General features: G+C 36.1%; 50 protein-coding genes and 1 riboswitch (1 of these 51 running past the window's edge). Of the genes, 35 read left to right on the top strand and 15 right to left on the bottom strand.

From position 1 onward, the window contains the following. From adhE to AC1FXZ_RS13000, 7 genes are all read left to right on the top strand, one after another. Nucleotides 1-1,793, top strand: partial view of a bifunctional acetaldehyde-CoA/alcohol dehydrogenase gene (adhE, locus tag AC1FXZ_RS13030; protein ID WP_480054297.1) — the 3' portion only. Its footprint begins 811 nt before the window's first position; the window shows 1,793 of its 2,604 coding nt (coding positions 812-2,604); the start codon falls outside the window, past its left edge; the stop codon is at nt 1,791-1,793. Nucleotides 1,794-1,999: 206 nt separating this feature from the next. Continuing rightward, nucleotides 2,000-3,319 (top strand): S8 family peptidase, encoded by a 1,320-nt coding sequence (locus AC1FXZ_RS13025; RefSeq protein WP_480054295.1) that lies wholly within the window; start codon nt 2,000-2,002, stop codon nt 3,317-3,319. Between the two features lie 120 nt (nt 3,320-3,439). Then, nucleotides 3,440-3,640, top strand: a riboswitch (cobalamin riboswitch). A gap of 129 nt (nt 3,641-3,769) precedes the next feature. After that, nucleotides 3,770-5,464, top strand: a complete 1,695-nt coding sequence (locus tag AC1FXZ_RS13020; RefSeq protein ID WP_480054293.1) for a DUF4430 domain-containing protein — start codon at nt 3,770-3,772, stop codon at nt 5,462-5,464. A 74-nt stretch (nt 5,465-5,538) separates the two neighbouring features. After that, nucleotides 5,539-5,988, top strand: coding sequence for a DUF4430 domain-containing protein (locus AC1FXZ_RS13015; RefSeq protein ID WP_480054291.1), 450 nt, complete (start codon nt 5,539-5,541; stop codon nt 5,986-5,988). A 3-nt stretch (nt 5,989-5,991) separates the two neighbouring features. Continuing rightward, complete coding sequence (locus tag AC1FXZ_RS13010) at nt 5,992-6,879, top strand: energy-coupling factor transporter transmembrane component T (RefSeq protein ID WP_480054289.1); 888 nt, start codon at nt 5,992-5,994, stop codon at nt 6,877-6,879. Then, complete coding sequence (locus AC1FXZ_RS13005; protein WP_480054287.1) at nt 6,852-8,498, top strand: ABC transporter ATP-binding protein; 1,647 nt, start codon at nt 6,852-6,854, stop codon at nt 8,496-8,498. Before AC1FXZ_RS13010 ends, AC1FXZ_RS13005 begins: the two co-directional genes overlap by 28 nt. Further along, nucleotides 8,477-9,169: an ECF transporter S component gene (locus AC1FXZ_RS13000; protein WP_480054285.1), complete on the top strand. Its 693-nt coding sequence runs from the start codon at nt 8,477-8,479 to the stop codon at nt 9,167-9,169. Before AC1FXZ_RS13005 ends, AC1FXZ_RS13000 begins: the two co-directional genes overlap by 22 nt. A 98-nt stretch (nt 9,170-9,267) precedes the next feature. On the opposite strand, the gene AC1FXZ_RS12995 is transcribed toward AC1FXZ_RS13000, so the two are convergent. From AC1FXZ_RS12995 to AC1FXZ_RS12985, 3 genes are all read right to left on the bottom strand, one after another. Then, nucleotides 9,268-10,659: a hypothetical protein gene (locus AC1FXZ_RS12995; RefSeq protein WP_480054283.1), complete on the bottom strand. Its 1,392-nt coding sequence runs from the start codon at nt 10,657-10,659 to the stop codon at nt 9,268-9,270. Between the two features lie 74 nt (nt 10,660-10,733). After that, nucleotides 10,734-12,629, bottom strand: coding sequence for a TRAP transporter permease (locus AC1FXZ_RS12990; protein ID WP_480054281.1), 1,896 nt, complete (start codon nt 12,627-12,629; stop codon nt 10,734-10,736). Between the two features lie 195 nt (nt 12,630-12,824). Then, nucleotides 12,825-14,438, bottom strand: a complete 1,614-nt coding sequence (locus AC1FXZ_RS12985; RefSeq protein ID WP_480054280.1) for an FAD-binding protein — start codon at nt 14,436-14,438, stop codon at nt 12,825-12,827. Nucleotides 14,439-14,699: 261 nt separating this feature from the next. On the opposite strand from AC1FXZ_RS12985, the gene AC1FXZ_RS12980 reads away from it, so the two are divergent. The 4 genes from AC1FXZ_RS12980 to AC1FXZ_RS12965 all read left to right on the top strand — a co-directional run bounded on the left by AC1FXZ_RS12980 (nt 14,700) and on the right by AC1FXZ_RS12965 (nt 17,870). Then, the gene (locus tag AC1FXZ_RS12980) at nt 14,700-15,737 is read left to right on the top strand and encodes a TAXI family TRAP transporter solute-binding subunit (RefSeq protein WP_480054278.1); all 1,038 of its coding nucleotides are present in this window, start codon (nt 14,700-14,702) and stop codon (nt 15,735-15,737) included. Between the two features lie 78 nt (nt 15,738-15,815). Further along, on the top strand, nt 15,816-16,652 hold the full coding sequence (locus AC1FXZ_RS12975; RefSeq protein ID WP_480054276.1) for a menaquinone biosynthesis protein: 837 nt from the start codon (nt 15,816-15,818) through the stop codon (nt 16,650-16,652). A 110-nt stretch (nt 16,653-16,762) separates the two neighbouring features. Continuing rightward, the gene (locus AC1FXZ_RS12970; protein WP_480054274.1) at nt 16,763-17,008 is read left to right on the top strand and encodes a hypothetical protein; all 246 of its coding nucleotides are present in this window, start codon (nt 16,763-16,765) and stop codon (nt 17,006-17,008) included. A 112-nt stretch (nt 17,009-17,120) separates the two neighbouring features. After that, entirely contained in the window at nt 17,121-17,870 is a 750-nt protein-coding gene (locus AC1FXZ_RS12965; protein ID WP_480054272.1) for a Cof-type HAD-IIB family hydrolase, read from the top strand. Between the two features lie 63 nt (nt 17,871-17,933). Here the strand turns inward: AC1FXZ_RS12965 and AC1FXZ_RS12960 are convergent, their stop codons facing one another. Continuing rightward, on the bottom strand, nt 17,934-18,749 hold the full coding sequence (locus tag AC1FXZ_RS12960) for a LysM peptidoglycan-binding domain-containing protein (RefSeq protein WP_480054270.1): 816 nt from the start codon (nt 18,747-18,749) through the stop codon (nt 17,934-17,936). 542 nt (nt 18,750-19,291) lie between these two features. Between AC1FXZ_RS12960 and AC1FXZ_RS12955 the strand changes: the two genes are divergently transcribed. From AC1FXZ_RS12955 to AC1FXZ_RS12940, 4 genes are all read left to right on the top strand, one after another. Next, nucleotides 19,292-19,480, top strand: a complete 189-nt coding sequence (locus AC1FXZ_RS12955) for a hypothetical protein (RefSeq protein ID WP_480054268.1) — start codon at nt 19,292-19,294, stop codon at nt 19,478-19,480. 191 nt (nt 19,481-19,671) lie between these two features. Next, a complete protein-coding gene (locus tag AC1FXZ_RS12950) occupies nt 19,672-20,826 on the top strand; it encodes an exonuclease SbcCD subunit D (RefSeq protein WP_480054266.1) in 1,155 nt (384 codons plus the stop codon). Next, nucleotides 20,823-23,915 carry an AAA family ATPase gene (locus AC1FXZ_RS12945; protein WP_480054264.1) on the top strand — a complete coding sequence of 1,031 codons (3,093 nt, stop codon included), beginning with the start codon at nt 20,823-20,825 and terminating at the stop codon, nt 23,913-23,915. Before AC1FXZ_RS12950 ends, AC1FXZ_RS12945 begins: the two co-directional genes overlap by 4 nt. A 260-nt stretch (nt 23,916-24,175) precedes the next feature. Beyond that, entirely contained in the window at nt 24,176-24,781 is a 606-nt protein-coding gene (locus AC1FXZ_RS12940) for a serine/threonine protein kinase (protein WP_480054262.1), read from the top strand. Nucleotides 24,782-25,051: 270 nt separating this feature from the next. On the opposite strand, the gene AC1FXZ_RS12935 is transcribed toward AC1FXZ_RS12940, so the two are convergent. Next, nucleotides 25,052-25,738 carry a sporulation protein gene (locus AC1FXZ_RS12935; protein ID WP_480054260.1) on the bottom strand — a complete coding sequence of 229 codons (687 nt, stop codon included), beginning with the start codon at nt 25,736-25,738 and terminating at the stop codon, nt 25,052-25,054. 208 nt (nt 25,739-25,946) lie between these two features. On the opposite strand from AC1FXZ_RS12935, the gene AC1FXZ_RS12930 reads away from it, so the two are divergent. Both AC1FXZ_RS12930 and AC1FXZ_RS12925 read left to right on the top strand, forming a co-directional pair. Next, nucleotides 25,947-26,585 carry a hypothetical protein gene (locus AC1FXZ_RS12930; protein ID WP_480054258.1) on the top strand — a complete coding sequence of 213 codons (639 nt, stop codon included), beginning with the start codon at nt 25,947-25,949 and terminating at the stop codon, nt 26,583-26,585. A 323-nt stretch (nt 26,586-26,908) separates the two neighbouring features. Continuing rightward, nucleotides 26,909-28,111 (top strand): L-lactate MFS transporter, encoded by a 1,203-nt coding sequence (locus AC1FXZ_RS12925; protein WP_480054256.1) that lies wholly within the window; start codon nt 26,909-26,911, stop codon nt 28,109-28,111. A gap of 112 nt (nt 28,112-28,223) precedes the next feature. Here AC1FXZ_RS12925 and AC1FXZ_RS12920 read toward each other — a convergent pair whose 3' ends face one another. Beyond that, nucleotides 28,224-28,310 carry a YjcZ family sporulation protein gene (locus AC1FXZ_RS12920; protein WP_480054708.1) on the bottom strand — a complete coding sequence of 29 codons (87 nt, stop codon included), beginning with the start codon at nt 28,308-28,310 and terminating at the stop codon, nt 28,224-28,226. A gap of 207 nt (nt 28,311-28,517) precedes the next feature. After that, entirely contained in the window at nt 28,518-29,657 is a 1,140-nt protein-coding gene (locus AC1FXZ_RS12915; RefSeq protein WP_480054254.1) for a dicarboxylate/amino acid:cation symporter, read from the bottom strand. A 327-nt stretch (nt 29,658-29,984) separates the two neighbouring features. On the opposite strand from AC1FXZ_RS12915, the gene AC1FXZ_RS12910 reads away from it, so the two are divergent. Together AC1FXZ_RS12910 and AC1FXZ_RS12905 are read left to right on the top strand one after the other, a co-directional pair. Further along, nucleotides 29,985-31,118: an NAD(P)/FAD-dependent oxidoreductase gene (locus AC1FXZ_RS12910; RefSeq protein ID WP_480054252.1), complete on the top strand. Its 1,134-nt coding sequence runs from the start codon at nt 29,985-29,987 to the stop codon at nt 31,116-31,118. 207 nt (nt 31,119-31,325) lie between these two features. Next, nucleotides 31,326-31,628, top strand: coding sequence for a hypothetical protein (locus AC1FXZ_RS12905; protein ID WP_480054250.1), 303 nt, complete (start codon nt 31,326-31,328; stop codon nt 31,626-31,628). A gap of 148 nt (nt 31,629-31,776) precedes the next feature. On the opposite strand, the gene AC1FXZ_RS12900 is transcribed toward AC1FXZ_RS12905, so the two are convergent. The 3 genes from AC1FXZ_RS12900 to AC1FXZ_RS12890 form a co-directional block, all read right to left on the bottom strand. Beyond that, nucleotides 31,777-32,214: a universal stress protein gene (locus AC1FXZ_RS12900; protein WP_480054248.1), complete on the bottom strand. Its 438-nt coding sequence runs from the start codon at nt 32,212-32,214 to the stop codon at nt 31,777-31,779. Nucleotides 32,215-32,334: 120 nt separating this feature from the next. Beyond that, nucleotides 32,335-32,778: a universal stress protein gene (locus AC1FXZ_RS12895; protein WP_480054246.1), complete on the bottom strand. Its 444-nt coding sequence runs from the start codon at nt 32,776-32,778 to the stop codon at nt 32,335-32,337. Nucleotides 32,779-32,901: 123 nt separating this feature from the next. Continuing rightward, complete coding sequence (locus AC1FXZ_RS12890; protein ID WP_480054244.1) at nt 32,902-34,620, bottom strand: methyl-accepting chemotaxis protein; 1,719 nt, start codon at nt 34,618-34,620, stop codon at nt 32,902-32,904. Between the two features lie 244 nt (nt 34,621-34,864). On the opposite strand from AC1FXZ_RS12890, the gene AC1FXZ_RS12885 reads away from it, so the two are divergent. Continuing rightward, complete coding sequence (locus AC1FXZ_RS12885) at nt 34,865-35,398, top strand: hypothetical protein (RefSeq protein ID WP_480054242.1); 534 nt, start codon at nt 34,865-34,867, stop codon at nt 35,396-35,398. 163 nt (nt 35,399-35,561) lie between these two features. Next, the gene (aroD, locus tag AC1FXZ_RS12880; protein ID WP_480054241.1) at nt 35,562-36,332 is read left to right on the top strand and encodes a type I 3-dehydroquinate dehydratase; all 771 of its coding nucleotides are present in this window, start codon (nt 35,562-35,564) and stop codon (nt 36,330-36,332) included. An 84-nt stretch (nt 36,333-36,416) separates the two neighbouring features. Here the strand turns inward: aroD and AC1FXZ_RS12875 are convergent, their stop codons facing one another. Further along, nucleotides 36,417-36,590, bottom strand: a complete 174-nt coding sequence (locus AC1FXZ_RS12875; RefSeq protein ID WP_480054239.1) for a hypothetical protein — start codon at nt 36,588-36,590, stop codon at nt 36,417-36,419. 104 nt (nt 36,591-36,694) lie between these two features. Then, nucleotides 36,695-37,615: a DMT family transporter gene (locus AC1FXZ_RS12870; protein WP_480054237.1), complete on the bottom strand. Its 921-nt coding sequence runs from the start codon at nt 37,613-37,615 to the stop codon at nt 36,695-36,697. An 84-nt stretch (nt 37,616-37,699) separates the two neighbouring features. Between AC1FXZ_RS12870 and AC1FXZ_RS12865 the strand changes: the two genes are divergently transcribed. Then, nucleotides 37,700-38,443, top strand: a complete 744-nt coding sequence (locus tag AC1FXZ_RS12865) for a DNA polymerase beta superfamily protein (protein ID WP_480054235.1) — start codon at nt 37,700-37,702, stop codon at nt 38,441-38,443. Between the two features lie 52 nt (nt 38,444-38,495). Here AC1FXZ_RS12865 and AC1FXZ_RS12860 read toward each other — a convergent pair whose 3' ends face one another. Continuing rightward, complete coding sequence (locus tag AC1FXZ_RS12860; protein WP_480054233.1) at nt 38,496-39,758, bottom strand: L-lactate MFS transporter; 1,263 nt, start codon at nt 39,756-39,758, stop codon at nt 38,496-38,498. Nucleotides 39,759-40,070: 312 nt separating this feature from the next. Here AC1FXZ_RS12860 and AC1FXZ_RS12855 point away from each other — a divergent pair, with 312 nt between their 5' ends. The 6 genes from AC1FXZ_RS12855 (at nt 40,071) to AC1FXZ_RS12830 (ending at nt 49,062) form a co-directional block, all read left to right on the top strand. Next, complete coding sequence (locus AC1FXZ_RS12855; RefSeq protein WP_480054231.1) at nt 40,071-41,438, top strand: MATE family efflux transporter; 1,368 nt, start codon at nt 40,071-40,073, stop codon at nt 41,436-41,438. A gap of 426 nt (nt 41,439-41,864) precedes the next feature. Further along, the gene (locus AC1FXZ_RS12850) at nt 41,865-43,448 is read left to right on the top strand and encodes a class I adenylate-forming enzyme family protein (RefSeq protein ID WP_480054229.1); all 1,584 of its coding nucleotides are present in this window, start codon (nt 41,865-41,867) and stop codon (nt 43,446-43,448) included. A gap of 42 nt (nt 43,449-43,490) precedes the next feature. Then, nucleotides 43,491-43,826, top strand: coding sequence for a cupin domain-containing protein (locus tag AC1FXZ_RS12845; RefSeq protein WP_480054227.1), 336 nt, complete (start codon nt 43,491-43,493; stop codon nt 43,824-43,826). Nucleotides 43,827-44,052: 226 nt separating this feature from the next. Further along, on the top strand, nt 44,053-45,420 hold the full coding sequence (locus AC1FXZ_RS12840; RefSeq protein WP_480054225.1) for a solute carrier family 23 protein: 1,368 nt from the start codon (nt 44,053-44,055) through the stop codon (nt 45,418-45,420). A gap of 156 nt (nt 45,421-45,576) precedes the next feature. Further along, the gene (locus AC1FXZ_RS12835) at nt 45,577-47,793 is read left to right on the top strand and encodes a helix-turn-helix domain-containing protein (protein ID WP_480054223.1); all 2,217 of its coding nucleotides are present in this window, start codon (nt 45,577-45,579) and stop codon (nt 47,791-47,793) included. Nucleotides 47,794-47,835: 42 nt separating this feature from the next. After that, nucleotides 47,836-49,062, top strand: a complete 1,227-nt coding sequence (locus AC1FXZ_RS12830) for a benzoate/H(+) symporter BenE family transporter (RefSeq protein ID WP_480054221.1) — start codon at nt 47,836-47,838, stop codon at nt 49,060-49,062. Nucleotides 49,063-49,158: 96 nt separating this feature from the next. Here the strand turns inward: AC1FXZ_RS12830 and AC1FXZ_RS12825 are convergent, their stop codons facing one another. Continuing rightward, nucleotides 49,159-50,130, bottom strand: a complete 972-nt coding sequence (locus tag AC1FXZ_RS12825) for an MBL fold metallo-hydrolase (RefSeq protein WP_480054219.1) — start codon at nt 50,128-50,130, stop codon at nt 49,159-49,161. Between the two features lie 305 nt (nt 50,131-50,435). Between AC1FXZ_RS12825 and AC1FXZ_RS12820 the strand changes: the two genes are divergently transcribed. The 6 genes from AC1FXZ_RS12820 (at nt 50,436) to AC1FXZ_RS12795 (ending at nt 56,473) form a co-directional block, all read left to right on the top strand. After that, nucleotides 50,436-51,668, top strand: a complete 1,233-nt coding sequence (locus AC1FXZ_RS12820; protein WP_480054217.1) for an ABC transporter substrate-binding protein — start codon at nt 50,436-50,438, stop codon at nt 51,666-51,668. Between the two features lie 23 nt (nt 51,669-51,691). Then, the gene (locus tag AC1FXZ_RS12815; protein ID WP_480054215.1) at nt 51,692-52,558 is read left to right on the top strand and encodes a branched-chain amino acid ABC transporter permease; all 867 of its coding nucleotides are present in this window, start codon (nt 51,692-51,694) and stop codon (nt 52,556-52,558) included. Nucleotides 52,559-52,560: 2 nt separating this feature from the next. After that, nucleotides 52,561-53,535 carry a branched-chain amino acid ABC transporter permease gene (locus tag AC1FXZ_RS12810; RefSeq protein ID WP_480054213.1) on the top strand — a complete coding sequence of 325 codons (975 nt, stop codon included), beginning with the start codon at nt 52,561-52,563 and terminating at the stop codon, nt 53,533-53,535. Nucleotides 53,536-53,559: 24 nt separating this feature from the next. Beyond that, a complete protein-coding gene (locus AC1FXZ_RS12805; protein WP_480054211.1) occupies nt 53,560-54,324 on the top strand; it encodes an ABC transporter ATP-binding protein in 765 nt (254 codons plus the stop codon). Then, complete coding sequence (locus AC1FXZ_RS12800) at nt 54,324-55,016, top strand: ABC transporter ATP-binding protein (RefSeq protein ID WP_480054209.1); 693 nt, start codon at nt 54,324-54,326, stop codon at nt 55,014-55,016. Before AC1FXZ_RS12805 ends, AC1FXZ_RS12800 begins: the two co-directional genes overlap by 1 nt. 197 nt (nt 55,017-55,213) lie before the next feature. Beyond that, nucleotides 55,214-56,473: a benzoate/H(+) symporter BenE family transporter gene (locus tag AC1FXZ_RS12795; protein ID WP_480054207.1), complete on the top strand. Its 1,260-nt coding sequence runs from the start codon at nt 55,214-55,216 to the stop codon at nt 56,471-56,473. Between the two features lie 106 nt (nt 56,474-56,579). Here AC1FXZ_RS12795 and AC1FXZ_RS12790 read toward each other — a convergent pair whose 3' ends face one another. Further along, complete coding sequence (locus AC1FXZ_RS12790; protein WP_480054205.1) at nt 56,580-56,822, bottom strand: ferredoxin; 243 nt, start codon at nt 56,820-56,822, stop codon at nt 56,580-56,582. 612 nt (nt 56,823-57,434) lie between these two features. Between AC1FXZ_RS12790 and AC1FXZ_RS12785 the strand changes: the two genes are divergently transcribed. After that, nucleotides 57,435-57,671, top strand: a 237-nt coding sequence (locus tag AC1FXZ_RS12785; RefSeq protein WP_480054203.1) for an enoyl-CoA hydratase-related protein, incomplete at its 3' end; no start/stop codon positions are given.

Below are 57,671 nucleotides of genomic sequence, written 5' to 3'. Positions count from 1 at the left end.
TAAAAAAAGAGTTGATCGATAATAATTGTTACTTTTTGAATGAAGAGGAAAGAGCAAAAGTAGAAAGACTTGTTATAAACGAAACAACGTGTGCAGTCAATGCAGACATTGTTGGAAAATCAGCTGCTTATATTGCCAATCTAGCTGGTGTAAGAGTCCCTAATGAGACCAAAATTTTGTTAGCTGAACTTAGTGGAGTTGGTCCACAGCACCCACTATCTAGAGAAAAACTTAGCCCGGTGCTTGCATGTTACCGTGTTTGCTCAAGCGAAGAAGGGTTGAGGCGTGCCGAAGAAATATTAGAATTTGGTGGGCTCGGTCATTCTGCTGTCATTCATACGAATAATGAAAAAGTGATCAAACAATTTGGGATGCAGATGAAAGCTTGCAGGCTCATTGTTAATGCTCCATCATCTCAGGGGGCGATAGGGGATATATATAATGCATTTTTGCCATCACTTACATTAGGATGTGGCTCTTACGGGAAAAATTCTGTCTCTACAAATGTAGGAACAATAAATTTGATGAATATCAAAAAAGTAGCAAAAAGAAATACGAATATGCAATGGTTTAAAATTCCACCGAAAGTATTCTTTGAGAAACATTCAACACAATACTTAGCAAAGATGCCTAATATCACAAAAGCATTCATCGTTACCGACCAAGGTATGGTTAAACTAGGATACGTAGATAAAGTATTACATTATCTACGAAATAGACCAGACTATGTCCATTGCGAGATCTTCTCTGAAGTTGAACCTGACCCATCTATTGAAACAGTAGAAAAAGGTACCGAAATGATGAGGAGCTTTAAACCGGACTGCATTATTGCTCTAGGAGGTGGATCTGCAATGGATGCAGCTAAAGGAATGTGGCTATTTTACGAGCATCCAGATACAGATTTTAACGGCTTAAAGCAAAAATTCTTAGATATTCGTAAGCGTGTATTTAAATATCCAAAGTTAGGAGGGAAAGCACAATTCGTTGCCATTCCTACAACGTCAGGAACGGGATCTGAAGTGACCTCTTTTGCTGTTATCACGGACAAAAACCAGAACATTAAATATCCGTTAGCTGATTATGAATTAACTCCAGATGTGGCGATTATTGATCCACAATTTGTCATGACAGTTCCTAAAAATGTGACGGCAGATACTGGAATGGATGTGTTGACACATGCGATTGAAGCCTATGTTTCGAATATGGCAAATGATTATACGGACGCTCTTGCAATCAAAGCAATTCAATTAATCTTTGAGTACTTGCCTAGGGCTTATCGAGATGGAAATGATGAAGTAGCACGTGAAAAAGTGCATAACGCTTCAACGATTGCAGGTATGGCTTTTGCGAACGCATTCCTAGGCATTAACCATAGTTTGGCACACAAGTTAGGAGCCGAGTTTCATATTGCACACGGACGATCTAACGCGATTTTGATGCCTCATGTCATTCGATATAATGCAAAAAAACCAGTGAAATTTGTTGCATTTCCTAAATATGAGCATTTTATCGCAGACAAGCGCTATGCTGAAATTGCTAGAATACTAGGCTTACCTGCAAAAAACACAGAAGAAGGGGTAGAAAGTCTTGTTCAAGCAATTATTAAACTAGCAAATGAAATGAACATTCCTATGAGCATTAAAGAAAATGGTATTGAGAAAAAAGTGTTTGAAAGCAAATTAGAATTCCTTGCAGATCGTGCTTTTGAAGATCAGTGTACAACAGCTAATCCTAAACTACCATTAGTTAGCGAGTTAGTTGAGGTATATCGTTTAGCGTATGAAGGCGTCTAACATATGAATTTTAGGAGGTGTTCCATAAGGGGCACCTCTTTTAATTTAATAAATCGTCTTTAGAGGAAATGAGGCTAATTTTTATTAGTATTTGTAGAAACACAAAGGTAGGAGCATATTTTACTAGGGATAGGGACAAGAATCGCTGCAAACCTCCGTTAAGTCTCATAGATTATAAGAGCTTAAGCAAAGGAGGTTTGAAAGAGATGTTTGGTTTACAAATGGTACAAATGGTAAGAACCTATTCGCATAAGTTAGATAAGCCACTACGTGATAAGGTTTTGCATTTCTATAAACCTTTTAAGTGGACACCATGTTTTTTGCATAAGCCATTTGAGGCGATACTAAAAAAGACACGAAAAATGAGGGTGATTATTGAGGTTGAGGAAGGGTACTTCAAAGAGAGCTCTCTTGATATGAACAGTGTATTTAATAAGCACATGGGCTGTAGAATGCGAAATGAATTCTCAAGTATTTCTTGCTGTAGTGCTGATCTTACCCCTGCTGCTTTGGAAGAGTTGTTGGTTTCATGTCCTCGGATAAAAAGGATTTCATTGGATCGCGAGGTACATGCATTACTTGATACAGCTGTTACAGCAGCGAATGCAAGAAGCGTGGTAAGAAATGAGATTGAATTGACGGGAAGAGGCGTTACAGTTGCGATTATTGATACAGGGATTTATCCTCACCATGACCTCGCTGATAGATTGATTGGTTTTGTTGATTTTATTAATCAAAGAACGGATCCTTACGATGACAATGGTCATGGCACCCACTGTGCGGGAGACGCTGTTGGAAATGGAGTTTCCTCTTCAGGTCAATATCGAGGACCGGCTCCTGAAGCAAATGTTATTGGTGTCAAGGTCCTCGATAAGTTAGGATCTGGCTCTCTAGAGACGGTCATGCAAGGGATACAATGGTGTATCCATTATAATGATACCAATCCGGATCAACCGATTCATATTATGAATCTCTCGTTAGGTGCTTCGGCACTTGGTTATGAGAATGAAAGGGATGATCCTATGGTTCGAATGGTTGAGCAGGCGTGGCAGAGTGGTATTGTTGTTTGTGTCGCTGCTGGAAATGAGGGGCCTGAACCACAAACGATAGCGAGTCCTGGAGTTAGTCAACAAGTGATTACGGTAGGTGCATTGGATGATAACAATACTCCAGACCGTAGTGATGATGACGTAGCAAGTTTTTCGAGCAGAGGGCCGACAATATATGGTGTAGAAAAACCCGACTTATTGTCTCCTGGTGTAAACATTGTTTCATTACGTTCACCTAAATCATATTTAGATAAGTTAATGAAAGGAAGTAGAGTTGACTCAGACTATTTAATTTTATCAGGTACTTCGATGGCTACGCCTATTTGTGCAGGAATCATAGCACTTATGTTAGAACAACATCCTGAGCTATCACCAACTGAAGTGAAAGAGCGTTTGCGTAATGGGACTGACCTATGGACAGAAAGAGATCCAAATATTTATGGAACCGGATATATTAACGCTGATAACTCAATTTAGTTCAGTAAAGTGGGGTCTGACCCTTACCCCTAGGGGGTAAGGGTCAGACCCCATAGCTTGTTTTCTAGCAAATATATATATACAAAGGTTCGAATGTTTTGTATAATTATGTCGACATAAAAATATATAAGTAATTTAGGTGCTAGTGCTGTCTTAATGTTTTTTGAAGATGGTACTCGCTTAATAGGGAAGTTGGTGAAAAGCCAACGCGGTCCCGCCACTGTAAATGGGAGCAACCTATAAATGTCACTGTCTATAGATGGGAAGGCATAGGAAGCTATGATCATGAGCCAGGAAACCTGCCTATTTTATACCACCATTTTCTACGAGGATAGATGGGTGTTAAGACGGTTATGATGTTATAGCATTTCCTCTTAACTTTTTTCTAACTCTCCTCTATAGGGGTTTTTTTTATGGCGAAATTTTATGAAAAATTAAGGGAGAGAGAGAATGAACCGATTTATTAATTTACATATGCGATTTCTGTTAGTATTTGTTTTGATCTTAACAGGGATTTCAACTAAGACGTTAGCAAGTACTGCGAATAGTGAAACGATCACAGTTGTAGATGAGGATGAAGTATTACTAGATACTGCTGATTTTACGTTTGATGAAGGAGATACAGCATTTGATGTCCTAGTAAATACAATTGGAGAAGAGAATGTGCAATTTACCGATGATCCCTCTATGGGGAAAATGATTACTGGGATTAAAGGGTTAGAAGCCGAGGGAACATTTTTTTGGGCTTTCTTCATTAATGGTATTAGTGCACCGGTAGGATCTGATAGTTATGTCGTTCAAGAAGAGGATCACTTAACTTATAATTATCTTGATTGGGAAGTAGAATTACCGATGGCTTCAATTGAAGTAATTGGAAATGAAGGAACGATAGTAGAACCAATTAGTACTTCCTATATTGATGAAGCAAATGCTTTTGATTTATTAAAGGTAATAGTAGAAAATATTGATTTTGAAATGAATGAACAATGGGGTCCTATGATTCAAGGTATTGGTGGGTTAAAGGCTGATGATTCAAATTACTGGGCTTTTCATGTGAACGGGGAACCGGCCTCTGTCGGAGTTGGTGATTATCAGCTTGAAAATGGAGATGAAATATCTTTTATTTATGAATCATTAGATGACGTAACGCCTGAAGAAACTGATAAAGAAGATGTGATAAGCTCTCGACATGATGAATTGAAGGTGTACATTGATTTGGCAGTACAATATGTACTAAACAATCAAATTGGTGAATGGGAGGCTGTCGCATTAAAGCAAGCAGGTGAATCAATTCCTGTAAGTTACTTAGAGGATGTAAAAATGGTTACAGAAGAGACAAATGGAACATTTCCAAATAGTACAGATTATCAGCGTTATACTTTAGGCATTTTAGCAGCTGGAGGAGACCCAACAAACTTTGAAGGGCATAACTTTGTAGAAAAAATCTATAATGGAGATGTTGCAGAACAAGGGTTAAATGGCGTTATTTATGGGCTTATAGCATTAGATAGTGCGCAATTTGAGGTCCCGCAAAATGCAGAGTGGACAAGACAAAGATTAGTTGACCATTTAATTGAAAACCAAAATGAAGATGGTGGCTGGGCATGGAATAAAAGTTCGACAAGTGACACCGATACAACAGCCATGGTATTAACGGCATTAGCTCCTTATGTAGTAGGTGGTGAAGTTATTTCCGAATATAATGTCAACGTAGATGGTTTGGATAACTTCGTACAAAAGGGCGTCGATTATCTAATAGAACAAGCCTCATCAATTGACAATAGTTCAACGGCAGCACAAGTAATTATTGCATTATCTTCTTTAGAGATAGATGCTAATAACGCCCCTTTTACTACTGATGATGTCGGTCTAGTGGATTTCCTGTTAAACTTTCAAATTGAAGACGGTGGTTTTGCTTGGCAGCTAGAAGAGTCAAGTGATCTCTTTACTACGGGACAGGCGTTACAGGGAATGGTTGCTTATCAACTATTCCTTAATGATGAGGGAGCATTTTATAATTTAGATGTTCCTGCTGATACAGAGACAAATAATAGTAGCTTAAATCTGATTATTTATAGCATAGTTATTGTTATTTTAATAATAGGTGTAGCAATCTATATTAAAACGAGACGACAGGCTATGTAAAAAATCAATTGAGAATATAGATGAGTTGACTCTCTTGTATCGAACAGGGGAGTTTCCTTTTTAAGGAGGATAAAATGAAGAATACCAGAGGAAATTACATAGCTCTAGTCATTTTAATGGTTCTCACTATTAGCTTGATCGGTTGTGAATATAAAGAGTCAAATGAAAATGATGGGCTAAGAAATGATTCAGAAATCAAGCAAGTAACCATAAATGTAATGGGACCAAGCGATGTTGGATTACTTATTGATCAAACAAAGGTAACGATTAAAGATGATGATACTGTATTGGATGTATTGATGAAAGAAGCTAATAATAGTGATATTTACGTTGATTATAGAGGGCGAGGAGCAACAGCGTATGTAGCTGGAATTGATAACGTATATGAGTTTGATTATGGACCAAATAGTGGTTGGGTTGCAAAAGTAAATGGATCTGAAATATCAAGAAGTGTAGGTGCGTTGACAGTAAAAGATGGCGATCAGATTGAATGGCAGTACACAGAAGATTATACGGGGAATTAAGCAATGGTTCATCGTTTTCAGGATTACCATCCATTTGTTACTTTTTTTTATTATATTGGTGCTATGTTCCTAATTATGATGATGCAGCATCCAATTAGTTTGAGTTTTGCTTTTATCGTGATTATCGTGATCCATTGTGTTCAAGATCGCTGCAGGACACTTAAGAACTGGCTTTTTTTAATAGTATCAAGTGGATTGTTTATACTTGTATTAACCCCTCTTTTTAATGAAAGAGGTCGATTTGTTCTATTTGAGATATTGGGTAATCGGTTTACCCTTGAGGCAATCATCTATGGTGCCATGACTGCACTAACAATCATGAGTATTATTGCTTTATTTGTCTCTTACAATGAAGTAATGACACCGAATAAACTTCTGTTTTTATTTTCTAAATTTTTACCACAGTTCGCAATGTTATTAATGCTAACATTACGCTTTATTCCATTAATGAAAAGACGCTTAGATCAAATCTCTGCTATACAGCAAAGCAAAGGCATTTCTATTACCCAAGGTAAGTGGCGAGAGAAAACTAAAAACGGTTTGCTGTACGTGCAAGTATTGCTTACCTATTCTCTCGAAGAAGCTATTCAAACAGCCGATTCAATGAAAGCAAGAGGGTATGGTCAAAGAAATCGTAGTACATATGATCACTATTATCTTAAGAGTACAGATAAATGGTTGTTTGCACTTCAACTTGGAGTCATTTGTTTTGTAGTTCTCGGACGTCTCCTGGGTTTAGGTCAACTTACGATTTATCCAGTAATGGATTCAATCTGGATGTCTCCGATTGAAATTACTATTTTGGGGGCATTTTTATTATTTTTGTCTATTCCACTAATTGTTGAAGGGGGAGGATATATTAAATGGCATATATTGAATGCAAAAATGTAATGTTTACGTATCCAGAAGCTTCTGTCCCTGCGCTTTCCCGACTTTCTTTAAAAGTGGAAAAAGGACAATTTGTCGTGCTTTTCGGGTCATCGGGGTGTGGGAAAAGTACGCTTTTACGCTTATTAAAAAATGAAATAAAACCACATGGCGAGCTAACAGGAGAGATTCTATTTCAAGAAAGGTCCATGAAAGAAATAACAGAAACAACAGGAGAAATTGGTTTTGTCTTTCAAGATCCAGAAAATCAAGTAGTCGCAGAAGAAGTGCTCCATGAGCTTGTTTTCGGTCTGGAGAATTTCGGTCTAGAGACAACTGAGATGCGAAATCGAGTCGCAGAAATCGTCCACTTTTTTGGAGCTGAAGCGATCCTTAATCGGAAAATTCATGAGCTTTCTGGAGGACAGAAGCAGCAATTAAACCTTGCATCAGTGTTGTTAATGCAACCAAGTGTATTATTGCTTGATGAACCTACAGCGCAATTAGATCCAGTTAGTGCAAGAGAGTTTCTTGATATGATCGTACGTCTAAATGAAGAGTTTGGAATGACTATCATTATGGCTGAACACCGTCTTGAGGAGGCTGTAGCCGTTGCTGACAAACTAATTATGATGGAGAATGGGAAAGTTATTGAAGAGGGCTCACCGAAACAAGTTATGAAATCAATTTGGAACTCACCTAATAAACGATATGTTCCATCGATACCGTCTCTTTTCCTAACAATAAACGATGAGCAGTCTTTAGAATTACCGTTAACTGTTAAAGAAGGAAGGAAACATTTTATAGAGAAGGAATTTATCTTAACAGATAATAATGATCAACATGAAAATAGTCGGGCTTCTAGTGAACTCATCCGTGTAAAAGAACTCTTTTTTCAATATGGAAAAGAAAGCTCGGTTATCTTAAAGGAATTAAATTTTTCATTGCAAAAAGGTGAAATCTACGCTCTGCTTGGTGGAAATGGGTCAGGGAAGTCAACTTTGCTCAAGCTGCTTTGTGGGATAGTGAAACCACAAAAAGGGAAGATTCATGTTCAAGGTAAACTTTTGAAATCATGGAGTAAGAAAGAACTTGCGCAAAAAGTTGGATACTTGCCCCAAAACCCTAAATTGTTTTTTATAGAAGATACAATTGGGAAAGAACTTTATAAAACAATGGAATTGTGGGGTATTAAAAATGAGAAGGACGTTTCCAAACTATTAGATAAGCTAGGTATTACTCATCTATTAGACAAGCATCCATATGATCTTAGTGGAGGAGAATTGCAAAAAGCAGCACTAGCTTGTTTGCTAATAAGAAAACCTCAAATTTTAATACTAGATGAACCGACAAAAGGGTTAGATCCAGTTTCAAAAGAACAATTAGCGATAATTATAACGAAGCTACAGCAAGAAGGTATGACAATATTGATGACAACTCACGATGTAGAGTTTTCAGGAAAATATGCAAGTAAATGTGGGATGATGTTTCAAGGGAATATTACATCTGAGGCAGAGCCAAAATTGTTTTTTAAAGGAAATTTCTTTTATACAACAATGATTCAACGGTTGTTTAGAGGTTCCTCAAATAATATTATCACGTTTGAGGAGGCAGTTTCAGCGTGCAAGCCTCCAATAGAATAAAAATAATTATCCTAGTTTCTCTTTTGGTACTCCTCACGTTCTTTACCGTTTGGTTGGTTGATTATTATTTATGGATAAGTTTTGGATTAGTTTTTGTAGCGATTCTCCTTTTTCTTGTTCGATTCGAGAATAAATCAATTGAAGCGCGTGAAATTGTACTTTTAGCAGTGCTAGCTGCGATAGCTGCCGTTAGCCGTATCCCTTTTGCGAGTATTCCCAGTGTACAACCGACAACATTTGTGATCATGATGGCCGGTTTTGTTTTTGGTGCTGAAAGTGGGTTAATTGTGGGCGTGGTTGCTGCCCTTTCATCCAATATGATTTTAGGTCAAGGACCTTGGACACCATGGCATATGATTGCTTGGGGATTAGTCGGTTTCTCAGCAGGTTTTTTAAGAGATCGTCCTTTTATGAATAAGACGTGGGGGAAAGTGCTCTTTGCAATCGTTTGGGGATTCTTATTCGGTTGGATAATGAATTTGTGGGGGTTACTGGCCTTAGGAGGACAAGAGGGGTTGCTTGATATAACACTATTGATCTCTTACTTTGTAGGGAGTGCATTATTTGATTCCATGCATGCTATTTCCAATGTACTCTTTCTGTTAATGTTTGGAGGAGTATGGATGAAGATCTTGACTAGATTTAAAAAGAAGTACGGTTTGTTGGAATGAATTTTTGTTGTTCCCTTAGTAAAACTTAATCTAAACGCCCTATAAAAAGACTTAGCAGGTATTTGCTAAGTCTTTTTATCAAATAAATAGTAGAATCACTAACCAAAATAAAACAGGCAATTTATCACAATCATTCCAGCGAGAAATAGAAATACTGCAAAAGTCCAATTCCACCTTAGTCCGACTGTCAAACTTGACCGGCTTACCAAACTTCCCACCATTAAATTAAAGGCATTAAGAGGGCTTAACACTGTTGAGACAGCCCAAGATAAAATCAATAGAAAAGCTAATAATTCAGGTGGTACAATTGCGATTATTGGCTGAAATTGAACTGCTAAAATTGGTACTGCAATTAATTGGTGTACACCAATGCTAGATAAAAGTACAACTAACAAAATAATAACACCACTAAATAGGATAAAAGAATAGTTAATCATAAGTATAAAAATATTAGATAATGCTTCAGCAATCGCTGTATGCGAAAAAGCCCCACCAAAAAGCCCCGCTCCGATAAATAAAACTATCTCATTATTCATCGAATTTGTTAATTTGTACTTATAGGCTCCCCATTCTCCCTGAATGAGATCTATTTTTCTTAGTGCGAAAAGAAGATAGGTAAGGAAAAAAACGATGGATGATAAGCTAATAATATTTGTTATACGCCAACCAGTCCACTTTTCTAAAAGCATAATACTAATGATGAGAAAAAAAATGATCAGTACAAAGCCAACTAATCGAGATTTATCTAATTTTGATTTTTTATCGAAGGGATCAACATCTGAGCTAGTTGTAAAGATTGTAGAAAGTTTGGTTCTTTTAAGCCAAATGTAGAATAAAAGGTTGGCAGATAGAAACGTAAAAAGTCCAAAACTAAAGCCTAATAACAAATAATCCCCAATTTGTATTGGGAAATAATGAAGTGCAAGGATAACGGAAGCAAAATAAGGCGACCAAAAAATAATGGCACAAAATCCATAAAGATATACTTTTGTAAGCACAATTTTTCGAATTGCTAAATCTTCGATCATTTCATGAAGGAATCGAATTGTCCCTAAATTTAAGACAGGGCCTGCAATAAATATAAAGGACGTCATAGCTGTAAATACGGACATGTTTTTTTGTTTGTTTTTCCGAATAAATAATTTTACGGTGTCAAAGATGCCCTCGACTTTAAAAGGAATAGATAGTAAAGGAATAAGAAACAAAAGTGTCAGTATTGGGATATTAAGTGTAATATGATCAATCATCATTGTAAAAGAATGTTGATCAATTAGGACGATTGCAACCCCCAATAACGTGAGAGTGATTACAACAATCCGGGTCGTTTTTAGAACTTGAGTGATTGCATATAAAAATAGCATGATTGAAAAGAGAGCAATGGTTCCACTTATCAAATTATTTTGGACGAATCCATTTATAATCGTCAGTAAACAGATAAGCAGAATCAATGTAAAAAGCGACTTTTTTAATGTGGTAATAAGGTAATTCATCTGAAAAATCTCCTTTGGTTAAACAGAAAAGAGAAGAGAGTGACTCTCTTTGTTAAAGTCACCCTCTAAGTTTTTTATACATTTACATTAGGCTCAAACGGCATCGTTTTATTCTTACGCCCTTTTAGATAATTATAGATTAGAGGTATAGAGAAAAGAATGATCCCAATAACGTCTGTCCATAAGCTTGAATAGATTAACGCAAAAGCGGAAGCGAAGCATAATAAGCGCTCAAACACAGAAGTGTGCGTAAATGCCCAGCCACTGATTGAGATCGAAAGGGCGATAATCCCAATAATCGCTGTTAAGAATGAATAGATTGTCAGTGCTATATTGCTTTCTTGTCCAAGTAATACAGGATTAAAGACAAACATATATGGAACAATGTAACCAGCTATTCCTATTTTCCAGGACAGAATTCCTGTTTTCATTGCATTCCCACCAGAAATTCCACTTGCTGCATAAGACGCTATTGCAACTGGTGGAGTAATAAAGGAAAGGATGGCAAAATAGAAAATAAAAAAGTGAGCAGCAACTAGTGGTACACCTAATTGAACTAACGCTGGAGCTCCAAGGACAGCTGTAACAATATAGGCTGCAGTTGTTGGCAAGCCCATTCCTAAAATTAAGCATGCAATCATCGTAAAGAATAAAGCTAAAAGCACATTCCCACCGGCAAAGCTAATAACCAATTGTGAAAAAAGAACTCCAACCCCTGTGTAACTTAGAATTCCAATTAATATCCCTGCTGTAGCACATGCCGCCGTAACTGGAACGATCATTTTCACGCCATCACTAAACGCAATTAAAATTTCCTTTAGTGGGAAACGACGTTCCTTAATGAGACGTACAAGGAAAAAGATAATAACCGTAACACAAATCGTAAAAAGAGCAGAACGCATTGCTGATAATTGTAAGAACATCATGAACCAAATAAGCGCAAGCAATGGAATAACAAAATACCATTCTTTACCTAAAAATGTTCTTAATTTAGGGATTTGATCTTTCGGTAAAGGTTTTAAGTCTAATTTCCTCGCTTCAAGATAAAGAGTAGAGGATAACGAAAAGTAAAAAAGAATTGCCGGGATTAAGGCGGCAAGGACGATCGATGCATAAGGAACACCCATGACATCAGCCATAACAAACGCGGCAGCTCCCATTACAGGGGGCATAATTTGTCCACCAGTAGATGCTACAGCTTCTACTGCACCAGCATAAGTTTTGCTGTATCCTGTCTTTTTCATTAATGGAATCGTAAAGTTCCCTGTAGTTACTACATTACTGACAGCACTACCTGATATAGATCCCATTATTGAGCTACCTAGAATGGAAGTTTGGGCAGGACCTCCACGAATTCTCCCGGTTAATGAGTGAGCCAGTTTAATGAAAAATTCTCCAGCACCTAACTGGTTTAACAAAGACCCAAACATAATGAATAAGATGATAAACGTCGCTGCTACAGCAATGGGAAGACCAAAAATACCTTCAGTTGTCCATACTAAAAAGCTGGAGAAACCGTAAACATCCATCCCGGCATGTTTAAACGCTCCCGGGAAATATTGACCAAAAAAGGCATAGACAATAAAAAAGCAAGCAACCCAGAATATGCCCCATCCAACTGTTTTCCTAGTGATTTCAAGAAGTAAGACGATAAAGAAAATTCCTAACCAAATTTCTATATCAGTTGGCCCAAGTATACCTCTTTGTGAAATAGATGTCGGGGATAAACCAAGTAAGAAATAAATAACAGCAACGAGTGTAACAAAAAACAATACTCCGTTAAGAAGCTTTCCTTTAAATCCTTTAATTGCATAAGGGAACATAAGAATTGCTAGCAGTAAAACGCCTCCTACGTGTATCCCTCTTTGTAACATTGGGGTTAATAGTCCAAAGACTGCTGTATAAATGTGAAAGCCAGCTAGTAGTAAAGCTAATATAAATATTACTCTTTCTCGCCATCGTACCTTCAATGTAATTCCTCCTTCTAGTTTTTATGAAATGAACTTTATCTTTCTCCTAAATAAAAAGAGAGCTCTTCCTTCTACAACTTCTAGTGTTAAATCATTACTAGGAAAGAGCTCCTTTCACTTTTTTTAAAGAAGAAATTACTTGTAAATGAACGTTTATAGATGACTTCTATGAATTTGTTTTTAAAACGCTTAGAATTATTCAATGGTTGCCGAGTTTAATATAATCGGATGTTCATATGATCTGTCTTTATCTGGATAATCTAGTCTTTGAAAACTACCACGGCTTTCCTTTCGCTTAAGTGAAAGTCTAATATGAGCCTCTGCTGTAAGTAGCATGTTTTCTGTTTTGGCAAATGGTACTCGTGACTCAAGTGGTAACTCAATCACCTTGTAGTCTGCTAACAAGCCTTTAAGTTGAACAACAGTATGTAAAGCTTTCTCTAAGCGAGTTTGATCTTTTGTTATGAGAATTTTATCCATAGTTGCACGTGAATTTTCTCTAATATCTCTAAGTTTTTCTAAAGAGATATGATCATCTGTAATATTTGTTTCAGGTGTTATGACAGATTGAGGAGTTCGGGTGTTTTTAGCATATGCTGCAGCTTGCTCTCCAGCGATATTTCCAAAAACTAATCCATCCATGACACCGGTTCCCATTAGTCGCTCAGCACCTTGAAAACCAGCCGTAGCTTCACCAGCAGCATATAAACCTGGGACTGAGGATGCTGAGTTTTGATCGATTAAGATGCCACCCATCATTTGATGACAGCCAATACTTACTTCAATGATGTCTTTACTAAGGTCAACACCTTGCTGTAATAATTTATCATAACTATTAGGGACTCTCTCTTTAATTTCATCAATAATATGACGGCCGTCCCAAAAAACCCCATTATCCTCTGTAGCTTTTCCTTCTAAAATTTGCTTCTCAATCCATTTGCAGACTTGAAGGAGTAAATAGCCTTGTTTCTCTGATTCTGCCATTGAATCAGTCTCAGGTGGTAGTTGTGGTTGAAACACTTCATTTTTGGTGTTAAAGAAGATTCCTTGCGTTGAGATCCTGCTCACTAGATAGAAGCCGTGAATTGGCTTTATCATTAATGGCAAATAATGGATAAACTCCAGATTTGAAATGTCAGCACCTAACTTCGCTGCAAAACCTGTTCCGTCCCCTGTAGCACCAATCGGGTTTGTACTAAGAGAATACATTTGTCCAGCACCACCACTGGCGATAATCAAGCTTCGAAAGTGAATGTCAATGTCTTGTAATTCTCGCTGATTATCTTGATAGGAATTCTTCTTAATTGCTTTTGCCAAAGAAGGAAAAGAGTTCTTTGCAATGTAATACATGGAAGCGTTTTCTATGATTTTAACACCCTTTTCTAAAGCAATTTCTTTCATCCTAAGCAGTAAATCCACCCCAAATTCACCATTAGCCTTTAGAATTCTAGGTTTTCGATGACTTGGCAACATGTACGATTTTTCAGCAAATGTCATTCCGATTTCTTTAAGGTATTGAAGTTGTGAAGGTGTACTTTCAACAAAGCGATCAATTAGTTCTGATTTTGGAATGCGATGTCCAAAATCAAGTAAATCTTGTTTATAATCTTCTCGGTCTTCTTCAGAAATCATAACGCCTATAGCTGTAAATTCTACTAATTTATCAAGAAAAGCAGTCGCACTTCCTCCTCCAATTTTGCTATTAGAAAGCAGGCAAACTTCGACTCCTTTTTCTTTAGCAGATATGGCTGCTCGCAGGCCAGCACAGCCTCCCCCAATGACTAAAACATCTGTGGTTAGTTGTTGCAAATATTATCACTCCATTTCTTGTTGTTATCCAAAAAACTCCAAAAAACCTAATTCTAGAATAGTAATGAAGAGAGAAGAAGTCAACATATTATTCCTCTAATTTAAAATTTTCAGAATTACGTTGATTTTTTAGATTTGCTCTACTATAATTCAAGAAACAGAGTACGCTTATAAATTTTCACTAGAGTTAATAACTCGTTAGTATACCTTTTGTAAACGTTTTCTGTGAGTACATATTATAAATTTATAAGGGGGAGAAAGATGAAAAAGTTTTATTCTATGATAGTAGTATGTATGTTGCTACTATTAGCGGCATGCGGTGGTTCTGAAACAGGTAATGAAGTAGAAGAACCAACTGGCGATGATGGAGTTCAAGAAGAGCAAGGAAGTGAAAGTTCGGAGGCGGTTGGGCCTAAATCGTTCTCAATTGCAACAGCTGGAACAGGAGGAGCTTTGTATCCTATGGGGGTCGGAATGGGACAAACGATCTCTAATCACACAGGTTATACAGTAAATGGCCAAGCAACAGAAGGGTCAGTTGCTAATATTCGAGAGCTTATGAATGAGCGTGTAGCATGGGCTATTTCTCAAAATGAAGTTGCATTTTTTGCTTATAATGGACTAGATGAGTATGAGGGACTTGAATACAAAGAAATACGTTCTTTATTTGGAACAGTTTCTGGTTGGGTTCAAATTTTTGTTAATGCAGATAGTGATGTAGAGAAAATTGAAGACTTTGAAGGGAAACGTATAGGTGTAGGTGCCCCAGGAAGTGGAGGAGAGACTACTTCACGTCGTGTGTTAGAATATCATGGATTAACATTTGATGATATTCAAGCTGAATTTATTTCTGATAATGAAATGGTAGAAGCTTTACGTGATGGCACAATTGATGGATTTATTAGTACACATCCTCTTAATTCTGCTCCTATAAGGGATCTTTTAAGTTCAACAGATGTACGGATGATTGGTGTAGAAGATGATGGGTTTTATGAAGAATATCCTTATTACACTAAAGCTGAGGTAGAAGATAGTATTTATGAAGGAGTAGATTCTGTAAATACAGCTACTAGTAGAGTATATATGTACACAAACTATGATACGTTTTCGGATGATGAAATTTACGAGCTAGTTTCTACAATATTTGAAAATCGTGATGAATGGAAAGATGTTCATGCATCTATGGATGAAATTACACTAGATACAGCAACAGAAGGAGCAGTACTTCCGTTCCATCCAGGAGCAATTAAATATTTTGAAGAAAAAGGCTATGAAATTCCAGAAGAGTTTCGACCATAATTTTCAAAAGATGAAGGGTGACTTTAGAAAGTGATTTCTTAAGAGTCACTCTTTTTCTATTAATATAGAGGATAGGTGATGGAAATGTTATTTGGTCAAAATTGTTATACGAACTTTTTACCGTTTTATTATTTTTTAGAGTCTTCGAAAATCGAAGGAGAAGCAATTAAACTAGTAAAAGATGTACCGGCAGTTTTAAATCATTCATTAGCAGATGGTCGGTTACATGCATCAGCCATTTCTGCGTTTGCTTATGCACGTGATCATAGGGAACTAACGATATTTCCACAATTATCGGTATCTGCGACTGAGTATGTTGATTCAATCTTCTTGTTTAGTAGTGTTCCGATTCATGAGTTAAATGGTGAAACAATTGCCTTAACGAAAAGCTCAGCTACTTCAATTGCTTTGTTAAAAATACTTATGAAACGGCACTTCCAATTTGAAAATAAGTATGTGAAGCTCACACCGAACGTTAGTGAGATGCTGAAAGAATATCCAGCTGCAATGGTAATTGGTGATGATGCGATAAAGGAGAAAGATAAAGCTAGCAAGGACATTTATATATATGATTTATGCTCGATATGGTTTGAAATGACAGGCCTTCCAATGACATTTGGTTTATTTGCAGTCCGAAATGATTACTTAGAACAGAACCTAGAACAAGTACAGAAACTGTGGGCTACTTTAATAGATAGCAAAGTAAAAAGCGAACAAACAAACTACAAGCCGATGATAGCAGATATTCGTAGCAAACTTGGAGGGGAGCTATCCTTCTGGGAACATTATTTTGAGCATCTAACGTTTGATTTTACTGAGAAAGAAAAAGAGGGCTTGCAATTATTTTATGATATTTCCTATGATGAGGGGTTAATTGATTCAAGACCAACTCTTTCATTTTTACCTATACCTTAAGAAATTTTATAATAAGTGTATGATTTCCATTTAATTTAGAAAGACTCCAATAAAAGGCTCTTTGTTTTTTTGCTATTGGTTCATAATCTAAGTTCAAAGGAGACATACCAATGTCAGTAAAAAAAGGAGCTGAATATAAAATTTCTAAGACGATCCAAGGAAATTTTAATTCAGCAGAAACGCTTATAATCATTAGAAAATCTGGAAACAGTGTACAATTTACCCTTGCTGGAGGAAAGGGGCATGGTTGCATGCCTTTAGAGCATATGCAACTTCTTGAAAAAAGAAATGAGTTAACGCTAATAAGGAATAAACGAACTATGTTACATAATGATGATGAAGAGCAAATTGGGTGAGGATAGTTCAGTAGATAGGGTGATGGAGAATCACCCTATTTTTTTGTTTTGATACACATTCACTAATTCGATTTGGTAAACTAGAATAAAAATAAGCAATGTGGAGGAGAAAATGAAATTACCAAAAACAAACGTAATAAAATTAATTGCTATTGATATGGATGGTACTCTCTTAAATGATCACCATGAAATTGCAATAGAAAATCGGAAAGCTATTAAGGAAGCTGAGGAAAAAGGAGTTCATGTTGTTATTAGTACTGGACGTACAAGAATATCGTGTGATGATCTAGTCGACTCTCTTTCTTTAAGTTCTTTTTTAATCACTGTAAATGGTAGTGAAATTTGGGATCGAGATCGGAAATTAGTTGAAAGACGGTTACTTAATACGGACTATATTAAACATATGTGGCAATTGAAGCAAGAACACGATACAGTGTGCTGGGCAGCTTCTGTAGGGAATATATGGAAGGAGCAGTTCCCTGAGGATTTCACTGAGCATGAATGGTTAAAATTTGGCTTTGATATAAAGGATGATCAAGTGAGGTCGATTATTCTAGAAGAATTAACAAAAAACCCCGCATTGGAAATTAGCAATTCAAGTCCGACTAATCTTGAAATTAACGCAGCTGGTGTCAATAAAGCGAATGCAATAAAAACAGTATGTGAAAAAATTGGTGGAATTAAGATGGAAAATGTTCTTGCAATTGGAGATAGTTTAAATGATCTAGCAATGATCAAAGAAGCAGGGGTTGGAGTAGCGATGGGAAATGCACAACCAATTGTCAAAGAAGCAGCTGATTGGGTGACTACATCAAATGTTGAGCACGGTGTAGCCAAGGCTATACGGAAATGGGCATTGTAAAGATATACGGATTAATATGAAAGAAAAGGGATATGTTAGCAAGCATACCCCTTTTTGATTAATTTAATTAAGGACTTTAACGTTTACTTCTTGTCTACCCCACTTAATGGCATCTTGTTGGTTCGGTATAAAAAGGTCAATTTTATTCCCTTTAATAGCACCACCAGTATCACCAGCAATAGCATGGCCATATCCTTCAACATATACTTCTGAGCCTAATGGAATAACCGAAGGGTCAACAGATATTACTTTTTTATCTGGATTATCTTTTAGGTTTATTCCGGTTGCAGTAATTCCAGAACAGCCATTACATGAAGCAGTATAGGCTGTAGCAGTCATTGTTAGTTCTTGTGCGACGTTGTCGTTGCTACTCGAATCTGCAGTTGTCTGTTCTATTTTTGTCTCTGGTTGTTGCTGTTCTTTCTTGTTAGTCTGCTTTTTCGGTTCTTCCTGTTTCTCTGCATGAGTGGCCGTAGTTGGTTGAGACTTCTCATCACTCACACCACTCATGTTAATGTTTAATGTATGGCCGGTAATAATTAGACTTGGATCTTCAATTTCATTCCATTCTTGCAACATTTTTGGCGTAGTATGGTCAAATTTTGCTGCAATAGAAGTAAGAGTGTCTCCTTCTTTTATAGTGTACTTTTCGATTTTTTCTGGTTTGGCGATCTGCAGAAGATCTCCTGGCCTAATTAAATTACTAGAAAGATTATTCCATTCTTTTAAATCTTCTAGTACGACATTATTGTTAGTGGCAATTGACCATAGTGTATCTCCTTTTTCAACGGTGACTTCTTCAGCAGAAGCACTCATTCCAAAGCTTAATGTACCTACAATAGTGGCTGCTGTTACTAATGAAACGATGTTCTTTTTCATATATTTGACCTCCAAAATTCATTATGTAACTTTCTGAAGTGATTCTATCATGTGGGAGCTAGTAGACAAAGAACAAGCGAGTAACAATTTTATTACAGATGTAACAAAGGTATGGGAAACTATGTATAAGGGTGAAATTTTGGTAAGTTTCAATGTGATAGAGTATAACTTGCACTGAATGTAGTAAGCTACAAAGTTTGATCTCCTTTTTTCTTTCGTGTGATAAAATAAATTGGCCTGTTAGAGGGAGGACACTAAAATGGAACAAGTGAAAATTTTAATCGTAGAGGATGAACTAAATATTGCTCGCGTTGTTCAACTTGAACTCGAGCATGAAGGGTAAAACGAGGCTGTGTATGAGTGCATAGCCTTATTTTCTGTTCATTAAAAATTGAAAATCATATAGATTTTTAGAAGGAATTTAAGAAAGTATAGAGAAGAATATATATATTGTATAGAGTAGTGTATGACATATGCTTTAACAAAAATTGCATAGATTGAATATAAAATAAGTAAGAATGTGCTAAGGAGGAGGGTAAGCAATGGATTATCTAATGTTTTGTGATCATTGTGGAATGCCCAAGCCAATTGTAGAGCACATCATGAGGGAGTACTTTTGGATTGCAAACCATGTGTATTGTAACAACTGTGGTAAGCCTAATAAAATTCCAAAACATTTGCAAGATATATCTCTGGAAATGCATAAAGATCGATACGGTAGAACTGATTGATCACGGTAACTTCAAATTAAATACGTTGTTTGTAGTTCCTCATGTAGGACATGCACCTACGGCAGCAGTGGGTACAAAATTGAACATGGCCAATTTTTGGTCATGTTTTTTTAATGGTAATAGATTTTCCTAGAGAATTTTTTCGGTTTTCTTTACGATAGTAGTAGTTAAGAAAGGACGGTGCTTATATTTTGAAATTATTCCATACAGCGGATTGGCATCTTGGCAAACTTGTACAAGGTGTGTATATGACAGAAGATCAGCGATACGTATTGGAGCAATTTATCCAAGCTGTAGAAGAGGGAAGGCCAGATGCTGTGATTATTGCAGGAGATATATATGATCGCGCAATTCCACCAACAGAAGCAATTGATTTATTAGATGAAGTGTTAGAAACGTTAGTGATTAAATTGAATACCCCCGTTTTGGCGATTGCTGGAAATCATGATGGTCCAGAACGGTTAGATTTTGGTAATAAGATAATGAAATCAACAGGTTTTCATATAATTGGTTCCTTTAAAAATCGTTTTGATCCAGTTATCTTGAAAGATCGACATGGAGACGTTCACTTTCATTTAGTTCCATTTGCTGAACCGAGTAAAGTACGATATGAGTTACAAAATGATTCAATACGTACACATGATGAAGCATGGAAAGAAATTGTTAAACAAATCACTGAGACGATGGATAAAGAAGCTCGACATGTTCTAATTGGGCATGCTTTTGTCACACAAGGTGGGGAACCGAAAGAGAATACGAGTGAATCAGAACGCCCACTGGCAATAGGTGGTGCAGAACACGTTAACGCTAAACACTTTGCTCCATTTCATTACACGGCTCTTGGCCATCTGCATCAAGCACATCATGTAGGTAATGAAAAAGTTCGATATTCAGGCTCTTTATTAAAATATTCTATTTCAGAGGAACGCCATAAGAAAGGGTTCTATATAGTTGAGTTAGATCAAGATGGACAAGTTAGTGTGGAAAAGAGATTGCTAGAACCTAGAAGAAATATTCGAACCGTCGAAGGAATAATTGAAGAGATTGAAAAGCATGAACGCGATGAAGATTATGTGTTTATTAAATTGTTAGATGATCTCCCTGTTCTTCACCCAATGGAGCGCGTTCGCACTGTTTATCCAAATGCGATACATGTAGAACGTAAGTCTTCTAAAACGAATTCAGGTGAAGCAATTTCTACAAGTAGCAGGTTGAAAATGGACGAACTGTCTCTTTTTAAAGCCTTTTATAAAGAAGTTAAAGACGAAGATACAACAGAAGAAACTGAAGCTGTATTTCAGGAAGTGCTACAAGCGACGTTGAAAAAGGAAGGTGAACGTTCTTGAAACCATTAAAAATAACGATTAGTGCCTTCGGCCCTTATAAAAGCTCTGAGGTCATAGATTTCAATCAGTTACAAGGGCACCGTCTTTTTGTTGTGTCTGGTAAGACGGGAGCAGGAAAGACTTCTATTTTTGATGCGATATGTTATGCCTTGTATGGAGACGCGAGTGGAGAAGACCGGAATGATTCTAGAATGTTACGAAGTCAGTTTGCTAGTGATGATCTTCATACTACTGTTGATTTTGAATTTGAATTAAAGGGCAGAGTGTACCGGGTTCTTCGCCAGATGGCTCATATAAAAGGAACGAATAAAACTGCAACAGGAGACAAATATGAGCTCTATGAAAAAGTTGATGGGGGAGAGAAGCTTTTAGTCGATCGGCCGACTGTTGGCAACGTTAATCAAAAAATCTTAGAAATAATAGGCTTAACAAAGGATCAGTTCAGACAAATTGTGATGCTTCCACAAGGTGAGTTTCGTAAATTACTGACATCTGATACGGAAAATAAGGAAGAGATCCTACGTAAAATTTTTAAAACAGTTCATTTTAAACAAATGACAGAATGGTTGAATGAGAAACGGCTAGATGCTGAGGAGTTATATAAGAATGAAAAGAAAGAGCGTGATTTACATGTTAAGAACTTGGAGCAAAATATCCCAAAACGAAAAGACGCTCTTTTAGCACAAGTGTTTAATCAAGAATCATATAATACACACCAAGTATTAGGTGCGATAAAAGATGAAATCTATTTCTACCAAGAAGGAGTATCAAAGCAAAAAGAACAGCTTGAATTACAAAAGGAACAAGTTCAACAAAAAACGGCAAAGTATCATCAAGCTGCAGCATTGAATGAACGATTTGAACAATTAGAGAAGCTACTTATTGAGAAAGCCAATCTGGAAAGGCTTCTTCCAGATATTAAAAGTAAGGAAGAGAGGCTTGAGTTAGCAGAAAGAGCAAGCCAAATTGAAATTCGTGAAAACTATTATGCTGATTTTTCTAATGAAGTTAATAGACTCCAAAATCTATCTGAACAGGCAGTTAGCGAACTTAAATCGGTTGAACAAAATTTAATCGAAATCAGAACGGTGTATCAAGAACAAGAGAGAAAAAGCCAAGAGCGCGAGGAGGCTGTTCAAAATGTCAAGAGACTACAGGAATTTCAGCCAATTGTCAATGAGCTTGACACGAAAAGGCAAACGATTCTAGCGTTAAACGATGAAGTTGGTCAACTTGAGCGAAAGTCGGAATCGATACTCTTAAATCTTCAAGAGAAAAAAGAGAAAAAGGTATTAATTACTCAGGAAATTAAATCATTGGAAGGCAGTAGTAACAATATTCTCGATGCAAGTGAACAACTACAACATATAAAAGTAAAGATTAAGCTAGTTAAGGAGTTTATCACTTTAACAGATAAGCAAACTCATCTTACATCTAGAGTGTTTGAGACAGAAGAGGCATTTGCTATTGCTAAAGGTGAGTATGAGAAATTAGAGTTTTTATGGATAGAAGGACAAGCAAGTTTGTTAGCTCAGCACCTGCATAATGGAGAAGCGTGTCCTGTTTGTGGAAGTGAGCAGCATCCGGCTCCAGCGCTCTCAACTCATGAATTGCCTACAAAAGAGTTATTAGAGAAAAAGCGTTTAGAAAAAGAGAATGTGGGTGAGGCTTATCGAACAACACAAATAGAATTAAGTTCGATTAACTCACAACTTGTTGAAAAGCAAAAGGAATTAGTTACTTTAGGGGTTGATATAGATCTTGTAGAAGAACGTCTTAAGGAACTATTGCAAAAAGAAGTACAATTAATAGAGGAATTAGATAATATCAGAAACCAACAGACAATGCTCCTAGAATTAAAGAAACAGCTAGAGCAAACAGAAATGACGATTGAGAAACTTGAAGATGAAAAAAGTAAATATGAACACTTATTAAGTGAGAAACGCTCAACTTTTCAAACAGAAGAAGCATTGCTTGAACAAAAGTTGAAAGTAATTCCTGATAATTTACAATCTATTATCACTCTAAATGAGGAAATAAAAAATGCAAAAAGCTATAAAAATGAATTAGAACAAGTGTGGGCCAATGTACAGGAGCAATTGAATGTTGCAAAAGAACGTAAGATTACTGCTGAAATGAATGTGAAAAATAGTCAACGGCAAGTACAAGAAACTTTGGAGAAGAAAGAAAAAGCATTTGTTTCCTATCAAAAAGCTCTATCAGAGGCAGGCTTTGATACAGAAGAAGAATATAAGAAAGTAATATATTCACAAAAAGAACGCGAAGCTTTAAAAGAGGAAATAAATGCGTTTAAAACAAATTTATCGTCATCACATAAACAAATTAAAGATCTTGAAAGAGAGCTTGAAGGAAAAAAAACTATTAACCTTCTTATTGTAGAAGAGGAACTTAAACAACTCGAATTGAGTCTCGAATTAGTACGAAACTCATTAACTGAAGTAGAAAGTCACTTATATACGTTAGAAAAAGCCTACGTGAAGATTGAAACGACTCATAAGCAAGTCAAGGAAGAGGAAGAAAATTATTATCTCTATAAAGATCTATATGATGTTGTAAGAGGAGATAATTCGAGAAAAATGTCGTTTGAACGTTACCTTCAGATTGAGTTTTTAGAACAGATTGTTCAAGCTGCAAATGAACGGTTAAAACGTTTATCAAATGGACAATTTCAATTAGTTAGAAGTGAACGTTTGGAAAAAAGAGGGAAACAAAGTGGGCTAAGTTTAGATGTATACGACCATTATACGGGACATAATCGTGATGTGAAAACATTATCTGGTGGTGAAAAGTTTAATGCGTCTTTAAGTCTTGCACTTGGAATGGCCGATGTCATTCAATCCCATCAAGGTGGAGTCTCAATAGAAACAATGTTCATTGATGAAGGGTTTGGTTCTTTAGATGAAGAATCGCTTAACAAAGCCATAGATACATTAATTGATCTACAACAATCAGGTCGAATTATTGGTGTCATCTCACATGTTCAAGAACTAAAGCAAGCAATCCCCGCTATTCTAGATGTGAGAAAAACTAGAGAAGGGCATAGTGAAACGTCGTTTATAATTAAGTAATTATCCAGCAATTACATTTTTGAAAAGAATTGACGTATCAGCTCGATTGCCTCATCATAAAGAAAATGAAATTGAATAAGTCCCTAAAGGGGAGTAGCTTTAACAGCAAAGTCGTCATGACAGAGTGAAAACTTTCGGCTTTGTTGGCGATGAAAGTTGTTAGCAAGACCTTTATTTATCTTAATAGGTAAAGGTCTTTCCTTGTTGAACCTTTACCAAATATTGGTGGAGGTTTTTTTTATACAAGGAGGTCCTTAAAAATGAATAACTTCGATAAAGTAGTTGCTTTAGTAAATGGCGTTGAGGTTGTATCCAATAAAGAGAACGAGTTAGTAAGCGTAAAGAATATACCTGTAGGGTTAGATTGTATAGGAGTTGGAACAGACGCAGCAGTATTTCAGCCTATACTAGCGCCTACATTAGCTTTTAAAGTTTATAGTAATGACAAGCTTGAGAAATTAAATGATGAAAAACTAGTGTACAAAAAATTAAGTACATCACCTTTTTTTCCTCGTTATTACGGAGAAGGAATTAATTTTATTGTAATAAGTTTCGTTAAAGGAATAACTTTATATGAATGTTTGGTAAGAGGAATTCATATCCCAAAACAAGTGATTACTAATGTTGATCAAGCTAGAGAATATGCGTTAAGTAAAGGGTTAAATCCACGAGATATTCATTTGAAGAATATTTTACTCGATGAAGGTAGGGCGAAGTTAATTGATGTCTCGGAATATATGAAAGCAGGCAATGATTTAAGGTGGGAATACTTAAAAAAGGGGTATGCTGATTACTATCATTTAATCGATGGAAGAGCAATACCAATCCATCTTGTGGAAGCTGTGAGAAAAAGATACAATCAATAAATTTACGAAGGTTTTCAATTTTATGAGTTTGTTCAAAGAATAAGTAGGTGGCTTAGGGTGGGGGCATAATTTTCTTAATAAAGGGGCTGTCTCAAAAGGTCAAAAACCAACCTTTTGAAAGGCAATGGCACGCTCGTCACACGCCAGTTATAAGAAACCCACTCATAACAGGCTTAAAATGATTGCGACGGCTTAGCTCATTGCTTCAGGGCTGTCTCAAAAGGTCAAAAACCAACCTTTTGAGACAGCCCCTTCATTTGTTAGGGAAAACTAAGTTGCAATTGGTAACTCAATTAGTTGTTTACGCAAATCTTCATCACGCTTAATTTGATAATGTTCAACATGCTTATTTTTATCTACATATATATTAAAGTCTACTTCATTGCCAACAAAATATACTTTTTCTCCGTGTTCGTTAACTAATTGGAATGCTTGTAAGCAATGAGTTGGGTTGCTTTCGGAAGGTAGTTTATACCTGCAAAGTCCACTGTTAGGAACGTGTTGGTAACCAAGACTCATAAAGTAGTTTAAAATATTATCAATGATAGGGTCATGAACCCTAAATTCGTGGTCTTCTACAGGGTGATTGAAATAACTAATATCTAGCTCAGTCTGAATGTGAACTTTCTGTTCTCTAAATGTGATAGGAGTATAGTAAGGTAAAGTAAATGAAAATGGTATAACTTTTTCTTCATGAGGTTTAATGGAAATAGGTTCGGTAATTTTTATTTCAAGAATAGGCTCAGTAATTTCGCGAAACTCAGTCATATCGTCGTTATCTTTATGAAACTCTGTATCGATATGAATATAAATCTCTGAAATGGTCTCTTCAACCCTTCCCCCAAAAATATGAACTTCCCCTTTTACTTCTTTCCCACGTTCAATTAATTGATTAAACAGTACTGTGTTTACTTTTGCAGTGCCAATACCAATTGATGAAAATAATTTTTCAAACACTTTCATCTCCCCCTTAACTATATAAAATAGTATCCCTTATGCAAGCCAAACATATTACTTGTGTTTCTACCTCTATTATAAATCGTTTTGACAAATTTTTTAAGAAGATTTCTTCTTTTTATGAATATAATAAACCTTTGTGTTTTTGCATGAAATGTGCAATGTCTTCATAGATATCAAGACAAGCTTTAAAGAAAGGAGTAATCAAGTGTCGTATTTATTTGATCATAGTTGGTTGTTTTTTATTATTACAGAGGTACTTACTTGGATCTTAGTCATTTTTTTCTTACTAAGTCGTTATTGGTTACGCTATGACAGATTGAGTCAATTATGGTTACTGTTAATTGTTGGGATTAATGTTTTTCAAATTTTCCTAGGAGGAGTTGATTTCTATTTCACTGGAGAAATCTCCTTTTTTCAAATAATGATCGTTCTTTTTATTACATATGGTTGTACATTAGGAAGTTCTGATTTTAAACGTTTAGATGAATTTATTAAGCAGAAATTTGATAGGCGAAAAAATCAGCAACGTGTCAATCAACGTGACATAGTATCTCATATTACGTATCGTTTCTGGCTTTTTAGTGGTCATACCGTTGCGTTCGTAGGCATTCATTTTTGGTATTATTTGATTGATCATGAAAATTACTATGATATCGGAGCGTATATCACTTTTGTCGTAAATAGTTGGTTTGGATCTATTAACCATGCTTTTTTTGAAAACCCTTGGTATATAATTATTACTTATGTATGGAGCGCAATTTACATGTTTGACTTTGTTATCGTTATCATCTATTGCTTTCTTCTACCTTTTTTCTTTAAAAAAGAAAGTGAAGGAAGTTTTTGAGATTGACAGTTACAAGTGCTACATCTATAATGATTAACAATAATGATGTTTGTCGAAGTTTATCATGATAGCTTTGTTTCAATGCTTTAGTTATAAGCGTGGGAAGAAGAGATCATCCTTCGATGTAACAAAAGGATATGTAATATAGATTAAATAGTTGCTTAAGTAAACACAATATGTGAGTACAAAAGAGGCTGTCTCAATATCTAGATTTCTGACCTAGAGGATCGAATATATGATGAATGCGCTGTCATTCCGTATAAGATTCCTTAAGGGCAGGTCTTCATGAGACAACCTCTTTTTTATGTTATGGGGGTTTAACGATGAATAGATGGTTAGTCGTATTAGGTGCAGTAATCATTCAATTAAATTTAGGTGCGGTTTATGCGTGGAGTTTATTTAACCAGCCACTAGTGGATGCGTTTGGGTGGGCTTTAGAGGACGTTGTTGTAACGTTTTCGATTACAATTGCAGTAATGGCTTTTTCAACCATTTTTGCAGGGAGGTTACAGGATAAAATTGGTCCTAGGTGGGTCGCGACAGCGGGTGGTTTTCTACTTGGTCTTGGACTGATTTTAGCTAGTCAAGCTACGACTCTTTATCAACTATACTTTTTCTATGGAGTTATCGGTGGTATCGGAATTGGAATGACTTATGTATGTCCACTTTCTGCATGTGTGAAATGGTTCCCGGATAAGAGAGGCCTTATTAGTGGGGTGGCCGTGGCTGGTTTTGGCTTAGGGGGACTAATCTTTAAGCCAATTATCGAATTTTTTATTGGGGGAGTAGGAGTATCTTCTACCTTTCTCTATGTTGGCTTTATTTATTTAGTGTTAGTAGTTGTTGGTGCACAGTTATTAAGAAATCCACCTACAACAGAAATTACTAGTGTAAAATCAAAAACTATTCCAGAGGTAGGGACTAATTTTTCGCCGAAACAGATGCTAGGAACTTATCAATTTTACTTGTTGTGGTTTATGTTTTTATTCGGCAGTATGTCAGGGTTGATGGTGATCAGTTTTGCAGTTGATATTGGGATAGATGTCGTGAACTTAGATATCGAGAAAGCGGCCAATGCAGTTATGGTAATAGCATTATTTAATGCAGCTGGCCGAATTGTGTTAGGGAGAGTATCAGATAGTATTGGTCGAACTAATACTTTGATGGTGATGTATGCAATAACAGCGCTCGTTATGTTGTATATGAGTACAGGTGCGATGAACTATTCGACTTTCTTACTTTCTGTGTCATTAGTTGGTTTTTGCTTTGGAGGTTTTCTAGCAATATTTCCATCCGTTACGGCTGATTTCTATGGCATAGAAAACATGGGAACAAATTATGGTTTCATGTATCAAGCATACGGAATTTCAGCGTTTGTTGGTCCGATGATTGCAAAAGTAATACCACTTACTCATGCATTTTTACTATTTGCCATATTTTGTGGTCTGTCACTTGTGATGGCTAAGTTAGTCTCTGTTCCTAAACGAAAAATTGGAACAGGGATTCTAGAGAAAGAAGCTAGCTAAAGACATAAATTGCCCTACTAAGAGAATCTTTTCTCTAGTAGGGCTTTTTCTATTCAACTTAATAATATTTAATAGTGTCTATGGGATTTTAAAAACAAAGGTATTGTCTATCTTAAAATGCGTATGCAGATCCTACAATTACTAATAAAATGAAAAGTACAACAATTAATGTGAAGCTGCTCCCTGTAACATGACTCATAAGCGAATTCCTCCTTTTGAGTTGGTACACTCTTACCTTATGTATCTTAATGGCTATCGTTTGGGCATATGTCATGTTTATAGTGAGATTAGGCGTTTACCTAATGAAAAAATATAAAAAGTACGATTGTAAAACCCAATACGTAAACAAAAAGTAAAAGGGTAGGCGCTGTACTTAGCGCTTACCCTTACGGTGCTCATTTTACTATTATGATTTTACAAAGCGATCAATAAGCACGTTTATAGCTCCATCACCGGTAACGTTTGTTGCGGTACCAAAACTATCTTGTGCCATATAGAGAGCAATCATTAAGCCAATTGCTGCTTCATTAAAGCCAAGCATCGAAGTAAGAACACCTAATGCAGCCATAATTGCTCCTCCAGGAACGCCAGGGGCTGCCACCATAATTAATCCAAGCATAAGAATTACCGGGATTATTTGAATCAACGATGGTTGGCTAAGCTCGGGAGTAATGGCCATAACAGCAATTGCACACATCACGATTGTAATTACGCTACCTGATAGGTGTATCGTAGCACAAAGTGGTACCCCGAAGTTTGCAAGGTCTTCTTTTACTTCATTACGTTTAACCGATTTTAATGTAACTGGAATGGTAGCAGCGCTACTCATTGTACCAATAGCCGTGAAATATGCCGGAAGCATGTTTTTAAGAAGGACAAATGGGTTTTGTTTAGAAGCTAGTCCAGCAACGGTATATTGTATTGTTAACCAAACCCAGTGCGTAATAATCGCTAATAATAATACGATACCAAACACTTTAAGTGTACCGAAAACTTCCCCTTCAGCAGCTAATTCTGCAAAAATAGCTGCAATGTATATCGGTAAAAATGGAATAATGATTTTGGCGATTACCAATTCAATGATTTCTTTTCCTTCATCAAAAAACTTTTTCAGCCATTGACTTTCTGTTTTTGCAACGCCAATACCAAATACAAATGCTGTAATGAGAGCTGTTACCACTCCCATAAGTGGAGCTATTTCAATCGTTAGAAAAGGCTCAAACGTTGCTGCTTCTGATATAGTACCGTTCTCTGCTGATAAAAATGGAATGATCGAAATCGCAATCACAAACGCGAGCAATCCAGCAATAACAGTAGATAAGTAGGCTGTCCCAACAGTCATTCCCACTAAACGACCTGAGCTTTTTCCTAATCCTGCAACACCACTAGCAATAAAGAATAAAATGATAAAAGGAATAATAAAGCCAATAAAGCTACCGAAAAGGGTTTTAATTGTGACCAATCCTCGAATGAGAAAATCTGGTCCAAGAAGTCCTAGAATTAGTCCGATTAGAATCCCACAAAGTAATTTAATTAATAATTTCATTGTTGTCTCTCCTTTAATTTTGTTCACTCTATAAAAACAAATGTATACTCACATTTTACATAATTCTCGGTTTAAAACAATGAATTTTCTTATATTCAGAATAATAAATTTATTATATTGGGAGAATAATGTACATGGATAGAAGACTTGATAATGAACTGAAAGCATTCTCTTGAAGGGATTTATTGAATTTTGTTGAAAGTGAATTTTAAGGGAATAAACTATTCTAAGAATGTTCTTATGTCTTTCTAAGCTTTATTGAAGCTTGATAAGGCTATCCTGTACAATTGTGAGTAGAGTAAATTTTATATGGAAAAGGTGTTTGATGTGAATACATATATTGTAGTTGGAGCTGGGGTTTTAGGGGCGGCGACAGCCTATCATCTTGCAAAAGAAGGTGTAAATGTAACGATAGTTGATCGCTCTGATAGTGGAAAAGGAACGGATGCAGCAGCTGGTATTGTTTGCCCGTGGCTTTCCCAACGTCGAAATCAGGCATGGTATCAACTTGCAAAGGGAGGAGCGAAATATTACCCATCCCTTATCAAAGAGTTAGAAGCTGAAGGAGAAACGGCGACAGGATATCGAAAAGTTGGTGCAATTAGTTTACATTCAGATGAGAGTAAATTAACTAAGATGGAAGAACGCGTTAAAAAACGTCGCAAAGATGCACCAGAGATTGGTGAGATTACACGATTATCCCCTATTGAGGTGCAAGAGATGTTTCCACCACTATCAAATGAATACGGAGCTATTCATGTAAGTGGAGCAGCTCGTGTGAATGGAAGGGCGCTTTGCCAATCTCTAATCAATGCGGCTAAAAAAAGAGGTGCGAAAGTGATTCATGGTGATGCAGCGATCCTTCAAGAAAAGAATCATATAATTGGGGTAAAGGTGGGTAGCAAGCACTATGTCGCTGATAAAGTCATTGTTACTGCTGGTGCCTGGGCAAAAGAGTTACTCAAACCAATAGGCATTGATTTTCTCATCGAGCCACAAAAAGCGCAAATTGTTCATCTGGAAATACCAAATATGGATACAGATCACTGGCCGGTTGTAATGCCTCCAACGAACCAGTACCTTTTAGCGTTTGAAGGTGGCAAAATTATTGCTGGAGCTACACATGAGAATGATATGGGATATGATCATCGTGTTACTGTGGGTGGTCTTTATGAGATTTTTGATAAGGCGTTGATGGTTGCACCAGGATTAGCCGATAGTACAGTTATTGAAACAAAAGTTGGATTTCGACCTGTTGCACCAGGGTATTTACCAATTATTGGTGCATTGCCAGGATATCAAGGGGTTCTTGTCGCAAATGGACTAGGGGCATCAGGTTTAACCGTTGGACCTTATCTAGGTGCTGAACTAGCAAAACTTGCTTTAGGAAAAGATTTGGACATTAACCTCGAATTATATGATGTTGCGAACGCAATCGGAAATAAGGACAATAACGATTAGCAAATCTGTTTTCAAGATCAATCTGGTAGGAATGTCAAAAACATGGGTAAATACTCAAAAAGGAGAGTGATAAATATAAAGGCTTCTTGCAAAAATTGTGAAATCATCTAATACATATAGAAAAGTAGTGGAGGCTCTATACTTCTTATTGCAATCGAGATAATATGAGCATTGTAACAAACAGTAACTCTTAGGAGGTTTTTCAAAATGAAGAAAAAAGTTTTTCTTACAGCAGCTTCTGCTATTTTAACAATTGGAATTCTAGCGGCATGTGGAGATGCCGAAGTAGATGAACCAACACTAGGCGAAGAGCAAGACTTTGAAACTGAAGCAGACATGGATGGCTTTGATGAAGGGTCAGAAGTTGATGGTGGAATTGAAGAATTTCCAGAATTAGATGAAGATACAGAAGAATTTGATACAGAGTTCGAAGCTGAAGATGAGGAGATAGAGGATTTTGATGTTGAATTAGATCCAGAATTAGAAGAAACAGAAGAGAATGAATTTTAAATTTATAGGTTCAAATAGTAATAAAGAGTAAAAGGAAGGTTGTCTCAGATGTCTGAGCCAGTAAACATAGGAATGATATACGTTATGTATACGCATTCATAAATGTGTTTATTGGTTTGGAGAATTAAATGAGACAACCTTTTACTTTTTAATTACGGACAATTAATACATCGCAGTTCGCACGTCTGGTGATGTTTTCAGAAACACTTCCAATCAGAAATCTTTCCACCGCATTGAGCCCTGTAGCACCTGCAATAATTAAGTCTACATTGTATTTCTCAGCAACATCTTTTGGGATGCGAATTTTTGGCGAGCCATAAGTTATATCGGTTAAGACTTCAGATACACCGGCTTCAAGTGCAGCTTTTTTATATTCCTCAAGTAGCTCTTGGCCAAAACTTTTCGCTTGTTCTGCGAACGTAGGATCATAGTGTTCAAGAGTACCTGTCGTACGATTGTCAATTACATAAGAAATGATAAGTTTTGCTTCGTCTTTTGTCGCGATATCAATCGCCTTTTGTAGTGCTCGCTTTGCCTCGTTTGATCCATCGACAGCTGCAAGAATTGTTTGGTAGTTTGAACTCATAGTATTCACTCCTTATGATAGTTACATTTCCTATTTACCTATATTTTAAACGTTAATTTAAATGAAGAGATAGATTTTGATCACACTTCTATTTAGCTAACAAAGGTTTCACAATCATTACTAGTCTCGGTTTCTCACGATTATTACATCACATTTAGCTCGTCTAGCAATATTTTCGGAAACGCTTCCAATGAAAAAACGTTCCACAGCATTGATCCCTGTAGCACCTGCAATAATTAAATCAGCATTATACTTAAAGGCAAGGTCATGTGGTATTTTGTCTTTTGGTGAACCATAAGATAGGTCTGTTGAAACTTCCTGTATACCAGCCTCTTGAGCAAGTTTTTTAGCGTCTTCAAGAAGCTCGGCACCTTGAACTTTTGCTTGTTCTACATAAGTTGTATCATAATGTTCTGTTATCGTGATCGGACGACTATCAATTACATGAGCAATTACTAGTTTCGCCTCGTCTTTTTTTGCTAGATCTATACCTTTTTCTAATGCTCGTTTAGCTTCTTTAGAACCATCAACAGCGACAAGAATTGATTGGTAATTTAAACCCATAACAGTTCACTCTCCTTAAGTATTATACGGAATATCTTAACAAATATAGAATACCTGATTTTTACAATAGAAAAAGTGACTTTTGTCACAATTGATACATTTATTTGAAAACGGACACTAATTTTATTCTTTTGTTTTAAATCTACTAATTTCACTATTTAATGTTTCAGCTGTTTCTACAAGGTTTTGAACTGACGAAACAATTTCCTGTAGAGTGGCTGATTGTATTTCAGTTGAGTTAGTTACTTGTTGAACATCCTCTGAATTATGGATAGAGGTTGTTTTAATTTCTTCAATTGTAGAAGCTATTTCTTGGATGTTATTGTTGACTTCGTTTGATAATTGGTTAACTTCATTGATATCATTCGTAATACCAAAAATAGACGATGAAATTTCGGTAAAAGAGTCACTAGCATTGGTAACTAATAAGAGACCTTCCTTTACTGATTTATTACCTTCAGTGGCTACACTTACAGCAGTTTCTGCTTCTTCCTTAATTTCGGTTATGAGTGCGGCAATGTTCGTCGTTGCCTTTCTAGATTCTTCAGCTAGGTTTCTTACTTCTTGAGCGACAACTGAAAATCCTGCACCGTGACTTCCAGCACGAGCAGCTTCAATAGAAGCATTTAAGGCCAATAAATTTGTTTGTTCAGCAAAGCTTGTTATTAGTGAAACAATTTCTTGGATTTCGTGTGCTTTATTATCTAGATTAGAGATTACTTTTACAGTTGAATTTGTATGATCGCTAATAGAGTTCATTTGGGTAATCGCTTGTTCTACAACGAGATTACCTTCTTTTGCTTGAGTCGTAGTAGAGTCTGACATCTCTGATATACGTTTAATCTTGTTTTCTATTCGTTGAGATTCGTTAGATATATTTGCAATTGCTTGATCTACCTTAGAGGTATTGTCTACTTGCAGATGAGTACGCGTCATGATTTCTTGCATATGTTCAGAGATTTGTTGGACTGATTCACTTACTTGCTCAGAACCATCTGATATGACTTTGGACGAATGAAACACATGATCTGAGTTCATAACAACTTCTTTGATAATGGTTTTGAAATTTGACACAAGACCATTAAAACTTTCGATTAATTCATCGATTTCATCAATTTTCTTATCGTGCTTTTTTTCTAGTGGTGGAACGGATAAGTCACCATCTGAAATTTTTTGTGCATAACGATTTAATAGAAGTAAAGGATTAATTGTACGTCCGATCAACCAAATCGTAATGATAGCAACGAGTAAAATAGGAATAATTGCAACAACAATTCCTTCGCCGATCATTGCCCATGTTCTTTCTTTTATGATTTTTGCATCAAAGTCAATTGCACTGATTGCAATTACTTCTTTAGTAGGATCATGATCTCTAAAAATAGGCGCATAACCTGTTAGTCGCTCCATACCTCCAAATTCATATACATCCGAGTAAGTGGGGTGCTTCATTTCAGTTAAATGAAAAAGAGCTTCATTATCAAGATAAAATAAGTCTCCATATGTAAATCCCTGCTGTTGTAAATTTTTATCAGCAGCTAAAAGAGTTCCGTCTAAAGACAATATGTACTGTGAACTAAAAATGTCTTTGTGGTCTACAGTCCAACTGATAAGTTCACCAGTTTCCAGTGCTTTCGAAAAATCGCCATTGGCTAATTGCTCGATTACGCCAGTATCTAATAATCCGGTAGTAATGTTTGCGCATCCATAAAGCTCAATCCCAGCAGCTTCCTTCACATTTTTATAAGTGATATGATAATTCGAAAAGGAGATCGTAGCAATACAGACTAACATCATTGACAGGATAATTACACCTAGCTTTTTTGTGATTTTGGTTGATTTCATCATAGTACTACACCTCTTGGCAAAAGTTGAAGTTGTTTTGTGGGAGCCGTTGAAAGATTGATTTTTTATTAATAGTGGCTTAAATTATTTAAACAACTTCTTAATTAGTAGTGTAGTACCATTCCAGATAGAAAAGTGTGATGTTAATCACACTTTTTGTTAAAATTAGGGGAAATGGTTAGTGAATAACTGCTTTGCTATACTATAAAATAAAGATTAATCATTGTAGTGAGGAGATAAATCAATGTATGACCCAACTGTGTTTGATAACTTAAAAGTTCGAATTGAGAATTACATATATGATTTGGATAATATTTCTGGTGATATTGATATTATGAATCGCAATGACCGCTTAGAATTAGCGATAATGTCAAGAGAATTCCGTCTCGAATTCACTTTATCAACTCAAAGAAAAGTTATGGCAGAAATTAGACTAAAAGCTTCCATGAAGGACCTTTCTGATGAGATTTTAGAAGTGCCAGGTGTAAACCCCGGTTGTGAGCTGGTTGTTCAATTTACTATGCAAATAAGAGATATAGTAGAACAATGCAAGCAAATTCAAGGAATTCTCGATGACATTTGGGATCCGAAACTGTTACCGAAACAAACAATTAGCTTTGTGTATGGCGCATCTGAAAAATTATATACGAATACAGTAGAGTTACTTTTTGATCATAAAATTAACGAAGAGAATATGGGGGAGATACCAGAGTTTGTCGATCATGTATTATTAACGTTACATAAATTAAATGAAATGGTGAGCGAATCTAGAATGTAAAATTAGGTTATAGAGATACCATAATGGTTTGAAGAAGATGTAGATTAGGGCTTATTGAAGAATTGACTTGAAATCAAAAGGTTTCGTATACTTCAAAATGATGGAATTAAGTGAAAAGTGAAAATTGGATTTAATTTAGGATTAGCCAGAGGAGAGTTGCGTGATGGGAGATTTACTAAAGGTGAGAGAAACAGTAATTGGAGAAGGAATGCCTAAAATTTGTGTGCCAATAGTTGGACAAACACACGATGAAGTAAAAAAAGAAGCCAATTATTTAAGTTCATTAGATATTGATATTGTGGAATGGCGTGTAGACTTTTTTAAAGAAGTCCTAAACTTTGAAAAAGTAAAAGAGGCACTTGAGGCCATTCGAATTATTTTAGAGGATAAGCCACTTGTTTTCACGTTTCGAAGTGCAAGGGAAGGTGGAGAAAAGGAAATAAGTGCCGACCTCTACTTAGCATTAAATAAGGAAATCGTTGAAACGGGTTTAGTTGATATTATTGATGTTGAACTATTTAATGAGGAAAAGGTTGTAAGGGCTCTTGTTGAAACTGCCCATAAGCACAATGCATTTGTTATTATATCAAATCATGACTTTACCAAAACCCCACCAAAGGAAGAAATTGTCTCACGCTTACGTAAAGCTCAAGAACTTGGTGGGGATTTACCGAAAATTGCTGTAATGCCTGTGGACGCAGGAGATGTCGTAACACTACTAGATGCGACGAATACAATGAAAGAACAATACGCGAACCGTCCGATTATTACAATGTCAATGGCAGGGCAGGGGGTCATTAGTCGCTTAGCTGGAGAAGTATTCGGTTCAGCCGTAACCTTTGGAGCAGCTCAAAAGGCATCGGCACCTGGCCAACTAGCAGTTAAAGAGCTGCGCCAAACATTATCGTTGTTACATAAAAGTTTAGCAAAATAATTCAGGAGAGGTTGTCTATAGTCTTGCAAGTTATTTGCAGATCCTAGAGCTACGTTTTATGACAACCTCTTAGTTTTTAATCTCCTATTTACTCCCACCTTGTGGTCTTACATCCTTTTCTTCTTGACCAATGGCTTCCATCCCAACCTGTTCTTGAACATTTAATTGAACTTTTTTGTTTGCTAGCTTTTCGTTGTGAAAAGTTAAATCCGGCTGGAAATTATTGTTTTGACTTGCTTGCTTGTTCCAACCACTCAATACGCTCACCCCCATTGTTGTTTGTATAATAGTATGTGATTTGTAAGGAGTTTTATGAAAGTAAAGATGAATTGAACTGTTTCTATCCTGTTTGTTCCAGAGTTCTAACTAGGCAATTCCTTCTCTCCTAAGTTAACGGTATTAACTTTATTTTTTCGTTCTTTTGTTGACAAGTAAACCCCACAAATGACTAATAATCCACCAATCAACTGGACAAAAGAGACGGATTCCCCTAAAAATAGAACGGCCCCAATAATTGTAAACACGGGTATAAAGTTCAAAAAGATGGATGCTCTAGAAGGACCAATTGCACTGACTCCTTTATTCCAAAAAATAAGGGCGATCACTGATGGGAAAATCCCCAAGTAAAGTAGCCCAAAGATCAATTTATAATCAAATAGGTGAAATACCCCGGCTTTCCACTCATAAATTGCAAAAGGAAACAGGATAACAAGTGCTATAAATATCATGATTATCAAGCTCCCGAATAGAGGGAATTTATAACTATGCTGTTTAATTAATAACGAATAAACTGCCCAAGAAAAGATTGCGATAAAAACAAATAAATCTCCTATATTAAAATGAAATTGACTAAAACTCTCCCAAGATCCCTTCGAAATGACCCACAAAGCTCCCATTAAGGAGAGAAAGATTCCTAAATACTGAACAATGCTAAGTCGTTCTTTTAAAAAGAACACTCCTAATAAAACTGTAAAGACTGGAGTTGCAGCTTCAATTACTGCTACATTTGTTGAAGAGGTATATTGTAATGATGCGTAAAGAAAGTAATTAAAGATAACAACACCCGTTAGCGATAAGCCAACAAGAGGTTTCCATTCTTGGCGCCAAAGTGATTGGCCTTTTTTTAATTCTTTCAGACTTAATGGCAGTAGAATCAAAAATGCAATTAAACATCGAAAAAATGTAATCGTAATGGGTGGTAAATCATTAATAGCTTTACCGATTATAATATTGCCGGAAAAGATCATAACTGTAATGAGAAGAAGTATATAAGATCGTAGCATGTGATATCCCCCTTATTATCATGTCATTGTAACATGTATTAAAAGATAATATTATTCAATGTGTTTGTATGAGGAGATGATTAAATGAAAAGGAAAGAAGTTCTAAAAGCAGCCGTTGGGTCCATTAATTATAATTTAGGAACGCCAGAATCAGATAAAGATTATAAAGTGTTTGTCATCCCAACATTTGATGATCTGTATTACAATAAAATATTTACCGAAAGTAAAGTTAGTTTAGCAGTGGATGAAGAATTTCACGATATTCGGAAGTTGGTCAATTTATGGTGGAAATCAAATGTGAATTTTGTTGAGGTATTATTTTCTGCAGATTTTGCTATTGGCGAGGGGAGTTTAGTGAAAGAATCGGTGCAAAAGTTGTATTCAATAAAAAATGATATCGCAACTATGAATTTACCTTACTTGTATAAAGCATGTAAAGGTATGTTTTTGAGTAAAGCTAAATATGTAGAAAAAGGAAATAAGAGTACAAATGATTTAGTTCAAAGGTTTGGTTATGACACCAAGTCAGCAATGCACTCATATCGAATTCTCGACTTTATTGAACGCTTTGAAAATAATAATTTCACAAATTTTGCAGATGCGATCCGATATGACGAAGAGGGCAGGAAGTTTATGTTAAAAATTAAAGATGGTGGGTTGAATAAGAACGAATATATGAAATTAATAAATGATAAGTTATCTACCTTTAAGGAGTTGGAAAATAAATATTTAACACAACTACTAAAAGAAGAAGTTAAAGAGGAAGTTGAGAAGATTTTGTACAAACTTGTTTTGAAGGAAAGTTTGAATGAAGCATATGGTCAGTAACGAAAAATAGTAATTCTCACCCTAACCGACTAGTCGGTCAGGGTGAGAAGGATTATGAAACCGCATGCCCTTGCTCTTGAGCTTCTTGCTCACTTTTCTTAATATCTAAACGGAGCAAGATTGAAATTAGGAAAGCCAAAATAATTAAGGCAGAGAAAACATAAAATACAGGAATATAGCTTTCTGTTCTTTCTCTTATTTGGGTAACGATAATTGGTCCGAATACGCCCCCTAATGACCAAGTTGTAAGAAGGTAACCGTGAATCGCCCCTAGTTGCTTTGTACCAAAAAGATCCCCTACAAACGCTGGAAGGTTAGAGAAGCCTCCTCCATAGCAGCTAACAACAAGTAAAATCATAATAGTGAAAAGAATTGCATTTGTTGTAAATGGCAATGTGAAAAAGGCGACGAGTTGGATTACAAAGAAAATTAAAAAAACATTTGGGCGACCTAGATAATCAGAAGCAGCAGCCCATCCAAGTCTTCCCCCACCATTAAAGATTCCCATTATCCCAACCATTGTAGCTGCAGCTGCAGCTGTTAAACCAACGACTTCTTGTGCCATTGGAGAAGCTACTGAAATAATCATGATACCGGCAGTTGTATTAATAAGCATCATTGACCATAACATCCAAAAGCGTTTCGTTTTCACGGCTTCTTTTGCTGTTAATTGAGCTAAGTCTTTTTTGATGATTTTCCTACCCGTAGCCATGTCCTTTTTCATAGAGTCTGGCATCCAGCCTTCTGGAGGGGGTGCGATATATAGTGCGCCTAGAATCATTAATGAGAAATAACAAATACCTAATAAATAGAAAGTAGATGTAATACCAATTGACTCCATTAAGCTAGCAGCAACAGGTGCAGTAATAAGAGAACCTGCTCCGAATCCAAGTACAGCCATCCCAGTTGCTAAACCTCTACGGTCTGGAAACCATTTAACTAATGTGGATACTGGTGAAATGTAACCGATACCAAGTCCGAGTCCACTAAATACCCCATATGTAAGTAAAAATAACGGGAGTGATTCTATTGCAATGGCTACTCCTGAGCCCGCCTGACCAATTCCAAATAAAACAGCTGCAACCATTGCTGATTTTCTTGGGCCGTTACGTTCAACAAACTTTCCAAAAAAAGCAGCAGAAGTTCCAGCGAGTGCCATCATAATCGTAAATGCTATAGCTACTTGAGAACCAGCCCATCCGAGTGACTCACTAATTGGATTCTGATAAACGCTGTACGCGTAGGCAGCACCAATTGATAAGTGGATAGCTATAGCCGATAAAGCAATCAGCCATCTGTTTTTAGTTGTCTTCATATGTTGTTTCTCCTCCTTATAATAGATATTTTGTAAGCCCTTACATACAGAATAAAGCTAATAAGTGAAAAAATCAAACAAATTCGAAAATTAATAAGATTTTGTTTGGTTTATTTTAGCATTTTTATTGAATTAAGTTACGAAAACTGGGCATATAAAGATGAGTGCGTTTACAATAAATGAGGCAAAAAAAGTTAGTGTTTTTAGGCTATTTTTTGTTATTATAAGAGGATTGGAATTTAAAATGGAATACGTTGAAAAGTACAAACCTTTTCAAACGAGTACGTTATTAACGATTTACGGAGGAAAGTTATGTATCATGCTGAAACATGGAAAGAAAAGTTTTCTTTATTTCTGACCATATTGTGGCCAATAATGGTTACACAAATTAGTTTTTTTGCTATGAATTTAGTTGATACAATGATGTCTGGCCGAGTAGGGACGGAAGATTTAGCCGGAGTTGCGATTGGTTCAAGTTTATGGATGCCGATCTTTACCGGAATAAATGGTATTTTACTCGCAGTTACCCCAATTGTTGCCCAGCTCATTGGAAGTGGCAGGCGAGGAGAAATACGAAACTCGGTTATCCAATCTCTTTATTTATCAGTAATACTTTCAATTATTGTTGTAATTGGTGGCTTCATTTTCTTAGAACCACTTTTATCATTAATGAATTTAGAGCCATCTGTTTATCATATTTCTTATCATTATTTGATTGGTTTAGCCATTGGTATCGTTCCATTATTTGCAGCGAATGTACTTCGCTATTTTTTCGATGCTCAAGGATATACACGTATTACAATGGTTATTACCGTTATGGCAGTTCCGTTTAATGTCCTTTTAAATTATGGACTAATCTTTGGAAAATTAGGCTTTCCTGCGCTAGGTGGTATTGGTGCTGGTTATGCGACAGCTATTACGTATTGGATCATTTTCTTTTTTAGTGTTTGGATGACATTTAAGGTTACAGTTATTAGGCATTATAAAATTTTTGTAAAATGGGCAATTCCATCTTGGAAAGCATGGAAAGAACAGCTTGGAATCGGTATTCCGATCGGTCTTTCAATTTTTTTTGAATCTAGTATTTTCTCCGTTGTGACTCTTTTGATTGGAGTGATGTTTACAACGATAACTGTTGCAGCCCACCAAGTTGCCATTAGTTTTACTTCTCTTATTTTTATGATTCCACTTAGTATCTCTATGGCGTTGACAATCGTTGTTGGTTACTCAGTTGGTGCAGGTAAGCTTCAAGCAGCGAAGCAATATGGCCGTCTTGGGGTGGCTGGGGGCATTGGAGTTTTAGCGATAAATGCTGTATTTCTATTTGTTTTTAGAGAGCAGATTGCCACTCTTTATACCGAGGATCGAGACGTTGTCACTTTGGCAGGACAGTTTTTTATTATTGCAATTGCTTATCAACTTTCAGATGCAGCTCAATCTGGGCTTCAAGGTGTACTTAGAGGGTACAAAGATGTGAAAGTTCCGTTTATAACAGCTTTCATTTCCTATTGGATTGTTGGTATTCCTGCAGGCTATGGCTTAGCTGCGTTTACACCTCTAGGTCCATTTGGCTTTTGGGTCGGTATTACTCTCGGTTTAACATGTGCTGCAATTGGATTTCACTTCCGTCTGCGTTTTATACAACAGCAAGTTGCTGTTCAAAAAATGGAGAATGTGTAAATGAGAATGGAGGAGTAAGAATGATTTAGCTCCTCCTTCATTTACGGTAAGTTCATCTATTTATTTAATATAAGATTTGACATCTAGTATGGTTTTACTATTAATAATTTTGGGGAAATCAGACGTTATACGGTTGGCGATTGTTATTGCAAGGAAAAAGATCTTATAAAGACCTGTCAATACTCTTGTCACAATTGGAACTTTTATTATTGTAGTATGTATGGAGTGATCAGTTTTGAGTAACTCTTTTTGTGAAGAAAATTAGGTCTTAATATAAGTGTGTTAAGTGTAAATAATGAACTTATTTAGTTAATTTCCTTAATTTTAAGAAAATACAATCTTTTATTTCCTCATTTTTAAGGTACAAAAGTTGTAAAGAATAGATTAGTATTTAAACAGGAATAAAAAAGCTAAAGGGATGATGATATGTATAGAGAACTTGGTCAAAAAAGTATTTCACAGTTGCTTGAAAGCGCTCTCAATGAAGGGCCTGATCGCGAAGTTCTTTTTGATCGTATTTCGAGAATGTCATATAAGGATCTCTGGAATAAATCAATTCGCCTCGCTGAATCTTTGCAAACAATGGGGATACGTAAAGGGGATAAAATAGCAGTTTGTTTACCGAATTGGAATGAGTTTGTTGTTATCTTTATGGCTATTTCTCATGTCGGTGCAGTAATAGTTCCCTTTAACACGCGCTATCGAATAGACGAAGTAGAGTATATCTTAAAGAACTCTGAAGCGAGAATTGCTTTTTTTACGAATGAATTTAGTGGTGTTAATCATTCTGAACAATTTATTCAAGCAAAACAGACTGTTCAATCATTAGAGCATTTAATTACTGTTCGTTATCAAGCTGATGGATTACTAAATTATGAAGGTTTGATAGATAAGAGTGATGGTTCGAATTTTACACCCGTTGTAATTAATCCTGAAGAAGATGTTGCTTCTATTCTTTATACATCAGGTTCAACAGGGGCACCAAAAGGAGCAATGTTAACGCATTCAAATGTTGTGAAGACAGGTGTATTATCAGGCGAAGAAATGAAATGTACAAAAGACGATGTTTTTTTGGTAGCGGTACCTGTTTTTCATGTATTTGGACTTGTCCCAAGCATTATAAGCACCATAGCTTCTGCTGCGAGAATGGTGTTAGTAGATCAGTATAAACCTAAAGTAGCTTTAGAAATTATTGAGGCAGAAGGAGTAACTGTTAAGCATGGTGTTCCTACGATGTTTATTTTAGAGCTTAACCATCCTGAGTTTTCACAGTTTAATTTAAAAACGTTAAGAACAGGGATTATTGCAGCAGCACCGTGTCCGGTGGAGATTGTTAAGAAAATTCGCTCTGACATGGGATGTGATATAACCGTAGCTTATGGTCTAAGTGAGACATCACCAACTTTAACGATGACTAAGTTTACAGATAACGATATTATTCGAGCTGAAACCGTTGGAAAAGCTTTACCGGGGGCTGAAATCAAAATTGTAAACGATGAGCGAAAGGAAGTTGCCACTGGAGAAGTTGGTGAAATTGCTTGTCGTAGTTTTGGCGTCATGAAAGGTTACTTTAACATGCCAGAAAAGACAAAGGAAGCTTTAGATGACGATGGATGGTTTTATACAGGTGATTTAGGTTCACTTGACGAACATGGGTATCTTCGCATTGTTGGGCGTAAGAAAGAGATGATTATTCGTGGGGGGTATAATATTTATCCTCGTGAAATCGAAGAGGTATATTATACACATCCAGACGTCCTTGAAGTTGCTATTGTTGGACTGCCAGACACCGTTCTAGGTGAAATTTCATGTGCATGCATTAAATTGAAGCCGTCTGCCCAAGTGGATGAACAAAGTTTAATTGATTTCATTAAGACTAGAATTGCTGATTACAAGGTGCCTGATAAGGTATTGATTGTTGATGAACTCCCTATGACAGCAAGTGGAAAAATAAAAAAAGTCGCTTTACAAGAACAACTAAAAACAAGTTTGAAAACAGAGTTACGTTAAGTTGACTTATCTAATCTGTAGGTTAGAAAGGGTGAGAAACAAATGAGTTCTCAAGAATTGAAAGAAAGCCGTTATGTTCCCGCTAGTAAAGAATGGAAAGCGCTCCCGTTTGAAGGTGTATTTATAAAGACTCTTTATAAATTTGAAACAGGGGGAAGTACTGTTTTAATAAAGATGGAGCCGAACAGTTCGTTTCCACTTCATGATCATCCGGCAGACGAAGAAGTTTATGTGATTGAAGGGGAGTGTAGAGTAGGAAAGTATCCGTTAGGAAAAGGGGATTATCTTTACACTTCTAAAGATACTATTCATGCTCCATTTACAAAAGAAGGTTGCATCTTGCTTGCTCGAACAATAGAGCCATTAAAGTTTGTTTAAATAGAGTTGGTTAAGGATAAAGTTACACTAATATCAAAGAGCTGGCCAATGGTGTCAGCTCTTTGATAACCATTTACTATCAAGAAAAACGGCATTGAAGAAAATTATCTATAGACGTTATAGGTTTCTATTTTTTTCGGTGAGATTGCCAATTATCTTCTGTCTTAACACGAGATTTAACAATTTCACATTAGTTATTCAATTAAAAATTAAGGGGGAAGAAAGCATGGCATTGTTTAAGCGTAAGGATGGAGAGGAACAGCCGTATTGGAAACTAGGTCCTTTTCAAATCAGGTTGCCTTTCATACATTTTCGTCTTGAAACTCCCGAATTAATTCAAGGCTTTGTGTTGTTTTCAATTGGGCTGTCAGTTATTCCATTGCTTCAGAACTATGTAGGGTTTTCTTATGATGCTGCGTTAGCAGTTGCAATCATTTACCTTATTACGATGCTTATGGGACCATTAATGGGTGTTCCTTTAGTCCCAGGCTTTATTACAGCAGCGATCCCATTAGTGATTATCTTTTTGGGAAATTTCGAACCAGGGCCAGAAGCAGTTCAGGCTCTCATTGCTTTACAATTGTCAGTAGCAATTATATTCTTACTGCTTGGAATAACTGGTTTGGGGAGACTCATTGTTACAAAATTACCCAATTCTTTAAAAGGTGGTATTTTAATTGGGGCAGGTATTGCCGCCATCCATGGTGAAATAGTAGAAGGGGGAAGGTTAGCAGAAACGCCAATCTCTTTAATTATCGGTTCAATTGTTTGCCTTTATGTTATGTTTTCGAAATCGTTTCATAACCTGTATAAGAAAAATAGGATTGCTAGGTTAATTGGAAATTATGGAGTTATGTCAGCGATTGTTGTTGCGATTGTGATTGGCTGGATGACAAGAGAATATCCAGCGCCTGTTGTTGAATGGGGTATCGTTGTCCCTAACTTTGCTGAGTTGTGGAGCTTCACACCTTTTGTTGTTGGTTTTCCAAGTTTAAATATTATACTACTTTCAATTCCAACTGCATTACTTGCATATATAATTGCTTATGGTGACATAGTTGTAGGGGATTCATTATTTAAAAGGGCAAGTGAATTTCGACCTGATGAAAAGGTTCGTTTAAGCTTAACAAATATGCATACGCTTACATTTGTCCGGAATTTGATACATGCACTGTTTGCACCACATCCTGGATTAGCGGGGCCGATTTTCACAGCTGGTACAGCTTCTGTATTGGAACGATATAAATACGGTCGTAATGCGATGGATTCTATATACTCGGGTACTGCTTCTTTAATTATGGCAATGTTCTTAGCTACGATTTTATTACCTTTAGTAACGTTGTTTCAGCCGGTACTCCCGATTGCCTTATCGTTAACATTAATAATTACTGGTTATTTATGTATTTCAATTGGGATTGAACAATTAAAAGATAACACAGAGCGTGGTGTCGCTGGGGTAATGGCTATTGTGTTATTTACGTACGGTGCATCTTATGCGATCGTTATCGGGTTAGTTTTATTCTTTATACTTCAAAAGACAAGATTGTTTAGTAGTGATGATGATCAGTCAAAAGATATCAAAAAAGTAGGTTAAAAATTAAGAATCTTCAGTGCAGTCTTGGTATACTAAGGATATAGTATAAATGGGTCAGCTTGAGAGTGTATCTTTCAAGCTGATTTTCCATTACAGAACAATGTATCTACACGAACTTTACTTCTATTGGTAACACGTTATAAGGGGAGTTTATAAATGGATTTGAACATTAAGCAGGAGAAATTGAAGCAAAAAATTAACTCGCACCTACGAAATATTACTAGACAACTGATTAAGTTCGATACGTTACAAGAAACTCTGAATTACCTATTAGAGTCATTTCATAAAAAATTCACGTGTGATTTAATAGGTGTCATTTTAAAAGAGGATCAGCAATTAATTCCCAAAGTGTGGATAGGTGAAGGGTTTTCCATTGAGGAGACATTAAAATTAGACTTGAGGAATTGTTCACCTAATCTTCTTGAGGATGCTTTTTGGTGGCCAAATGAACAGATGGAAGGTTTCACTTGCAGCTTTAAAGAAGCAATGGAAAAAGAACAACTGTCAACGTGGTTTACGGTTCCACTGAACTATAATAATAAGCAATTTGGGCTTTGTCTAATTGGATTTCGCGATTATACGCCTTTAGTGCTTGAGGCTAAAAAAACCTTTGTTGAATTTGGGCAAGATGTAGCAGTAGCTATGAATTTAGCGAGGGACAAGGAGAGTCAAAAGAGAAAAATTAAAGGAATTGAGTGGATAAAAGAAAATATTTTTCCAGGACTAACGATAGAGCATTTAATAGAAAAAACGGTAGAACGTGCTGGAAAAGGTACTCAGGCAAAAGGGGCTGCTGTTTACTTGTATGATGAAAACAATAGTCGCTTTACATTGCACCCTCCTTTTTATGGATCTACCTCATTGACTAAAACGATAGTTGTGGAATCTAGTCTGCCACTCGATAGCTATTTTCCTAATGTTGAGAAGACTGGCAGCTGTGAATTGACAATCCCGTTAGTTGTTAATCTCAAAACAATCGGTGTGCTATGTGTATATAAAGAAGTTTACAAAATTTTTTCGAAGGATGATTTAGAATTTCTAAAGTTTGTATCCGCTTTCGTTTCTATGCAGATTGAAAATGCACGACTTTACGAATTAGAATTTGAAAGTAAAAAACGTATGGAACGACTAATGGAACACCATCAAGAACTTGTGAAAAAAACGGTTCAGGGACAAGATTTGGATGATATATCGAAAACAATTAGCTCTATTTTAGAAAGTCCAATCTTGCTTTATGATCGCTTTTTAAAGCCGATATCAAGTTACTTTACTGAGGATCAGCATCATCTACAATCGATCATTGAAGAAAAAGTAATAGAACAAAAACAAAGTATTACACAGCTGAAGTCGCGTGAATTTTGGCTAGACGAATTAGAGAATTCACCATGTGTTGCCTGGCCAATTGTTGGTGGAGGGGATGTATTAGGCTATTTGATTGTTTGTATACCTAAGCAGAAGGTCGATCGAATGTTAAGGTTGACTCTTGATCATGCCCGAAATATTTATGCAATAGAGTTTATAAAACAGAAGCTCGTACTTGATGCAAAAGAACAAGTTAAAGAAAGTTTTATAAATAAGCTGTTTTCTGAGAAAATAGACGACCAGGAAAAAATAATTCAATATGCAACGCTAATTAACTGGGATATTTTAGAAGCCCATCAAATAGCAACCTTATCACTAAAAATAGACGATAAAAGCGAGACGAATCTAGTAGTACTAGAAAGTTATAAGTCTTGGCTGTGGGATCAAATTAAAACGAAACTTTTATTATATGACTCTACAATTATTTTTACTCGTAAAGATCATGAATTTATTTTTATTGTAAAAGCGAAAAATAGCAATCAACAATTAGAATACTGGCAAGGTTTCTTTAAACGTATAAAGAGTTTAATAGACACAGAAAAGACCGAAACGAAAGTGTATTTGGGGATTGGAGGTAAAACAGATAAAATCGAGGACTATTATGATTGCTATGCCCAATCAGTTAAAGCCAAAAATGTTGTTTTGCACCGGAGTCCGCAAGGTAATTTTTCTTTTTATGATGATCTTGGCTCTTATACCATCTTAAATAATACGAGTGATCCATTAGCAGCTAAATTATTTGTCAAGAAAAATTTAGGACCATTATTAAATTATTCTCTAAATAATAGTGTCGACTTATTTAAAACACTACAAGTTTTTCTGAATAATAATGGGAACCTTAGAGACGCATCTAACCAACTTTTTATTCACCGAAGTACGTTAGAATATCGACTTGAGCGAGTTTGTGAACTTTTAGAAATTGATTTAAATGATGCTGAGGTGCGATTTGAGATAATGATGTCCTACAAACTATATAATCTTTTTAATTTTAATCCGAAGCAATTAATTTAAGAGTTACTAAATGAAAGTTACAAAAAGTTTAAGGGAGAGTATATGAAGTATTTATCTTTTAATAAAGAGAATTACTCAAACTGGTCTTTACCCATATTTGTTAATGGTTTTATAGCTTGGCTTTTTGGGGTTACAGGTCCATTGCTAATTGTACTGAATTCTGCTGAAATAGGTGGGTTAACTGATTCAATTACAACATCATGGATATTTGCTATTTATGTAGTAGGTGGTCTATCTACAATTGGTTTATCAATTTATTACAAACAGCCTATCCCTGTTGCCTTTTCAATTCCTGGAGCGGTTCTAGTTGGAACGACGTTAATGAGTCATTCCTTCACTGATGTATTAGGCGCATATTTGGTTACCAGTGTTCTTTTACTTATTATTGCTATTACAAAATCAACTAGTTTATTTATGAATGCGATACCATTGCCGATTATGATGGCAATGGTATCTGGGGTACTATTGCCATTTGGGATAAACATTTTTATGTCTGTTTTAGAGTTGCCTTTTTTAAATGGAGCTACGCTTGTTGTTTTTTTATTTTTAACGTTTTATAAGCGATTAGGTAAAATTTTACCTCCTATATTAGGAGCAATAATAATTGCATTCGTTATTATGTCTATAGATAATCCTATTTCTATAGGTTCAAACTCTTTCGCAATATCAATACCGGAATTGTATATGCCAACAATAAACGTAAGTACAATTAGTGAGTTAACAATTCCTTTATTAGTTACAGTAATTGCTATTCAAAATGCACAAGGTATAACAATTCTAAACAGTATAGGATATAGAGCACCAGCAAACGCATTGACTACTTGGAGTGGTATTGGATCTTTCATCAACAGTTTTTTTGGAGCGCATTCAGCTTGCATAGCTGGGCCGATGACAGGGATTATAGCCGATCAATCATCAGGAAAAATTGAACATCGATACAAAGCTGCTGTCGTCATGGGAATCTTATGGGTTATTTTTGGCTTATTTGCTGGGTTTGTCATGGGGGTTGTCCGAGAAATACCTATTTCCTTAATTCAGTTGTTAGCTGGTTTGGCGTTATTAAATGTTCTAAAAAATTGTCTCGCGGCCAGTTTTTCTTCTAAATTTCAAATTGGGGCTTTATTTTCGTTTATGATCACGATTTCTGATTTTACTTTATTAAATATCGGCTCACCATTTTGGGGGCTTGTATTTGGTACGTGTTTATCTTTTATTTTTGAAAAAGAAGATTTTAAGAGTGAGGGGAAAGTACCACGTAAAGTAGCTTAGTATAATTATACGCTAGATAAGGAGGAGGCTGTTTCAAAAAATCGTTTTTGAAACAGCCTCCTTGACGTTGCTATAAAAAATAGTTGACGAATATTACTAATTTGTTGAATAATGCCAAACACCATTTGTTAATCGTTTGCTTACCATTCCTTCGGTTTCTAAATAATCTAAATGCCCAATGATTTCAGACATAACTAGAGAGAACTGCTTGTTGTAACTACTTCTATAAATAGTTTGGGCCAGTTCATTCGCTGTTGTTACTCCTTGTTGAATGAGTGTTTGTAGTTTTCCAGCTTTTACTCTAACTCCATCTAAACGTTGTTGGATTAATTTCTTCGGTTCTTTAATTAATGTACCATGACCAGGGAAAACCATTTCGATAGGTAACGATTTACAAGATTCTAAAGACTTCATGTGTTCAACGAGTGTTAGCATACGTTCACCATTTTGATCGGGTTCAACGAGTGCATTGCTAGAGATATGATTAATTAAAAGGTCGCCAGAAAATAGCCATTTCTTTGTTGAGTCTAATAGTGCTATCTGATCGGGTGCATGACCTGGAACCTCGATAAAATCAAGATCACTTATATTCAAATATTTAATATCGATTAGGTTCGTTTCAATGGCGAGGTGTTTGTTTTTTTCTTTTAATTTTTTTAAGTAAGTTACTTGTTGTCTGCCCATTTCGCCACAACCCATTTGTTCATATAACTTTGAAAAGAAATCAATTCTCATTTCAAGAAGCGCAGAATCCCTTTTTAGTCGTGGAATAGAGAGTGGGTGAACATAAACAGGGACTGGATGATCAGCTACTATCCGGTTAACCAATCCAACATGATCGCTATGGTGATGTGTTAACACTATTTCAGTAATATCTTTAATGGATAAACCGCTCTCCGATAAAGTGTTGGTTAGGTAATTAAAACAAGTATCTGTATTAAATCCAGCGTCAACTAAAGTGAGTGAGTGATCTGTTTTAATAAGAAACAAGTTGATAGTCCTTAAGCTAGATTGATCGGGAACAATTATCGGTAAAACCTCTTTATTTGGACTTTTTAATTGTAACAAGTGGCATCCATCCTTTTCTTAATTATCCCTCTATTATATTATGTTTTTATATCTATGGATATTTAAAGCATAATAAAAATAGAGACTCTATATAGTGAACTCCTTTATCTAATAAGGTTATAACGACAAAAAAATAATTTCAAGATATTTATCCTAATATTTTATAGACGAAAGTAAAAAATAAGTGTTGAAAAAAATAGTTGTCAGATATATTATAATATTTAGAATAACAGAGGAGGAGGGTAGTTCTTTATTTGAAAGCGTTTACTTATTAAACAAATTATCGAATGAGGTGGATGAATTTGATGAGAAGATTGTTCATAGGTTTTTGTTTCGTCTTCATATTAACGGTTCTTGGTGCTTGCGGTAATAGCGCAATACAATCGGGTTCAGATTCAAAAGATGAAAGTGGTTCTTCAGATCAACAAGTTGATAATGAAAGTAAGGAGACAGTGAAGGTCGGTTCTATTTTACCTTTCTCGGGGGTTTATGCATCACTTGGAAAAGATTTATCTGATGGAATGAAACTTTATTTTGACAGTATTAATTGGGAGGTCGAAGGCAAAACCATTGAATTAATCGAGGAGGACACTGAGGCAGATCCACAGGTTGCCTTAAGACGTGTTAGAAAGTTGATGGATCAAGATAACATAGATATCTTAACTGGAGCTGTTAGTACGGCTGTTGCATATGCAATTCGTGATGATGTTGATTCAAATAGACTACCATACCTTGCTTCGCATGCTGGTGGTGATGATTTAACACGAGCACAACGAAGTGATTATATTTGGAGATCATCGTTCTCTTCGTGGCAGATTGGACACTCAATGGGTGAGTGGGCATATGAAAATGTTGGAGAAAAGATGTATATTGCTGCTGCTGATTATGCTTTTGGACGCGAAGTTTCAGCTGCTTTTATAGAGGCATTCACAGCTGCTGGGGGAGAGGTTGTTGGTGAGGTTTATCCACCTCTAGGAAATAATGATTATGCATCATATTTGACAACAATTGGTGGTGTTGAAGCTGATGGAGTTTATGCTTTCTTTGCTGGTAGTGATGCGGTTCGTTTCGTTCAACAATATGAGCAGTATGGCTTGAAAGATAAATTTCCTCTAGTTGGTTCTGGTTGGTTGGTTGCTGAAGATTTACGTGGCTCGATCGGGACTGCAGCAGAAGGTGCTTTTGCATCAACATTTTGGGATTATGGATTGGAGATAGAAGAGAATCAAGAATTTATAAAAGCATACGAAGAAGCTTATGACAGACGACCAACTATTGAGTCGCTTGAAGGTTATGATGCTGCACGTATTATTGCCGAAGCGCTGACTACTTTAGAAGGAGACGTATCTAATCCGGATGCAATTGTGGAAGCGATTTCAAATGTTTCTTTTACTAGTCCACGTGGTCCAATTGAGTTTGATAAGGAAACGCATCATATTATTCAGAATATGTACATTACTGAAACGGTAATGGAAGGTGATCAGACAGAAAATAAAGTTATTCAGTCAATTGAGCAAGTTCAAGATCCAGGAGAATAATCAATAAGGGAAGGAGTTTTCGTGTGGATATAATCGGAGCACAATTAGTTAATGGCATATCGTACGGTTTTCTCTTGTTTATCATTACATGTGGTTTATCGCTTGTATTTGGAATTTTAGGAGTCTTGAACTTGGCCCATGGTTCTTTATATATGTTTGGTGCATATATTGCCTATTCGTTAACGGTAACATACTCGCAAAGCTTCTGGATTGCTTTACTTATTGCCCCGATTGTTGTTGCACTTATAGCATTAGTGGTGGAGCGTACTTTGCTCCGCCCTACTTACCATTTGGGGCATTTGTCACAAGTTCTACTAACGTTCGGTTTGGCTTATGTTTTTCATGATATTGCATCATTTATTTGGGGATCAAATGTACTTTCTATTACTGTTCCTCCAGTTTTCTCAGGCTCTATGTCGATATTTGGTCAGACATTTCCAGTTTATCGGTTAGTGATTATCTTGATTGGAATTACAATTGCAGCCTTATTATGGTGGATTCAAGATAAGACTAGATGGGGGGCCATTATTCGAGCGGGTTTGAGTGATAAGGAAATGATTGGAGCATTAGGAGTAAATATAAAATTGGTATTTACTGTTGTATTTGTTATTGGGGGCATATTAGCGGGATTTGGAGGAGTTGTTGCGGCTCCGATCCTCGGGATTTATCCAAGTATGGAATTTCAAACGTTGATCTTGGCTTTAGTTGTTTTGGTAATAGGAGGGCTCGGATCAATTGCAGGTACATTAGTAGCTAGTGTCCTTGTCGGCATATTAGAGACGTTTAGCCGCTTTTTATTTCCCGAATTAAGTATGTTCTTAATTTTTGGATTAATGGCAATTGTCCTTGTATTTAAACCAAATGGTTTACTAGGAAAGAAGGTGGCCTAACTATGAAGAGTACATTTTTAAAATTTCTAATAGCGATAGTTGCTCTTGGTCTAGCGCCTTTTATCCTTTCGCTTTTTCATCTGAATTTGTTATCAGAAATTCTTATACTAGCTATCTTTGCGCTAAGTTTGAACATATTAGTAGGGTTTACAGGCCTTGTTTCATTAGGGCACGCAGCTTTTTTTGGAGTAGGAGCTTACACAGCTGGGCTTGTTGCTCAAAATATATCTAGTAATTTACTTGTTTCGTTAGGCTTAGCAATTCTATTTTCAATTGTGGTAGCGGCTATTGTCGGCTTATTCTGTATGAAAGTAAGTGGATTTTATTTTTTGATGCTAACATTGGCCTTTTCTCAAATGATTTATTCTTTTATTTACCAATCAACTACTTTAACAGGTGGTTCTAACGGATTATCTGGTATTCCGAGAGCTACGTTTGGTGGGATTGAATTTTCCAATGCAGTATCTATTTTTTATTTAGTATTAGTTATCTTCTTTGTTATTTATGCGGCCTTGAGAGTTCTAGTGAAATCACCGGTTGGTCAAGTGCTGATTGGGATTAGAGAAAATGAAACAAGAGTGAAATCAATGGGATATAATACGAACCTTTATAAGTATACAGCCTTTGTTATTGCTGGTGGCTTAGGTGGCATGGCTGGTTCGTTGTACACGTATTTCAATGGATTTATTGCTCCGAGTGATGTGTATTGGACAATGTCTGGTGCTGTATTAATCATGGTGTTAATAGGAGGAGCCGGGACGATGCTTGGTCCTGTTTTAGGAGCGGCATTGATCGTATCACTTGAAACAATTGTTAGTTCATATACAAACTTATGGATGTTAATTGTTGGAGCAGTATTCATCATCTTTGTAATTTTCTTCCCGAAAGGAATTGTAGGGATCGGTCAGAGTGTCTACCGTAAGTTGAAGATAAATAAAGACAGTTCCTATCAAGGAAAAAAATCGTCTGCAGCCTAAATGCAAAAAATAGAGGTGAGTTGCTTGGAACAAGAAACGATCTTAACGATTAGTGGGGTTGGGAAAAGTTTTGGAGGACTGCATATTTTAAGAGATATTTCTCTTGAAATTAACAAAGGAGAGCGAATCGGGATTATTGGCCCAAATGGAGCAGGTAAAACAACCTTTTTCAATTTATTAACGGGTGATATGGAACCAAGTCATGGAGAGATTTTTCACTACGACAAAAATATTACTAAGCTTCCTAATTATAAAAGGGTGCGTACTGGTATGGTTCGTACATTCCAAAAAAATAATTTATTGAATGACTTGTCTGTCTTAGATAATCTTCTTTTAGTCCTACAAAGAAAAGAAGGCTTTGGTCATGTTTGGTTTAAGTTTAGAGGTACAAAGCAGTACCCGGAATTGTATCGAAAAGCTGATGAGCTTCTCGAAAAGTGGGGGCTATCTCATCGACGAGATGCAATTGTCAAAAATCTATCGTATGGTGAACAGCGACAAATTGAGATCTTATTAGGGGTTGCTACTGAACCATCTATTCTATTATTAGATGAACCGACAGCTGGCATGTCTCAATCAGAAACAGACTATATAGTAGATTTACTTTATAAGCTGCCAAAAGATTTAACATTAATGATTATTGAACATGACCTCGAGATTGTATTCGGTTTAGCTGACCGCATGGTTGTTTTATATGATGGTGGTGTCTTAGTAGAGGGTGCGCCTGAAAAGGTTAGAAATGATGAGCGAGTAAATCAAGTCTATATTGGTACCGGGGGTGATGGTTGATGCTTGATGTGAAGAATCTACATACCTATTATGGAGAAAGTCACATTTTGCATGGTGTTTCTTTACAGGTGAAAAAAGGCTCTGTCTCCGTGTTATTAGGTCGTAATGGTATGGGGAAGACAACAACTCTTCACTCAATAATGGGTATGGTTCCCCCTAAAGATGGGTCGGTCATCATGAATGGTCAAGAAATTCATGGCAAGCCTAGTTTTCAAGTATCGAAATCAGGTATTGGTTTAGTACCACAAGGACGAAGAATCTTTCCTAATCTAACAGTAAAAGAGAATTTACTGACGACTCATCGTCCAGTAAAAAACGGTTGGAACTTAAATAAAGTCTTTGACATGTTTCCTAGACTAAAAGAGCGTGAGACATCAATGGGAGGGACACTTAGTGGTGGAGAACAGCAAATGTTGTCAATTGGAAGAGCTTTGATGACAAATCCTGATCTACTATTACTTGATGAGCCTTCCGAAGGCTTATCACCTTTAATGGTCAGGGAAGTAATAAAAATTATTAAACAATTGAAATCAGATGGTTTGTCGATGTTACTTGTAGAACAAAACTTAACAATGGCTTCTGATTTAGCTGATCACGTATATATTTTAAACAAAGGAACCGTTGTATTCGACGGCTCGGTTAATGAATTTGACAGTGAGGTTAGGGATAAATTTTTATCTTTGAGTTCTTAGCAGTTACGTTCAACAAAAGGTGATTGTCAGCTTCTTATTCGATCTCACCTAATGAGCAACGTTGTTTGTTAGGTGAGATCTATATTTAATTCACATCCATAACACTTCATTACAAGTGTTGTTCGATGGGCAGATTTCGCCCCAGAAATAGCCTATTGAAAATTATCTATCAAACGATTAACTAAGGGGTGTAGAAAATGAAGGTCGAAAAAGGTATCGGTTTCAAGAATGCATTCTCCGATTTTAGAGCCAACATAAATTCGAAAAACAGTGCGGCCGGATTAGTTGCAGGGATTTTTGGTCTAAGTGTAGGCTTGGTTTTTATTAGTGCCGGTACAGTTGCTGGCTTAGGATCAGGGTTAATTATGATGTGGATTACAAGTTTCTATTTAATAAACGGATTATTTGGTATATTGGTTCCTACATATTACCGTCAACCTATCTCCATGGCCAACTCAATACCGGGAGCACTTCTATTCACTGCAGCAATCCCCATGGTAGGGTTGGGACCAGTTCTAGGAGCTACGTTAATAGCTGGACTAATCTCATTGCTAGTTGGTTTTTCTGGTGTGATGGGAAAGGTGATGCGCTTTACTCCTACTCCTATTGTTATGGGGATGATTGCTGGCGTATTGTTGAAATTTGGTCTAGATATGGTTCAACCATTAGAAAATGCTTTACTCCCAACCGTTCTGATGATCGGAACATTCCTACTTCTGACGAATTATGCACCAAGGTTTCCAGCAGTAATTGGCTCGTTAATAGTGGGGGTTATTTATCTAGTAGTAACTGGTGTCAATGTATCCGGCATTGAGTTTGTCGTAGACTATCCACGTTTTGTAATGCCTGAGTTTACATTGGAAGCATTTCTAGCATATGGTCTTCCTTTGGCAATCATTTTAGTAGGGATGGAGACTCCAATGGGTGTAAGTCTACTGAAATCTGCAGGCTATAAACGGATACCGGCGAATGGTATTACCGCAGCAAATGGAATTGGAACGATGGTGTCTTCTTTCTTCTATCTGCACAGTACTTGTGTAGCTGGACCAATGACGGCAATTTGTTCGTCTCCAGATGCTGGGAAAAAAGAAGAAAGATGGGTTGCTGCAGTTATAGTGGGTGTCATCTTTGTCGTTTGCGCACCTTTCTATGGAGGGCTTGTAAGTTTGTTTCAATTATTACCAGGCTTTTTTATAGCAATTATAGCTGGTTTAGCGTTAGTGAAGGTACTGATTACAGCTATGGAAGGAGCCTTTGAAAGAAAACATAGATTCGGAGCTATATTTGCTTTTCTGATAGCAGCTTCAGGAATTCAACTCTTTTCCATTGGTGCTACTTTCTGGGCTTTAGTTATCGGAATCATTATCTCTTTAATAGTAGAAACAAGAGATTTTAATTTTAGATTGGATGAAGATCAAAAGTCAGAAGAAGATGATTTAGAAGCTAAGGGAGCGTAAATTAACAAACCTGGTGCAGTGCATTTCTCTATATTCGCTAAAATAAAGTCTACAGAAAAAGGTAAACACCAACCTTTTTCTGTAGGCTTATTTAGAAGTTTTACCATTAAATATTTGCAGGAGTTTGAAACGGTTGATTGGATACTTTTATAGATTCAGTTGGACAGCCTTCTTCAGCTTCTAATAAGTCATCCTCAAAATCTGAATCCACTTCCGTAATACCTTGATTGTTGTCTAAAATTGCTTCTGCAATACCTTCGTCGTCATAATCAAATAAGTCAGGTGCGGCTGCTCCACAAGCCCCGCAAGCAATGCATGTGTCTTGATCAACCATCGTATATTTAGCCATTTTATTCTCCTCCTGATTATAAATTTAAGTGAAAAGATATTTTGTCTCTTGTATTGTGTAATGTATTTAAAATGTAGACTTAACTGAATATTTGTTTTACCTATCTAAGTGTGTAAATGGTTGCGTCATATACAAGAGTAACTTCTTTCGCGATCGGTCCCAATTGTTAAAGGCCAATCAATAACTGAATCTTGGTTAGTTTTTTTAAAAGATATCGTTATTAAGAATATATCCCCCCTGTACTATTTGAATGCATAGTATTATGTTTATTTATCTTTCGTTAATTATAAGTAATATAGAATATTCTTAAAGTTCTGTCAAGGTATTTCTGAGAATTTCATTATATTTATTTGGATGATATTAATTTGTTAAAGCTTTTTGTTTTTTAATAGGTCAGACCGATTTTGGTTACACTATGATTTTTTGACGTTCGTCACAAAACTGAGAAAAAGGAAGGGATAACGAGTTTTTTAGAGTTAATACAGATATAACCCTTTATAATCGTTAAATTTGCTAATTTACTAATTGTATGAACATTATGTATATTATGAAATAGATACGAAAGAAACAAAAACACAATTGAAAAATTAATTTTCTAGGAGGTTTTTTATTATGACTACAGTAGAAACAGGTGCAAAAAATCTTACAGTAAAAAAAGCAAATGGTGTTGCAGAGGTTCATATTCATGTAAACAAAACTAACTCTTATGACCTTGAGTATTATAAAGAGCTAAATGCAGCGATTGATGATATCCGTTTTGACACTGATATTAAAGTAGCAGTATTAGTGAGTGATATGCCGAAGTTTTTCTCAGCAGGTGCAAACATTAATTTCTTAAAGGCTTCTGAG

Source organism: Halalkalibacter sp. HAAS-P014, assembly GCF_056619965.1.
Note: the sequence above shows the minus strand (reverse complement) of the source record. Positions and strands in the feature narration are given on the sequence as shown.

Coding starts and splice junctions, on each gene's coding strand:
- AC1FXZ_RS12905 (WP_480054250.1), top strand. CDS start 31,326: ATGAAGAAAAAAGTTTTTCTTACAGCAGCTTCTGCTATTTTAACAATT.
- AC1FXZ_RS12790 (WP_480054205.1), bottom strand. CDS start 56,822: ATGGCTAAATATACGATGGTTGATCAAGACACATGCATTGCTTGCGGG.
- AC1FXZ_RS12955 (WP_480054268.1), top strand. CDS start 19,292: ATGGATTATCTAATGTTTTGTGATCATTGTGGAATGCCCAAGCCAATT.
- AC1FXZ_RS12925 (WP_480054256.1), top strand. CDS start 26,909: ATGAATAGATGGTTAGTCGTATTAGGTGCAGTAATCATTCAATTAAAT.
- AC1FXZ_RS12810 (WP_480054213.1), top strand. CDS start 52,561: ATGAAGAGTACATTTTTAAAATTTCTAATAGCGATAGTTGCTCTTGGT.
- aroD (WP_480054241.1), top strand. CDS start 35,562: ATGGGAGATTTACTAAAGGTGAGAGAAACAGTAATTGGAGAAGGAATG.
- AC1FXZ_RS12870 (WP_480054237.1), bottom strand. CDS start 37,615: ATGCTACGATCTTATATACTTCTTCTCATTACAGTTATGATCTTTTCC.
- AC1FXZ_RS13025 (WP_480054295.1), top strand. CDS start 2,000: ATGTTTGGTTTACAAATGGTACAAATGGTAAGAACCTATTCGCATAAG.
- AC1FXZ_RS12915 (WP_480054254.1), bottom strand. CDS start 29,657: ATGAAATTATTAATTAAATTACTTTGTGGGATTCTAATCGGACTAATT.
- AC1FXZ_RS12840 (WP_480054225.1), top strand. CDS start 44,053: ATGGCATTGTTTAAGCGTAAGGATGGAGAGGAACAGCCGTATTGGAAA.
- AC1FXZ_RS12800 (WP_480054209.1), top strand. CDS start 54,324: ATGCTTGATGTGAAGAATCTACATACCTATTATGGAGAAAGTCACATT.
- AC1FXZ_RS12975 (WP_480054276.1), top strand. CDS start 15,816: ATGGAAATGTTATTTGGTCAAAATTGTTATACGAACTTTTTACCGTTT.
- AC1FXZ_RS12940 (WP_480054262.1), top strand. CDS start 24,176: ATGAATAACTTCGATAAAGTAGTTGCTTTAGTAAATGGCGTTGAGGTT.
- AC1FXZ_RS12920 (WP_480054708.1), bottom strand. CDS start 28,310: ATGAGTCATGTTACAGGGAGCAGCTTCACATTAATTGTTGTACTTTTC.
- AC1FXZ_RS13005 (WP_480054287.1), top strand. CDS start 6,852: ATGGCATATATTGAATGCAAAAATGTAATGTTTACGTATCCAGAAGCT.
- AC1FXZ_RS13015 (WP_480054291.1), top strand. CDS start 5,539: ATGAAGAATACCAGAGGAAATTACATAGCTCTAGTCATTTTAATGGTT.
- AC1FXZ_RS13020 (WP_480054293.1), top strand. CDS start 3,770: ATGAACCGATTTATTAATTTACATATGCGATTTCTGTTAGTATTTGTT.
- AC1FXZ_RS12995 (WP_480054283.1), bottom strand. CDS start 10,659: ATGAATTACCTTATTACCACATTAAAAAAGTCGCTTTTTACATTGATT.
- AC1FXZ_RS12830 (WP_480054221.1), top strand. CDS start 47,836: ATGAAGTATTTATCTTTTAATAAAGAGAATTACTCAAACTGGTCTTTA.
- AC1FXZ_RS12850 (WP_480054229.1), top strand. CDS start 41,865: ATGTATAGAGAACTTGGTCAAAAAAGTATTTCACAGTTGCTTGAAAGC.
- AC1FXZ_RS12895 (WP_480054246.1), bottom strand. CDS start 32,778: ATGGGTTTAAATTACCAATCAATTCTTGTCGCTGTTGATGGTTCTAAA.
- AC1FXZ_RS12795 (WP_480054207.1), top strand. CDS start 55,214: ATGAAGGTCGAAAAAGGTATCGGTTTCAAGAATGCATTCTCCGATTTT.
- AC1FXZ_RS12885 (WP_480054242.1), top strand. CDS start 34,865: ATGTATGACCCAACTGTGTTTGATAACTTAAAAGTTCGAATTGAGAAT.
- AC1FXZ_RS12900 (WP_480054248.1), bottom strand. CDS start 32,214: ATGAGTTCAAACTACCAAACAATTCTTGCAGCTGTCGATGGATCAAAC.
- AC1FXZ_RS12845 (WP_480054227.1), top strand. CDS start 43,491: ATGAGTTCTCAAGAATTGAAAGAAAGCCGTTATGTTCCCGCTAGTAAA.
- AC1FXZ_RS12890 (WP_480054244.1), bottom strand. CDS start 34,620: ATGAAATCAACCAAAATCACAAAAAAGCTAGGTGTAATTATCCTGTCA.
- AC1FXZ_RS12820 (WP_480054217.1), top strand. CDS start 50,436: ATGAGAAGATTGTTCATAGGTTTTTGTTTCGTCTTCATATTAACGGTT.
- AC1FXZ_RS12965 (WP_480054272.1), top strand. CDS start 17,121: ATGAAATTACCAAAAACAAACGTAATAAAATTAATTGCTATTGATATG.
- AC1FXZ_RS12860 (WP_480054233.1), bottom strand. CDS start 39,758: ATGAAGACAACTAAAAACAGATGGCTGATTGCTTTATCGGCTATAGCT.
- AC1FXZ_RS12835 (WP_480054223.1), top strand. CDS start 45,577: ATGGATTTGAACATTAAGCAGGAGAAATTGAAGCAAAAAATTAACTCG.
- AC1FXZ_RS12865 (WP_480054235.1), top strand. CDS start 37,700: ATGAAAAGGAAAGAAGTTCTAAAAGCAGCCGTTGGGTCCATTAATTAT.
- AC1FXZ_RS12960 (WP_480054270.1), bottom strand. CDS start 18,749: ATGAAAAAGAACATCGTTTCATTAGTAACAGCAGCCACTATTGTAGGT.
- AC1FXZ_RS12970 (WP_480054274.1), top strand. CDS start 16,763: ATGTCAGTAAAAAAAGGAGCTGAATATAAAATTTCTAAGACGATCCAA.
- AC1FXZ_RS12855 (WP_480054231.1), top strand. CDS start 40,071: ATGTATCATGCTGAAACATGGAAAGAAAAGTTTTCTTTATTTCTGACC.
- AC1FXZ_RS12980 (WP_480054278.1), top strand. CDS start 14,700: ATGAAAAAGTTTTATTCTATGATAGTAGTATGTATGTTGCTACTATTA.
- AC1FXZ_RS13010 (WP_480054289.1), top strand. CDS start 5,992: ATGGTTCATCGTTTTCAGGATTACCATCCATTTGTTACTTTTTTTTAT.